Below are 55,907 nucleotides of genomic sequence, written 5' to 3' on the forward strand. Positions count from 1 at the left end.
GTTTTTCGAAGCGACTTTCTTTCAAAAGCCTTTCACCTCAACAACTTACCGCTTGCCTCGTTGCGTTCAACGCTGCGAGGAGGCGAATAATACGCGCTTTGAAATCAGAGTCAACACCTTGATCTGAAAAAACTTTCAATCTTCATTTGCAGCCCCTCAGGCAACTAAATGCACAGGTCATCGCTCTGTTAGAGAAATACCCCTGGAGCGTAACGGCCATGAGCGATGCGCAGAGCGACAAGACCCCCGGCCTGTCGCCGGACGAGGAACAGGAGGTCAGCCATAACCAGCCCCCGCGGGCGGCTGTGCTGCACGAGATCATTCGCGCTCAGGGCGACCAGGAACTGGAGCGCACGCTGGCGGCGTTGTGGTGGTCGGCCCTGGCAGCGGGCTTGAGCATGGGCCTGTCTTTCATGGCCATGGGGCTGTTCTATTCTCGGCTACCCGAGGGTGAAAGCGCCCAGGTAGTCGCCAGCCTCGGCTATAGCGCAGGGTTTCTTGCCGTGATCCTGGCGCGCCAGCAACTGTTTACCGAGAACACCCTGACCGCCGTACTGCCCGTCATGACCACCCCTACCCTGGCCAACCTCGGTCGCCTGCTGCGACTGTGGAGCGTGGTACTGCTTGGGAACCTGGCCGGGACGCTGCTGGTTGCCTGGGTCATGCTCGAATTGCCTATCTTCGACAGCAAGACCGATGTGGCTTTCCTCGAAGTCGGTCGCAAGGTCATGACCAACGACATGAGCCAGATGTTTGCCAAGGGCATCGTCTCGGGCTGGATGATCGCCACCATGGTCTGGATGATCCCGTCCATGGAGCACGCCAAGATCTGGATCATCCTGATGATCACTTACCTGATGGCGCTGGGCGACTTCACCCATATCGTCGTCGGCTCGGTGGAAGTGTCCTACCTGGTCTGGGCCGGTGAGCAAACGTGGCAGGACTTCTGGCTACTGTTCGCGTTGCCGACCCTGGTCGGCAACATCATCGGAGGCAGTTTCATCTTCGCCTTGATCAGCCATGCGCAAGTTCGTAGCGACAGCGGCAAACCACCTTCGCAGCTATTGAAAGATGAGAAGCAGGGTTCACGCCGCCAACAAGACGCTCAAGAGTGACCACTCATTTCATTGCCCCGCCAGCGCGCGTTCGGCCGCCCCGCCCCGCTCGCGCGCTGGCCGCGGCAACCACCAGTTCTGCCCTTCGTGGGGCGAGTCGAGGCTGACCCGCTCGCCCATCTGAGGCGTGCTCAACCGTACTTGCGCTGCGCCGGCCAAGGCGACGATGCGTTCGAACGGTTCCTGCCAGCCATGAATGGAAAGGTCGAAGGTGCCATTATGGATGGGCAGCATCCAGCGCCCATGAAGATCCAGGTGTGCCTGCAGGCTCTGCTCCGGCTGCATGTGCACATTGGGCCACGCCAGGTTGTATGCGCCAGTCTCGATCAGGGTCAGGTCGAACGGCCCGAAGCGCTCGCCGATCTGGCGAAAACCGTCAAAGTAGCCAGTGTCACCACTGAAGAACACACGCAACTGATCGTCGATCACCACCCACGAAGCCCACAGGGTCCGGTTGCTGTCGAACAGCCCGCGCCCTGAAAAGTGCTGGGCGGGCGTGGCGACGAACCGCACACCCTCTACCTGCGTCTCCTGCCACCAGTCCAGCTGTGTCACCTTGCTCGCCGGCACCCCCCATTCGATCAGCAAGTCGCCAACACCCAGTGGCGCGAGGAAGCGTTCGGTGCGCGGGGCCAGGCGGCGGATGGCCTGCTCGTCAAGATGATCGAAATGGTCATGGGAAAGGATGACCGCTGCCAACGGCGGCAACTGCTCCAAAGCCAGGGGCGGTGCATGAAAGCGCAGTGGCCCGGCCCATTGCACCGGCGAGGCGCGTTCGGCGAACACCGGGTCGGTAATGAAGAAGCGCCCCCGCAGCTTGAGCAATACCGTTGAGTGGCCCAGGCGCCATAGGCTATGGTCAGGTGCGTCGAGCACCTGCTGAGGCGTCATCTGCTGCACGCTGATCGCTGTCGCCGGCCGGGTTTGCGGTGGCTTGCGCAGTAACAGGTACTTCAGGCCGATCCGCAGCTTCTTCAGCACCCCATCCTGGGGCAGGCTGGCCTGGTTGTGGAAACGTCCGTCCCGCTGGGGCGCCGACTTGCCGGCGGACTTAGCCATGGGAATCATGAGTAGCAGCACTCCGAGCAAGAGGAAAGCCTTCATGTTACTCCACAGGGATCGCACTAACCGTGAATTGGCTTGTAAGGTCATTTTTCGACGATGAAACACTGTTCAACAATATTCACGCGACTTATGCGATAAACGGTGCTTCAGCAGAAGAACGAAACCATGATGGACAACCGCAGCGGCAAGGGACTTTCATTCGTCAAACGCATCTACTTGCCGCGCATCATCGGCTTGGGCATCGGCCTGCTCAGCGTGGCGGCCGCCTTGGCGCCTTTGTCGCCGGCCGCCTGGGTGTGGATGCTGCTGCTGTTCCATGGCCTGCTCTGGCCGCATGTGGCATACCAGTGGGCTTTGCGTTCCGCGGTGCCTTTCAAGGCGGAGCACAGCGCCAAGCGGTGTGGTCGCGACCAGGTCAACTTTGCCCATGGTGAAAGTACGCCGCTGCGGCTGGCCTACCCTGACTGACACCCTGGTCGACGCTGCGCAGAGGCGCTCAACGCAACGCGCGCTCCGCCACGATTTCCGGCAAATCACTGCGCTGCAGGTAGATGCGCAACGGCTCGCCTATATTCAGCCGTTCATCCACATGCTGCTTCAACAGCAACGCCAGCCGCTCACGGCTCAACGTCATGCGCTGCCTCTGTTCGGGTCGCCAGACGAATTCGTTGCACGGTGTGATGCTGTCGTCCGCCACGTCCATGCCGAACGCGTCCTCGGAAAACCGCACGATATGGACCCCACGCTTTACATGAAAACCGACGAAGCCCTTGAGCTGATCGGCGGCGCTGCAGATGTCCTGGGATGTGATGGCCATGACGTAACCTCGCTATGGAACGAAAGTGACGCACGCCAGGCGGGCAGCGGCTGCCTCTGCTGGGCAACGCGCCCGCTCAGCCTAGCGCAGGTGCCTGCCGTTTCGCCAAGGTTTTTCATCATCCGCGATGGCTGGAGGTGGCGTCACACGCAACGTGAGGTACCCGGTTCAACGTCCATCTGCCCCATCATCTCCAGCCCGATCTTCATGCACCTGCACGCTGGCCGTCATGCCCGCGCTGAGGTTCACCCCCGGGGGGAGCTGGTCCAGCCGTATCCTCACCGGTATGCGCTGCGCCAGTCGCACCCAGTTGAAGGTCGGCTCGACCTCCGGCAACAGCTGGCTGTCGGGGTTGCTGTTGCGGTCGGTGATGCCGCGGCTGATGCTTTCCACATGCCCTTGCATCGCTTCGCCCGCGCCCATCAGCCAGACTTTCACCGAGTCACCCACGCGGATGCGCGGCAGTTTCGTTTCCTCGAAGTAGGCCTGGATATAGAAGGTCGAATCATCCACCAGGGCCATGACCGCTTCACCGGTGTTCACATAGTTGCCCTGGGCCAGGCGCAGGTTGGTGATATGCCCGTCGCGCGGCGCCCGCACTTCGCTGCGCGCCAGGTTGATTTTCGCCACCTGCAACTGGGCTTGCGCCTCGTGCAGTTCACCCCGGGCGATGGCAGCGTTGATCTGGGCGTTCTCGCGCAGCTCGGCACTGATCGCCTCCGGCCCCAACGCCGTGCGCCGGGCCGCTTCGCGCTCGCGCAGGTGCAATTGCTGGGTGCGTGTCTCGGCCACGGCGCTGGCCTGGTCGAAGGCCGCCTGGAAACGTTCGCGATCGATCGTCATCAGCAATTCACCGGCCTTCACGGGCTGGTTGTCCTGGACCTTGAGTTCGCGTACCCAGCCGGACACGTCGGGGGCGATCACCACCACATCGGCGCGCACGCGAGCATCGCGGGTCCACGGGGTCAGCATGTAGTACTGCCAAAGCTTGTAGCCTGCCAGAACAGCAACGGCGACCACACAGAGGGTCACCAGGGTACGGACGACAGCGTGCATCGAATCACTCCTTACAAAGGCCCCAGCAGGCGAACCACCAGGTACAGCACACACACGAACAAGGCCGCATCGAACAGCGCTTCATGCCAGATCCAGCGTCCCAGGTGCGTGGCCTGCACCACCAGGCGCAGCACGCCGGTCAGCGCCAGGGCCAGCAGCACGTAGATCAGAAAAGGGCTGAGCAGCACGCCGCCCAAGGCCCATTCACGCAAGCCCATGGGCTTCCTCCTGCCAACGGCACCATTTGCGCCAGCTCTTCTGCAGCTGCAACACCGCCCCTTCGGCCAGGCGCAGCGGGTCACTGGCGGGCTGGCGCTGCAGTGCGGCGATGAAGTGTTCGCTGGCATCGTCCAGGCGTTGCCCGCGCCCGCCAGCCGGCCCTTGGGCCAGCACCGCCTGCAGCTGCTCGAAGTATTCACGCTCGGCCGCACCCAACGGCGCCTGGGCCACGGCCAGGCACATGCGCAGATGCACCAGTTCATCGCCAATATCCAGCCCATGCAGGCCATCATCCCAGCGCTTGCGCTCGGCCTCTGGCAACTCGCCGGCCTGCCGCGCCAGCTGCATCAGGCGGTCGGCCATGCGCCCACCGAACCAACTGTCGGCACCGCGCAGGTCACGTCGGGTCAGGCGTACCAGATCACTTTGGGTGGCCGCCCGCAGGCGCCGGCCGAGCCAGGCCGGGTGACGGAACACCAGCAAGCGGAACGCCAGCACCGCGGCGCTCACGCCCACGAGCATGGACAAGGCACTGTTGAGCATGCTCGCCACGCCGAATTGCATGGCATTGAGCGGCGCAACCAGAACGATGCAGTGCAGGCAGTACGAAGTTGCCGTGGCACCAATGCGCGGGTGTGCCATGCCCAGCGCGCCAAAAAACAGCGGCACGCCCAGGCCCAGGCAGAGCATGGCGAAACTGCTCCACTGCGGCAGGAGGATCTGCCCGACCAGAAATGCCACCGGGATCGCCAGAAAGATGCCGCGCAAGAAACTCAGGCCAATTTGCGCGCCGTTTTCACGGCTGGCGAACAAGCTGCAGACAACGCAAGTCAACACAAGGCCACCCGGCGCCGAGGGCCAGGCGGTGGCAAGCCAGAAACAGCTCATCACCAGAAACGCCAATGCACTGCGCGAGCCGAACAACAAGGCCAGTGACCAGTCACGGTGCGCCGCCAGGCCCTGGCCGTCATCTTTGGGCGCCCTGCCCGCTTCGACATCCTCGAATGCCTGGGTGGCGGCCATGGCATAGTCGAGCAGCAAGGCCATGCGGGCCAGGCAGAAATGCTCGGCAGAACTGATGTGCTCAGCATGTGCTGCGTCCCAGATGCGCTGGCGCAACAGCAACAGGCTGGCTTGGTCCGGCTTGGCCAACAGCGCCCGCACCTCTTCGAGCCAGGGGCCAAGCGCAGTGGCTTGGCGCTCATCGAGTTGTCGCCACTGCCGGCGAACCGATCGCGAAATGCGCAGCAACACCATCAGTTTCTGGCTCAGTCCGCGAATCGCCCTTGCCCGCTGGCGTCCGCGCGGCCCCTCGAACCAGGCATGCTCGCGCTGGGCATCGATGGCCACGATGCGCCCAAGGATCTCAAGCAGCCCCTTGCGCGCTTCATCCTCGCCGCCGAGCATGGCGCTTGCCGCTTGCAGGCCGCTTTGCCAGGCCTGCCGCGCCTGCCCGGCGAGCTGCTGCTCGACCCGCATCGGCCACAACAAGGCGCTGGTGGCCGTGGCGCAGAAGATCCCCAGGCAGATTTCGGTACAGCGCGCCACGGCCTGGTCAAACACTTGCAACGGGTGGTCTATCGCCGGCAAGGCGATGATCGCTGCGGTGTAGCCAGCCAGCACGAAGGCATAGGCCCAGGCACTGCGCAGTTGCGTGGACGCAGTCGTGCACAACGCCAGCCACAACGCCAGAGTAATCAGGAACAACCAGGGGGTCTGAGCGAACAGGCCGAGGAACACCACCGACATGAAGGTGCCGACCAGGGTCCCGGCCAGCCGCGCCAGGCCCTTCTGCACCACCATGCCCGACATTGGCTGGGCGACGATGAACGCGGTCATCAAGGCCCAGGCGGGTTGTTCCAGCCCCCAGCACATTGCCAACCACAAGGCCAGACCGCCGCCGAGCAAGGTCTTGATGGCGAACTTGAGGGCTAGGCTGCTGGGTGCGAACAGGGCCTGGAGGGTAATGGGCACGAATCGGACCTTGCGGGGAATGGTCAGGTAAACGATAGACAACGCAGGGAGGAATAATGCCGAAACAATAAATAGTTAGCTAATCATTCTTTTGGCGCATTGCGCCGCCAGGACCCAATCGACAGGCAAAAAAATAGGCGACCGAAGTCGCCCAAAATGCCTTGCGTGCTCGTGAATCCGAAAGGTCAGCGCGGCTTGCGCTTGTTCGAGTCCTTCCAGATGAAAATGCCCAGACCGGCAAAGAAAGCGAACATCAACCCGACCGTTACCACACCCGCGATAACCACATTGTCGAAGAACATGTCGGCCTCCCGATTCGTTTGCCGTTGTCCGATGGATGCAAGGTAACGAAAGCGGGAGCAGGAAAAATTGATCGGGGTCAATGGTGCCCGAGACCGGGCACGCGAGGCGGGTGCAGGGTTGACCTGCGTCAAGTTTCAGCGTTTCTTGGGCTTGCCCTTGGGGTTCTTCTTCTTCGCCTTGCCCAGCGGCATGGCTTGCTCGAACGCCTGGCGCACCTCGTTGAGGCGTTTTTCCTTGAGGTCGTGGACGCGCTTGGCGCGTTCGGCATCGAAGTCGATGAGGTTGTCTTGGCTCATGGGCAGGCTCGACGGTCAACAGAGACTTGCATGATGAAGCCAGGCGCCGGCCATGACCAGCCCCGGCTCAGACTTCGATGTCGACCAGCAGCCCCTGGCGCGGGTGCTCGCCCATCAGCGGAGCCACCGGCACGGTGTTGTCGGCGTTGACTTCGTCGCCCGGCACCGCGCTGTAGCGCTCCTGGTCGCCCTTGTTGTTGCGGCGTTGCTGCCGGCGCTGTTCGTCGCGCAGCAACAGGGCCTGCTCCTGCGGGTCGCGATGCTGCTTGAGGTCGATGGCGCCTTCGCCGGACGACGGTTGCGCGGGGACTACCGGCTTGATATCGGGGGCCGGCTTGACCGGGTCTTGTTGCGAAGTCACGGGGGCGGCACTGAGTGGAATGATCGGCGGCAACATGAGCGTTCTCCTGTACCCCTGTATCGGCCAGCCGTCGGCCAGCTTGAGCACCACCAGATGCAGCATGCAGGGCCGGTCACGGCCGCTGCATGCCAGCGACTATTCGGTTTCGTCGTCAGGCGCGTCGTCGACGGGCGGGCTGGCCTCGCTCCAGGGCCGCTTGTAGACCTGTAGCCAGACTGCGTCCATGTGCTCGCGCATCACCTGCGGTGCATTTTTCAGCGAAGCACTGTCTTCACGCTCGCCACCCACCGGCTCTTCGCCCGCCGGCGTGATCAGCGACTGGCCAGTGATGGTGTAGGTGTCCTGCCCCTCGCGCATCTCGATGGCGATATCGTGGGGGTCGATCCCGCCGCCGCAGAAGGCATGGCTGGCTACCGTCACTTCGGCGATACCGTCCTTGTCGAGGTCGCTGACATCGCTGACATCGGTGTAGAAATCGACGTCCAGGTCCAGCCCCGAACAGGTGGTTTCCTGCTCGATCTGCCAGCGTGGCTTGAAGCCGTCACTGTCGTCGCTGCGGCCGTACAGGACGGCCTTGAGCAGGACCTTGTCGACTTCCTGCTCGGACTCGGCATCGACCGCCTGGCCATCGCTGCGGCTGAGCACCAGCAGGCCTTCACCGTCTCGATCACGGAAGTGCACGCTCTTGATCGGTGTCTGCACACCCAGTACCTCGAGCTGCTCGATCGGGATCGGGGGCAAGGATTCGAAACTTTTCTGATCGCAGGCAGCCAGCAGCAGCAAGCTGCCCATGGCCAGCGAGGCGTTCAACCAGCGGTGCTTGAGCGGCATGTCGGTAAGAAGCCCTCGTCAGCAAGACGGTTATCCGTGATGAAACAGCTAGACTGATGATCTTTCTGGTCTATGGTCTGCCCGGCCTATCCGTTAACATAGCCGGCTTTTCATCGCGGGAGTTCAGGCAGTATGGCGCAGCAGTATCAACCGGGGCAACGCTGGATCAGCGACAGCGAAGCAGAGCTCGGCCTGGGGACCATCCTGGCGCAGGATGGCCGCCTGTTGACCGTGCTCTACCCGGCCACTGGCGACACCCGTCAGTATTCCCTGCGCAATGCGCCGCTGACCCGCGTGCGCTTCTCGCCAGGTGACCAGATCACCCACTTCGAAGGCTGGAAGCTGACCGTCCGCGAGGTCGAGGACATCGACGGCCTGATGGTCTATCACGGGCTCGATGGCCAGAACCAGCCGCGCACACTGCCGGAAACCCAGCTGTCGAACTTCATCCAGTTCCGCCTGGCCAGTGACCGCCTGTTCGCTGGCCAGATCGACCCGCTGTCCTGGTTCAGCCTGCGTTACAACACCCTGCACCACACCAGCAAGCAGATGCAGTCGTCGCTCTGGGGCCTGGGTGGCTGCCGCGCGCAACCGATCGCCCACCAGTTGCACATCGCCCGCGAAGTGGCCGACCGTAGCGCGCCACGCGTGCTGCTGGCCGACGAGGTGGGCCTGGGCAAGACCATCGAAGCGGGCCTGGTGATCCATCGCCAGCTGCTGTCCGGTCGCGCCAGCCGCGTTTTGATCCTGGTCCCGGAAAACCTCCAGCACCAATGGCTGGTGGAAATGCGCCGGCGTTTCAACCTGCAGGTGGCATTGTTCGACGCCGAGCGCTTCATCGAAAGCGACGCCAGCAACCCGTTCGAGGATGCCCAGTTGGCGCTGGTCGCCCTGGAGTGGCTGGTCGATGACGAAAAGGCCCAGGACGCGCTGTTCGCCGCCGGCTGGGACCTGATGGTGGTCGACGAGGCTCACCATCTGGTCTGGCACGAAGAACAGGCCAGTACCGAGTACAGCCTGGTCGAGCAACTGGCCCAGGTCATCCCGGGCGTGCTGCTGCTCACTGCCACGCCCGAGCAACTGGGCCAGGACAGCCACTTCGCCCGCCTGCGCCTGCTCGACCCCAACCGCTTCCACGACCTGGCTGCCTTCCGCGCCGAGAGCGAGCACTATCGCCCGGTCGCCGAGGCGGTACAGGAGCTGCTCGACGAAGGCCGCCTGTCGCCCAAGGCCCACGCCACCATCCACGGTTTCCTCGGTGCCGAAGGCGAAGCCTTGCTGGCTGCAGTCAGCGACGGCGACACCCAGGCCAGCGCCCGCCTGATCCGCGAGCTGCTCGACCGCCACGGCACCGGCCGCGTGCTGTTTCGCAATACCCGTGCGGCCATCCAGGGCTTCCCGGAGCGCAAGCTGCACCCTTATCCGCTGGCCAACCCGGAGCAATACCGCGACCTGCCGGCGGGCGAGCATGCCGAGCTGTACCCGGAAGTGGCCTTCCAGGCGCAAGGCGAGGTCAGCGACGACGAGCGCTGGTGGCGCTTCGACCCACGGGTCGACTGGCTGATCGACACCCTGAAGATGCTCAAGCGCACCAAGGTCCTGGTGATCTGTGCCCACGCCGAAACCGCCATGGACCTGGAAGACGCCCTGCGCGTGCGTTCCGGAATTCCGGCCACGGTGTTCCATGAAGGCATGAGCATCCTCGAACGTGACCGCGCCGCCGCCTACTTCGCCGACGAAGAATTCGGCGCCCAGGTGCTGATCTGCTCCGAGATCGGCAGCGAGGGCCGCAACTTCCAGTTCGCCCATCACCTGGTGATGTTCGACCTGCCGGCTCACCCCGACCTGCTGGAACAGCGCATCGGCCGCCTCGACCGTATCGGCCAGAAGCACACCATCGAGCTGCACATCCCGTACCTGCAGGACAGCCCGCAGGAGCGCCTGTTCCAGTGGTACCACGAGGGCCTCAACGCCTTCCTCAACACCTGCCCGACCGGCAACGCCCTGCAGCATCAGTTCGGCCCACGCCTGCTGTCGATGCTCGAAGGCGGCGACGGCAAGGCCTGGACCGCGCTGGTGGCCGAAGCCCGCAGCGAGCGCGAGCGCCTGGAAGCCGAACTGCACAGCGGTCGCGACCGCCTGCTGGAACTCAACTCCGGCGGCGCGGGCGAAGGCCAGGCGCTGGTCGAGGCGATCCTCGAGCAGGACGATCAGTTCGCCCTGCCGATCTACATGGAAACCCTGTTCGACGCCTTTGGCATCGACAGCGAAGACCATTCGGAAAACGCCCTGATCCTCAAGCCGAGCGAAAAGATGCTCGACGCCAGCTTCCCGCTGGGCGACGACGAAGGCGTGACCATCACCTACGACCGCGCCCAGGCGCTGTCGCGCGAAGACATGCAGTTCCTGACCTGGGAACACCCGATGGTGCAGGGTGGCATGGACCTGGTGCTGTCCGGCTCGATGGGCAATACCGCCGTCGCGCTGATCAAGAACAAGGCGCTCAAACCGGGCACCGTGCTGCTCGAATTGCTGTTCGTCAGCGAGGTGGTGGCGCCGCGCAGCCTGCAGCTCGGCCGTTACCTGCCGCCTGCGGCGTTGCGCTGCCTGCTCGATGCCAACGGCAACGACCTGGCCTCGCGCGTGGCGTTCGAAACCCTCAACGACCAGCTCGAAAGCGTGCCTCGGGCGAGCGCCAACAAGTTCGTCCAGGCGCAGCGCGAAGTGCTGGCCAGGCGCATCAGTGGTGGCGAGGAGAAGATCCTGCCGACCCACGTCGAGCGCGTGGCCGAGGCGCAGCGTCGCCTGGCCGCCGAGGCGGATGAAGAGCTGGCACGCCTGACGGCCCTCAAAGCCGTCAACCCAAGCGTGCGCGACAGCGAAATCGACACCCTGCGCAAGCAGCGTGAGGATGGCCTGGCGATGCTGGAAAAGGCCGCGTTGCGCCTGGAAGCGATTCGCGTGCTGGTCGCAGGCTAAAAGGTAATCCCCGGGGGCGCACAGCGTCCCCGGTTCGCTTTATATCCCGCCGTTATTGACCCGATAACCAAATCATAGAACCAAAGTGCCATTACGCAGGAAGGGTTAAACACTCCTTCCTATACTGCCTTGAGTGCCCACTCGACAAAGAGGCAATAATGGAATGGCTGGGTCTGCAACTGTTCGCCGAACTGCCCGTTACGGGACGAATCGTCATTGATTGCCGGCATGAACCCTTACTGATCCTGATCGCTGTCGCCGTCGCCAGCGCTGCCTGCTTCGCCACCCTGGACATGGCCGAACGCCAGTCCCACAGCGAACACCCCGCCGCGCAACGTCAATGGCGCATGCTTGGCGCATGCTGCCTGGCAGGTGGTATCTGGGCGATGCATTTCATCAGCATGCTGGCGTTCCAGGCACCGGTGGAGATGCACTATGACGTTTCGCTGACCGGTATGTCGTTGCTCATAGCACTGCTGGTGGCGTGGATGGCGATGGCCAGCCTCGACCGCATCCACATGCGCCTGCATCACTACCTGCAAAGCGCCTTGCTGATTGGACTGGGCATCGTTCTCATGCATTTCGTCGGCATGGCGGCACTGCAAACGGGCGCGCAGCAGTACTACAAGACCGGCCTGTTGCTCACCAGTGCATCGATCGCCCTGCTCACCAGCCTCGCGGCCTTGCTGCTGGGGCGTTACTTCAGCAATGGCAGCGGCGGTATGCACCAGACCATGAAGTACGGCGCAGCCCTGCTGATGGCCGGCGGCATCGTGGCCACGCACTTCACAGCGATGGCAGCCATGACCCTGGTGATTCCAGATGACACCGCACTGCGCCTGCCCTCCGGCGAAAACGGCCTGCAACTGGGCCTGACCGTCGCCTTCATCACTCTGGTGATCAGCGGCAGCAGCATCAGCGCCGCCCTTGCCGACAAGAAATTGCAGAGCAAGGAACACGACCTGCGTCGTGTCAGTACCCTGCTCACCCAGCTCGACCAGGCACGCGCTTCACTTCAACAAGCCGCCCATTACGACGCACTGACCAACCTGGTCAACCGCCGCGGCTTCAACCAGGTGTTCGCCGAACGCCTGGCCGAACATACCGCCAGCGCCAACCGGCTGGCAGTGATGTTCCTTGACATCGATCACTTCAAGCGGATCAACGACAGCCTTGGCCACGATGCCGGCGACGAATTGCTCAGGGCGATCGCCAGCCACATCAAGGCTGCCACCCGCAGCCAGGACCTGGTCGCGCGCTTTGGCGGCGACGAATTCTGCGTGGTCACCAGCCTGGCCAGCCGCGACGAAGCGCGGCACCTGGCCCAGCGCATCATGCAGCGAATGAAGGAGCCGATCGACCTGGGCGGCCGGCGCATGGTGATGACTACCAGCATCGGCATCAGCATCTTCCCCGACGATGGCCACAGCGCCGAAGAACTGCTCAAGCATGCCGACCTGGCCCTCTATCAATCCAAGGGCAGCGGGCGCAACAGCCTGCACTTCTTCAACAGCAAGCTGAAGAACCGCGCCACCCTGGCATTGCAACTGGAGGAGGAACTGCGCATCGCCCTGCTCGAAGAGCGTGGGCTTTGCGTGCATTACCAGCCCATCTTCGATGTACGCAGCGGCCAGGTCGCCAAACTCGAGGCTTTGGTGCGCTGGCAACACCCGCAGCACGGCCTGCTCGGACCGGACCGCTTCATCGGCATCGCCGAAACGAACGGCCTGATCGTCGACCTGGACCTGTGGGTACTGCGCCGCGCCTGCGATGACCTGGCTCAGCTGCAGCGCCATGCCTATGGCAACCTCAAGGTCACGGTCAATTGCTCGGCGGTGACCCTTGGCCACGAATCGCTGGCCCAAGAGGTAGAGATGGCGCTGCTGCATGCAGGTCTGGCACCCCATCATCTTGAGCTGGAGGTGACCGAAAACGCACTGATGGGGGACCTGCAGCGCACCGTCAGCCTGCTCAAATGCATCCGTGGCCAAGGGGTCAGCCTGTCGATCGACGATTTCGGTACCGGCTATTCATCGCTGGCCTACCTCAAGCGCCTGCCACTGGACGTACTGAAGATCGACCGCACGTTCCTGCAGGACGTGCCGGGCAGCCTGAAGGATCGCGAGATCGTGCAGGCAATCATCGCCATGGCCCATACCCTTCACCTGCAGGTGGTCAGCGAGGGAGTGGAAACCGTCGAACAATACGAATTCCTCGCCAGCAACGGTTGCGACCACCTGCAGGGCTACCTGCTGAGTCGTCCTGTGCCCTTGGCGGAGCTGCGGCCGATCCTGGATCGGCTCGACCGCCGGGCAAGTCCCCCCGTCACTTCTTGCGATACAGCTCTACCAGGGTCGCCGGATCTTTTTGCAGATAGCCCTGGCTACCATGCAAGCGCATCAATTGCGCGGCAAGGCCACTGAGCGGTGTCGCCGCGCCCTGCTCACGAGATAGCTTGACCGCACCGTCGAGGTCCTTGAGCAGCGTGCGCACATGCCACTTGATCGGCTCGTAGTTGCTTGCGGCCATCTGTGGGGCAAGGATCTGTAGCGGTCTGGAGTCGGCAAAACCGCCCGCCAACGCTTCGGCGATCAAGCTGGCATCGACCCCGGACTGTTCGGCAAGAGCCACCACTTCGGCGATGACCAAGGCGTTGCATGCCACGATCATCTGGTTGCAGGCCTTGGTCACCTGCCCCGCCCCCACGCCGCCCATGTGCGTAATGCGCTGGCCGAGCACCTGCAGTACCGGGCGTGCTCGCTCGAGATCGGTGCCATCGCCACCGACCATGATCGCCAGCGTACCCGCCTCGGCGCCCGGCGTACCGCCGGATACCGGGGCATCCAACCAGGCCATGCCGCACAGCGCCGCCAGCTCGGCGGCCATTTCGCGGGTAGCGGTCGGCTCCAGGCTGGAGAAGTCCACCAGCAACTGCCCACTGCGCCCGCCTTCAGCGATACCTTGCTCGCCAAACACCACCTCGCGCACCACCGCCGTGTCGGCCAGGCACAACAGCACCAGGTCACTGTCGCGACACAGGTCGGCAGGGCTGGGCGCCAGGCGAGCGCCTGCTGCGACCAACGCGGCGCATTTGTCCGGGCTGCGGTTCCAGACAGTCAGCGGATAACCCGCGGCCAAAAGCCGCCGGCACATCGGCAGGCCCATCAGGCCAATCCCGGCAAATCCCAGCGAAGGCAGTGCAGTACCCATGAACGACTCCAGACAGAAGATTAAAGAAGCGTGGCGAGCGGACGATGCAATGCCAGCTCTGCAGAAAACCCTTAAAACAAGCAAGGGAAACCCCTATCCCATCCGCAAATTGCGTGCTGGTAAAGTCGCGACGATTCGCGTGATGGCGACATGGTATAACCCTCTGATAATCACTTACACCAGGCAAATGGCGCACTATGACCTCTACGAACACTTCTGCCAATGCGGTCCCCGAGTCTTCGGCTCAACCCAATCTACTGACCGCCAATGGTGTTCGTGACACGCAGCCGACGCGCAGCCCACCGGCACAGCAGTACATGTACTTCACCGAGCAGGACATCCAGCGCATCCTCGACAATCTCGACGGCCTGCGCGACCTCGTGTTCCCCAGGAACCTGCACATCGAGGACGACGACCAACTGCGCCTGGAGCAGCAGTTCCCGTCGGTATGCCTGATCGGCCTGGGCCGCTGCGGCTCGAACATCGCCCTGGACGTGGCCGAGTTGGTCTACAACGCCCGCACCTTCTTCCTCAACGAGTTCAACAACGAAGACCGTTTCAAGGGCGAGTCGGGCTACAGCCCCGCTCGCTGGATTCGCCAGAACCTGCGCCTGGTGCAGAACAAGGGCGTCAAGCCGGTATTTCTGGTCGAGCCGCTGGTGATGCTCGGCGACCTGGACAAGGACATCGCCGGCCGCATTCGCTTCTCGCACAAGGGCGAGCGCGGTGAATTCCTGCGCGACTACAGCAAGATGAAGATCATGGACTTGTCCGAGGTCCACGCAGGCGGTGCTGGCAACGCGCCGATTCTCGGCCAGTACCTGGCCAAGATCATCCTCAACAAGGACACCCAGCGTTTCTCCAGTGCCGACTGGAAGCTGATCCACTCCTACCTGATCGACTCCTGCGGCATCAAGGCCAACCAGTCACGGCTGTACTTCTACATCTTCAGTGCCGGTGGCGGCACCGGTTCAGGCATGGCTTCGGAGTTCGGCCTGGCCCAGCAGTACTCGTACATGAACAAGACCTTCGACACCAAGCCGGCCGACGAGAACGACGGCAAGAGCGGGCATTCGTTCGTCTTCGAGCCGATTTTCACCAGCGGTATCTGCGTGCTGCCAAATGCTTCGGACCATCGCAGCGAAATGTCCGAAGCCTTGCACATCAATGCCGGCCGGCTTTTGTGCAAATACCTGTCTGAAGAATGGGACTTCTCCTATAACTTCGACAACGAGGACAGCAGTGAGGCCAGCGTGATGGGCCGCATCCGCCCGTGGAACGCAATGATGCTGATCTCCAACGACATCATGCGTTACGCCGAAGAGAGCGATGACGGCACCATCCACAACATCGACGTCAATGCCATGGAGAAGCACGCCAACCAGTACATTTCCCAACAGATCTTCAACATCCTCACTGCCCAGGCGGTGACCACCGACTACGACCAGAACTACTTCCGCCGCGCCGGCATCGACATCGGCGAAACCATCCGGCTGGACGCCAACGACCTGTTCATGAGCCTGGCCGGCCCGGTAGCGATTGCCTATGCCGAATCGGTGGTGCCCGAATTGCCCGCGCAGGGGTCGGACAAGTTCAAGGTGTTCGAACGCGAAAGCCCGCGGCTGGACATCGATGACCTGTTCTTCCGCTCCATCGACCTGCCCCACTTCAACAAGCAGACCCAGGCCATCGAGGGCATCAGCCTGTTGCCGATCGAGTCGCGCCGCTACCGCGCCGCCCTGGAGCAATACCAGGCCTCAGGCTACGACGCCGCTGCGCTGCATGACCTGCACTTCTTCAAGAACTGCTCGTCGGTGGTATCGATCGTGTCGCTGCCCAAGGACTACAAGCTGTCGTACATGGACCTCAACCGGCTCAAGACCCACCTCAACAGCTTGTTTCCCAACACCACGCTCAAGCGCTATGCGCTGGTGATCGGCGCCTCGGCCAACCTGTCGCTGACCACCCTGATCGCCAAGAGCCCGTGCCTGTCGGACGACTTCCTGACCTTGATCGTGGCCTTCATCAAGCGCTGCTTCGCCCGAACCCCGTACCGTTTCGATGACACCCTGGACAATGCAATCCTCGAGTTCATCACCAGCGAGCATTTCGAGGAGAAGCGTATCGATGACCTGCTCAGCGAGTTCGAGAACCCGGCGAAGATCCTCGACACCAACTGGTACGCGATCAAGCCGATGTACGAGAAGAAGTATCGCGAGCTGATCAACGACAAGAGCCGCTTCGTGTCGATCAACGATATTCGCCTGTCGCGCGAATGCGTGAAGAAGGCCGTGAAGTACCTGCGCGAGATCTTCCGCCACCGCATCGGCAAGACCCGGGTGATTTCGCTGAACAGCCATACCGGGCGGGTTGATTACTGACCCCAGAGGGCTGCTCTGCCGCCCTATCGCTGGCAAGCCAGCTCCCACAGCGATTGCGCTGTTGCTGGCTCTTTCACTTTGACTGTGGGAGCCGGCTTGCCGGCGATAGGGGCCGCAAGGCGGCCCCATTACGCATCCCGTAAACTGTTACCGCAGCGCCGAATCGACCCGCCACTGTTACCAACCCCTACCTTACGTGAGCGTCAATGAGCACCAGCATGGGGCGGTTGTGTAATTTCACCCACTAAAACAGAGCATCACTATCGCGCTTGTTTGACCTGAATCACGATGAACGGCGAAACCACCACCGCCCAGATCTCTGGATCGCGGCTTTGCAGGTCGAGCGCCTGCTCGGCACTGACCGGTCCGACAGTGCCATCACTACGCCACTTAGCGAAGATCTCGCTGCGATTCTCGGCCATCGCCGCGGCAACCTCGATCAGGTCGAGAGCAGGGTCGACCCAAATCAGGTCACCCTTGGCCCAGAAACGCTCCAAAGCTTTCCACTCGATAGTCGAAGTCTCGCCAAGCAATTTGGCATAGAGGGTGCTTGTTTGATCAGTCATGGGTTCGTACCCGTAAAAATCGGTCAATGAAAAAAGGCCCGCATTTTTGCAGAAAAACCCGGTTTCAAATACGTAATTTGGTCGATTGGCCCCGAACGTGTGGGGTGGGGCCGTAGGTACAGGCAAATTGATGGCGCTTTTCTGTATCTTTGTGTCGATCAAGCGACAACCCTTGAACCAGGCGCTTTTAGCCCGCTTTTCAAGCGCGCGAACAGCGCTCTACACTGTACCGGTACAGTTCCGGGACAAGTTCCGGGGGAAGGTGGGCATGCAGTGTGGCGTGGCCATGCCGCATATCCCGCCCGGTCTGTAGCCCTGGCCGCCAGGACTATAAGAATTACAACAGAATGAGTGGAGCACTATGATCAAGATTTCCAAGCTGTTCGCTGCAATGGTACTGGCCGGGGTAGCCAGCCATTCGTTTGCCGCCGATTCCATCAAGATCGGTATCGCAGGTCCCAAGACCGGTCCAGTGACCCAGTACGGCGACATGCAGTTCATCGGCGCGAAACAGGCCATCAAGGACATCAACGCCAAGGGCGGCGTCGATGGCAAGATGCTCGAAGCCAAGGAATACGACGACGCGTGCGACCCTAAACAGGCCGTGGCGGTCGCCAACAAAGTGGTCAACGACGGCGTCAAGTTCGTCATCGGCCACCTGTGCTCCAGCTCCACCCAGCCAGCGTCCGACATCTACGAAGACGAAGGCGTGATCATGATCACCCCGGCTGCCACCAGCCCGGAAATCACCGCCCGTGGCTACAAGCTGATCTTCCGCACCATCGGCCTGGACAGCGCCCAGGGCCCGGCCGCCGGCAACTACATCGCCGACCATGTCAAGCCGAAGGTCGTCGCCGTGCTGCACGACAAGCAGCAATACGGTGAAGGCATCGCCACCGCGGTCAAGCAGACCCTCGAGAAGAAGGGCACCAAGGTTGCCGTGTTCGAAGGCCTCAACGCCGGTGACAAGGACTTCTCCTCGATCATCCAGAAGCTCAAGCAGAACAACGTCGACTTCGTCTACTACGGCGGCTACCACCCGGAGCTGGGCCTGATCCTGCGCCAGGCTCAGGAAAAAGGCCTGAAAGCCAAGTTCATGGGCCCGGAAGGCGTGGGTAACGACTCCATCTCGCAGATCGCCCAGAACGCCTCCGAAGGCCTGCTGGTCACCCTGCCGAAGTCGTTCGATGCCGATCCTGAAAACAAGGCAATCGTCGACGCCATCAAGGCCGACGGCAAGGACCCGAGCGGTCCGTTCGTGTTCCCGGCCTACTCCGCCGTGGAACTGATCGCCAAGGGTATCGAAGCGGCCAAGTCCGAAGACACCGACAAAGTGGCAGCCGCCATCCACGCCGGTTCCTTCAAGACTCCGACCGGCACCCTGTCGTATGACGAGAAAGGCGACCTGAAAGACTTCAAGTTCGTGGTCTACGAATGGCACTTCGGCAAGCCGAAGACCGAAGTTTCCCCTCAGTAACTGCGTGACTAAATAGCTGACCGTAAGAGCCCACTGTGCGAGCAGTGGGCTTTGTTTTACGAGGTTCATGAGCTCGATTGCCGCGATCCGGCAGCGGGTTCACCTGAAAATCTTAAAACCGTCATCCGCGGTTTCCTGGCCGTCACCCGGCCGGCGAAATGCAAATCAGGTTTTTAGGAGCGCTGTAATGCCTGAGATCTACCATTTCTTCCAACAATTGGTTAATGGATTGACCATCGGCAGCACCTATGCCTTGATCGCCATCGGCTACACGATGGTGTACGGCATCATTGGCATGATCAACTTCGCCCATGGCGAGGTGTACATGATCGGTTCCTATGTGGCCTTCATCGCCCTGGCGGGCCTGGCCATGATGGGTATCCATTCGCTGCCTATCCTGATGACCGTTGCCTTCGTCGCGACGATCTTCGTCACCAGTGCCTATGGCTACAGCATCGAACGGGTTGCCTACCGCCCACTGCGCAACAGCAACCGTCTGATCCCGCTGATTTCCGCCATCGGCATGTCGATCTTCCTGCAGAACACTGTCTTGCTGTCGCAGGACTCCAAGGACAAATCCATCCCCAACCTGATCCCCGGGAGCTTCTCCTTCGGACCAGGCGGTGCTGAAGAAGTCCTGATCAGCTACATGCAGATCCTGGTGTTCGTGGTCACCCTGGTGGCCATGACCCTGCTCACCCTGTTCATCTCCCGTTCCCGCCTGGGGCGCGCCTGCCGCGCCTGCGCCGAGGACATCAAGATGGCCAACCTGCTGGGCATCAACACCAACAACATCATCGCCCTGACCTTCGTCATCGGTGCTGCGCTGGCGGCCGTGGCGGCCGTGCTGCTGAGCATGCAGTACGGGGTCATCAACCCCAATGCCGGTTTCCTGGTGGGCCTGAAGGCCTTCACCGCAGCGGTACTGGGTGGCATCGGCAGCATTCCGGGCGCGATGCTCGGCGGGCTGGTGCTGGGCGTGGCCGAAGCCTTCGGCGCCGATATCTTCGGCGACCAGTACAAGGACGTGGTGGCATTCGGCTTGTTGGTTCTTGTCCTGCTATTCCGGCCGACCGGCATCCTGGGCCGCCCGGAGGTTGAAAAAGTATGAACAGAAATCTCAAACAGGCGTTCTTCGCCGCCCTGCTGGTCTGGGCCGTGGCCTTCCCGGTGCTGGGTCTGAAACTGAGCATCGACGGCATCAGCCTGGTCGTGCATAGCCAGGGCTCCTTCACCATCAGCATCATCGCCGTGTGCTCGGTACTGATGTTCCTGCGCGTGCTGTTCGACAAGCAGTGGAGCTCGGTGATGGGCCGTCGTTCGGACCGCAAGCTGATCCCGCCGGCTGTCAGCAACTACCTGACCCTGCCCAGGACGCAGCGCTACGTGATCCTCGGCCTGATCCTCGCGGCACTGGTGTGGCCGTTCTTCGGTTCACGCGGCGCGGTCGACATCGCCACGCTGATCCTGATCTACGTGCTGCTGGGCCTGGGCCTGAACATCGTGGTCGGTCTCGCCGGCCTGCTCGACCTGGGCTACGTGGGCTTCTATGCCGTAGGCGCCTACAGCTACGCGATGCTCTCGCACTACCTGGGTTGGAGTTTCTGGGTCTGCCTGCCGATCGCCGGCCTGATGGCCGCCACCTTCGGCTTCCTGCTCGGCTTCCCGGTGCTGCGCCTGCGCGGTGACTACCTGGCGATCGTGACGCTCGGCTTCGGCGAGATCATCCGCCTGTTCCTGCGTAACCTCACCGACTGGACCGGCGGCCCGAACGGCATCAGCAACATCCCCAAGCCGGAGTTCTTCGGCCTGACCTTCGAACGCCGTGCGGCCGAGGGGATGCAGACCTTCCACGAGTTCTTCGGGCTGGAATACAACTCGATCAACAAGGTCATCTTCCTCTACCTGGTGGCCCTGCTGCTGGCCCTGCTGGCCCTGTTCGTCATCAACCGCCTGCTGCGCATGCCGATCGGCCGTGCCTGGGAAGCGCTGCGTGAAGACGAGATCGCCTGCCGCGCGCTGGGCCTGAACCCGACCGTAATCAAGCTCTCGGCGTTCACCCTGGGCGCCTGCTTCGCAGGCTTTGCCGGCAGCTTCTTCGCCGCGCGTCAGGGTTTGGTGACACCTGAGTCGTTCACCTTCATCGAGTCGGCCATCATCCTCGCCATCGTCGTGCTCGGCGGCATGGGCTCACAACTGGGCGTGATCCTCGCGGCCATCGTGATGATCCTGCTGCCGGAGCTGATGCGTGAGTTCAGCGAGTACCGGATGCTGATGTTCGGTGCGCTGATGGTGTTGATGATGATCTGGCGTCCGCAAGGCCTGCTGCCTATGCAACGTCCACACATGGAGCTGCGTCGATGAGCCGCGAAATTCTGCAAGTCAGCGGCCTGAGCATGCGCTTCGGCGGCTTGTTGGCGGTCAACGGCGTGGCCCTGACCGTCAAGGAAAAACAGGTGGTGGCGCTGATCGGCCCGAACGGCGCTGGCAAGACCACCGTGTTCAACTGCCTGACCGGCTTCTACAAGCCCAGCGGCGGCACCATCCTGCTCGACGGCCAGCCGATCCAGGGCCTGGCCGGCCACCAGATCGCCCGCAAGGGCGTGGTCCGGACCTTCCAGAACGTTCGCCTGTTCAAGGAAATGACCGCGCTGGAAAACCTGCTGATCGCCCAGCACCGCCACCTCAACACCAACTTCTTCGCCGGCCTGTTCAAGACTCCGAGCTTCCGCCGCAGCGAGAAGGAGGCCATGGAGCGTGCGCAGTACTGGCTGGAGAAGGTCAACCTGACCGAGTTCGCCAACCGTACCGCCGGCACCCTCGCCTACGGCCAGCAGCGCCGCCTGGAAATCGCCCGCTGCATGATGACCCAGCCACGCATCATCATGCTCGACGAACCGGCAGCCGGCCTGAACCCCAAGGAAACCGAGGACCTCAAGGCGCTGATCGCCTACCTGCGCGAGTCGCACAACGTCACCGTGCTGCTGATCGAGCACGACATGAAGCTGGTGATGAGCATTTCCGACCATATCGTCGTGATCAACCAGGGCACGCCCCTGGCCCACGGCACACCGGAGGAGATCCGCGACAACCCTGACGTGATCAAAGCCTACCTGGGGGAAGCGTAAATGCTGAAGTTCGAGAACGTTTCCACCTTCTACGGCAAGATCCAGGCGCTGCACAGCGTCAACGTGGAGATCAACCAGGGCGAGATCGTCACCCTGATCGGCGCCAACGGTGCCGGCAAGTCGACCTTGCTGATGACCCTGTGCGGCTCGCCGCAGGCGCACAGTGGCAGCATCAAGTACCTGGGCGAAGAGCTGGTCGGCCAGCCATCCTCGCACATCATGCGCAAGAGCATCGCGGTCGTGCCCGAAGGCCGCCGCGTGTTCGCACGCCTGACTGTCGAGGAAAACCTGGCCATGGGCGGTTTCTTCACCGACAAGGGTGACTACCAGGAGCAGCTGGACAAAGTCCTGCACCTGTTCCCGCGTCTGAAGGAGCGTTACATTCAGCGTGGCGGCACCATGTCCGGCGGCGAGCAGCAGATGCTGGCCATCGGCCGGGCGCTGATGAGCAAGCCCAAGCTGTTGCTGCTCGACGAGCCATCGCTGGGCCTGGCGCCAATCATCATCCAGCAGATCTTCGACATCATCGAGCAACTGCGCCGCGATGGCGTGACGGTGTTCCTGGTGGAGCAGAACGCCAACCAGGCGCTGAAGATCGCCGACCGGGCCTATGTGCTGGAGAATGGCCGGGTGGTGATGCAAGGCACGGGTGAAGCCTTGCTGACCGATCCGAAAGTGCGCGACGCATACCTGGGTGGTTGATTGAGGAAAGGGCCTACGGGCCCTTTTTTCTGCCTGCAAGGAATCCATCGCCTGTGCTGGCCCAAGGCTTGCACTGTACCTGTAGGAGCCGGCTTGCCGGCGACAGGGCCAGTGCAGATACCCTTGTTAACCTGGCCCAGCCTGAGTAACGTGGCCGGCTCTTTGGCAAAAGATTCCGGAGCCTGTTCCATGCGCCTCACCCCTTCCCTGCTGCTCACCGCCCTGCTGCCCCTGTTCGCCGGCTGCCAGCTGCTGGCCGAGCAGCCACGCGACCCGAACATCGGCACCACGCGCATGCAGGGCGAACTCAGCGCAGGCGGCGGCCAGCTGCTGTTCAAGCCGTGCGGCGAGGCCCGTCACTTCGTGGTCAGCGACGCCGGCTCCACCGCCATCCTGCAGGAAGCCGCCAACCTGGCCGACGACGCCAACGACAAGCTCTTCGCCGACGTGCGCGGCCGCCTCACCGGCAGCAAGCAGGCCACCAACGATGGCCAGCTCGAAGTCAGCCGCCTGTACCGCCTGGAACCGTCCACCCGCGCCTGCGACGACCCCAACTTCAAGCAGCTGACCCTGCGCGCCGGCGGCCATGAGCCGGAGTGGGACATCAAGGCCAGCGGCAAAGGCATGGTGCTCAACCGTGTTGGCAAAGAGCCACTGCCACTGCCCTTCCTTGAAGAAGAAGTCCCTGGCGGCGGCCTGACCCTGACCAGCGAGGCCAACGGCCAGCACGTGGAACTGTGGGTCGCACCGCAGCGTTGCACCGACAGTGCCACCGGCGCCGTGCGCCACCTGCGCGCCGAACTGCGTATCGATGGCCAGACCCTCAAAGGCTGCGGCTACTACGGCGGTGCACGCGACAACTGATCGCCGGGCGCTTTTAACCTGCCAGTCGAGGCGGTGAACAGCTTATACTTGGCGGTTTGTGTAAAGCCGCCGGCCGCCCATGGCCGGGATACTGGACCCTGCCATGCTACGAATCACCGAACTGAAGCTGCCCCTGGACCACCCCGACGAAGCGCTGCGCGAGGCCATCGTCGAGCGCCTGGGCATCCGTGACGAGCAACTGCTCAGCTTCAACCTGTTCAAGCGCAGTTATGATGCGCGCAAGAAGAACAGCGAACTGCTGTTCATCTACACCATCGACCTTGAAGCGAGCAACGAAGCCGAGCTGCTGAGCAAGTTCGCCGATGACCGCAACATCGGTGTCGCGCCGGACGTCAGCTACAAGTTCGTCGGCCATGCGCCGCAAGGCTTGCAGGAGCGCCCGATCGTGGTCGGCTTCGGCCCTTGCGGCATCTTCGCCGGCCTGCTGCTGGCGCAGATGGGCTTCAAGCCGATCGTTCTCGAACGCGGCAAGGAAGTACGCCAGCGCACCAAGGACACCTGGGGCCTATGGCGCAAGAGCGTGCTCAACCCAGAGTCCAACGTGCAGTTCGGCGAAGGCGGCGCCGGGACCTTCTCCGACGGCAAGCTGTACAGCCAGATCAAGGACCCGCAGCACCATGGTCGCAAGGTCCTGGAAGAGTTCGTCAAGGCTGGCGCACCTGAAGAGATCCTGTACATCAACAAACCCCACATCGGTACCTTCCGCCTGACCGGCATGGTCGAGCAGATGCGCCAGGACATGATCGCCCTGGGTGCCGAAGTGCGTTTCCAGGAGAAGGTCACCGACCTGTTGCTGGAAGATGGCCAACTGACCGGTGTGGTGCTGGAGAGCGGCGAACAGCTGCACTCGCGCCATGTGGTCCTGGCCCTGGGCCACAGCGCCCGCGACACGTTCCGCATGCTCCACGCCAAGGGCGTGTACATGGAGGCCAAGCCGTTCTCCGTCGGTTTCCGTATCGAACACCCGCAAACCCTGATCGACAAGGCACGCCTGGGCAAATATGCCGGCCACCCGAAACTCGGTGCGGCCGACTACAAGCTGGTCTACCACGCCAAGAACGGCCGCTCGGTCTACAGCTTCTGCATGTGCCCAGGCGGCACCGTGGTCGCTGCCACCAGCGAGCCGGGCCGGGTGGTGACCAACGGCATGAGCCAGTACTCGCGCAACGAGCGCAACGCCAACTCCGGCATCGTGGTGGGTATCGACCCCGAGCGCGACTACCCGGGTGGCCCGCTGGCAGGTATCGAGCTGCAGGAGCGCCTGGAAGCCCACGCCTATGTGATGGGCGGCAGCAACTACCAGGCACCGGCACAGCTGGTAGGTGATTTCGTTGCCGGCAAGCCGTCTACCGCCCTGGGCAGCGTCGAGCCGTCGTACAAGCCGGGCGTGACCCTGGGCGACCTCGCCCCCAGCCTGCCGGACTTCGCCATCGAGGCGATCCGCGAGGCGCTGCCGGCTTTCGATCGGCAGATCAAGGGCTACAACCTGCATGACGCGGTGCTGACCGGCATCGAGACACGCACTTCTTCGCCGCTGCGCATTACCCGCGGCGCGGATTACCAGAGCCTGAACCTCAAGGGGCTGTTCCCGGCCGGTGAAGGTGCCGGGTATGCCGGGGGCATTCTTTCGGCTGGGGTCGATGGGATTCGCATTGCCGAGGCCGTGGCGCGAGATATGCTCGGGCTGTAAAGCAGTATCGCCTGCCCCGGCCTCATCGCCGGCGAGCCGGCTCCCACAGGTATTGAGATGCTCTCACTGTGGGAGCCGGCTTGCCGGCGACAGGGCCAGGACAGACAACAAAAAACCCCGAACGGGCCAGGCCCGGTCGGGGTTTTGTTTATCGGCGGCTATCAGTGAGCAACGCGACTGGTACCGTCGACTGTCAGGATGCGCACACGCTCGCCCACGCGGAACACTTCGTTCTCCTGCACAGCTTGCACGTAGGCGCGCATGCTGCCGTCGTCTTCACGCACGGTGATTTCCACACCCTGGGTGCGCGTCATGCCTTCTTCGGCGGCCGAACCTGCCAAACCGCCAGCCACGGCACCGATCACGGCGGCGACGATACTGCCGCTACCGCTACCGACGGAGCTACCGGCTACACCACCGACGATTGCACCGGCACCACTGCCGATCGGCGTCTTGGTGCCTTCGATCTTGACCGGGCGCAGGGCCTCGATGGTACCCATGCGCACGGTCTGCACGCGGCGGGCTTCATCACGGGAGTAGCTGTCGCCCGTCAGGCTCGAGGCGCAGCCACCGAGCAACAACGACATGGCGGTGAAGGTCGCCACCAGCAAAGCAGATTTACGCATGGGTAAAGTCTCCATAAATTCAGTTGCACATTAGACGCTGCCCCCAGGCAACTGTCACAACGCAAGCCTAACTAAATCAGATTCATTCAGCGCCAGTACAGCTGACACGGCTGTCTTCCAAGTCTTTGACGTCAGACCAATGATAGCCATGGATTACTGCATCGAGATTGGCAAACAGCGCAGCGCCGGACAGCCGCGATAGGGAAAGGGCCGCAACGCGGCCCCAAAGGTGTCAGGGAGCCAGGCGCTCGCGCAGCCATTGCCCTTCGACGAGGCGGTAGTTCAAGCGGTCATGCAGGCGACTGGCGCGCCCTTGCCAGAACTCGATGCGCTCGGGCAGAAGGCGATAACCCCCCCAATGCTCGGGGCAATGAGGCTGGGTGTCGGAAAAGCGCGTCTCGGTGGCCTTGACCAGCCCTTCGAGCTCTTCACGGTCGGCAATCACCCGGCTCTGCGGCGAAGCCCAGGCACCCAGGCGGCTACCCAGTGGGCGTACCTGGTAATAGTCGTCCGACTCCTTGGCCGTGACTTTTTCCACCCGCCCTTCGATACGCACCTGTCGCTCCAGCGCCGGCCAGAAGAAGGTCATGGCGGCGAAGGGGTTGGTCAGCAGCTGCTGGCCCTTGGCACTGTCATAGTTGGTGAAGAAGGTGAAACCACGCTCATCGAGCCCCTTGAGCAGCAGTACGCGGCAATGGGGGCGGCCTTCGCCATCGACGCTGGCGAGGGTCATGGCATTGGCCTCCACCGGTGGTTGCTCGGTCTTCACCGCATCGGCAAACCACTGGTGGAACAGGGCGAACGGCTCCCCCGGGGCCTTGGCTTCCGCCAGCCCATCACGGGTGTAGTCGCGGCGCATATCGGCCAGGGATTGGGTCATGGCTGCGTTTCCTTGACGATCAGTTGGTCTTCGCAGGGCTGTTGGCGGCTACTTTCTTGTCGGCGCTGGTCTTCTTGGCAACAGGCTTGGCCGGCGCAGTTTTTTTCTTGGCGGTGGACTTGGCAGCCGGCTTGGCCGCGGCCTTCTTCGCGGCTGGCTTGGCTGCGACCTTGGCAGCTGGCTTGCTTTCGGCAGCCTTGGCCGCAGGCGCCTTGGCGTCCTGAACGGCGACCATCGACGCCGGGGTCGGTGCCGAGGCAGGCTGCTGGTACTTGGCCAGCAGTGCAACCATGGTGTTCTGCGGCGTCAGCAGCATTTCCACGCGGCGGTTGAGGGCACGGCCTTCGACACTGTCGTTGGCTGCGCGCGGCATTTCCGCACCCATGCCCTTGAGCGTCAGGCGGTCACGCTTCAGGCCGCTCAGGCGGAAGATCGCCGAAACCGACGCGGCGCGTTCCTGGCTGAGCTTCAGGTTGGTAGCGGCCACGCCACTGGTGTCGGCATGGCCGAGGACCAGAACGGCGGTCTTGGGGTCGCCCTCGACCGACTTGGCCACGCGGGTGATCGGGCCCAGGCTCATCGGCAGCAGCATGTTCGGGCGATCCGGGTTGTACGAACTGTCGACCGGGATGGTGACCACCAGCACGTTGTCGCGGCGCTCGAGTTCCAGCTTGCTGTCCTTGATCGCTTCGCGCAGTTTCGGCTCGTATTCGTCAAGCCAGGCCTGGGTGGCCTTCTGGTCGATCTTGGGTACCGCTGCCGCTTTGGCCTGCTTGCCGTCACCGCCAAACGGCCACCACCAGCGGCTGTCGCTTTCCGACTTGGCCTCGGCCTTGGCGACCTTTTCGTCGACGGCTTGCTTCACTTCCTGCTCGGCAACCTTGTCCGAACCGAAGGGCCACCAGTTGCTGGTGCCGCCCTTCGATGCATCCTGGGAGTGGCTGGCACAGCCGGTCATGGCGGCCAGGCACAGGGCGAGTGCTAAGGATTTGTGTGAAGACATCAGCGATACACCATGATTTAGAAAGAATTTTTACCAACACACCGCAAGGCGTTGGCATTGAGGATATCAAAGGGTCAAGGCAACACCCGAGTTACCCGATCAAAGGCATGTGCCAAGGACCCGAACCAGCTGCTGGGCTCTTGGATCCATGAGCACATAGGGGCCAAGGGTATTGACCACGAAACCGAAGGCCACATCGTGCTCAGGGTCGGCGAAACCAACCGAGCCTCCCGCCCCTGGATGTCCGAAGGCACGGGCGCCGAGACCGAAGGTGGCATTGGCGACGTCGGGCTGGTCGAGCATGCAGCCCAGGCCGAAACGGGTCTGGGTCAGCAGGGTACGGTCCGGGCCGAGGCTGTGCTCGCGGGTCAGTTCGTCGAGCAGTTCGGACTCCAGCAGGCTGCCGTCGAGCAAACCGGCATAGAAGCCCGCCAGGCTACGTGCATTCCCGTGGCCGTTGGCGGCCGGCTGCTGCATGCGACGCCACTCGGGCTTGTTGGTGCTGGTTAGGATCGCCGGAGGGTTGGTGAAGGCACGGGTGGACAATGCCTCCGGCTCACGCATGGTCACCTGCAGCAGGCGCTGGGCGGCGGCATCGCCGGCGTTGCCTTTGCCGCGTGCGATGTGCGCCACCCGATCAAATTCTTCGTCCGCAAGGCCGACGTGGAAGTCCAGCCCCAGGGGGCGTGCAGTACGGGCGACGATCGATTCGCCCGGGCCGCGGCCATCAGCCCGACGGATCAGTTCGCCGATCAGCCAGCCGTATGTGATGGCGGCGTATCCATGCTCGGTACCTGGCGTCCACCAGGGCGCTTCGGCGGCCAAGGCATCGACCATCGTCTGCCAGTCATACAAGGCCTCGGCCGGCAACAATTGGCGAATTGCCGGCAAACCGGCACGGTGGCTGAGCAGTTGGCGAAGGGTGATGCCTTCTTTGCCCGCCTGGGCGAACTCGGGCCAGTAGCGCGCCACCGGGGCATCCAGGGCCAGCTTGCCCTCGCCCACCAGTTGCAGAGCGGTTACGGCAGTGAAGGTCTTGGTGCAGGAGAACAGGTTGGCGATGGTATCGCTGTGCCAGGCTTGCTGGCCGTCCTTGTCAGCACTGCCCGCCCACAGATCGATCACGGTTTCGCCGCCTACCTGGATGCACAATGCCGCGCCGCGCTCCTGGGGATCATCGAACAATGCCGCAAATGCTTCGCGCACCGCCTCGAACTTCAGCTCATAGTGACCCTGGATCTGCACGCGCCTGTTCTCCGTACGACATGCTGAAAAATGGCGTGCATTGTTTCAGTAGTTGAGCGTTTTGCATACTGGGCAAGTCGGGATAGTCATGGGGAAATTTCCACGCCGAGGAACCGGCATGGCTGCCCCTTGTTCCCGCCTCAAGGGGCTGGTTTTTCCAGCTGCGTTCGCAACTGGCCAACGGCCGCCAGGTTACTCTTGCGCACCGCCTCGACAAACCCTGCATAGGGCACATCGGTAATCGCCACAAGGCCCAGGTGACCGTTCTCGCCATCGAGCAAACGCCCGCTGGCAGGCTGGTCAAGGAACTGGAACCAATGCGCGCCAACGATCATCGGCTGGGCCATCGCTGCCTTAAGGAAGTTGCCATACGCCGGCCCGCGATCCTCTTCCCGTGCCACCTCCAACGGCCCGGACCAGAATGGGCCACGGTCACGGGAGCCAAACTGGAATTCCGACACCAGCACTGGCTTGTCCAGTTCGGCCAGGCGGGAGAAGTCATAACCGTCTTCAGGCTTGAGGGTATAGAAGTTGAAACTCAGCACATCGCAGAACTCGGCGCAGGCCTTGACCGCCTCCGGCGTGCTCACCGCATAGCGCCCCCCCAGCAGCAGATGGTTGGGGGCATGCCATTTCAATGAGTCGGCGATGGTCTTGAAATACGTCTGTGCGAACACTTGCTGGAAGTGCTGGAAGTCACGCTCGATTTCCGGGTGCTCGGGGTTGGGCAACGGCGCCTCGAAGCCTGGGTCTTCCATCAGTTCCCAGGCCTGCAGGTCGATCCCCCAGGCCTTGGACAAGCCCTCCTGGTTGCGGTACTTGTCGCGCAACTGCTTGAGGAACGCGCGCTTGGCCGGCACATCGGTGGTCAGACGCAAGGTGCCATAGGCCAGACCGTAACGCGCCTTGGGGTCGTTGCCGGGCGCTGCCCAGGCCAGTTCGTTGTCGGCGAAGTAGCCGATCAGCCAGGGGTCGTCACGGTGATCGCGGGCGGCAATGGCCACGGCACGCTCGGTGGCCATGGCGAAACGCGGGTCGAACGGGTCGGGCATGCGGCCCCACCAGTCCATGCCGGTGCTGATGCTGGCGTAGTCGCCGACGATCGACAGCGGCAAGGTGTACGGCAGACGCTTGGCCTGGCCCAGCGCCGGGTCGCTCCAGTTGCCCAGGGTATTGAAACCCCAGGCCAGCAGGCGGTCGATCGTGTGGGCTTGCCAACGGGCATTGTCCAGCGTGGGTGGTGGGCAATCGGCGGCCGGCTGCCCCTGCGTGCCTTGGCAAGGCTGGCCGTAGGTGCGCTGGATGTTGGCAGCATAGAAGTCGAACCAGCGCCCCTGCTTGAAGCCCCGCCCTCGCGACGATGCATTGCCATCGTCGTTGTTGCCCTCGCCATAGAAGGCGGCCAGCGCGTCGTTCTGGCCTGGCAAGGCAGCAAACATGCTTTCCCGGCCTGCGACATAGGTACGCCCGCCGTCAGCGGCAACGGCGTTGACGCCCAGCGAATAGAACGGATGGCCATCCGGCGTGACCAGGTACCAGCGGCCATCGCGTTTCTCGGTGCGGAAAAAGCCCTTGGCTTCGAACGCAGGCCCGGCCACTACCCCACCGTAGGTGTCCAACGGCTGTTTCTGGCGCTCCTGCAACCAGCCCTTGAGTTGCTGCTGCTCGCGGGTATCGGCGGCCTTGAGCTGTTCGTCGTTGACGATCTTTTCGGGCCAGCGGCCCCGCGTGGACTGGCCATAGGCATCGATCAGCTCGCGGTACGCCGCCTGATAGGCCTGGTCGTCGTCCTGGATGCCGACCTTCTCGATCAGCAGGTTTTGCGCCACCTTCGGGGCAGGAATGGTGAGGCTGACCGAAACCACCTGCTTGAGGTCGACTTCACCTGCGCTGCTGATCAGCAGCAGGCGCTGGCCCTCGAACAGCCAAGGCATCGGCGGGCCGGCACGCATGCCCTGGCTCAAGGGCGAACCGCCCTTGAGCGGCACCATGACGGTTTGCGCGGGCCCGGCCGGCAGGTCGATGCGGCTGGTCAGGGTACGTCCGTCGCTGCCCTGCACCGTGACGTCGACGGTCAACGCCCAATCCATGGCACTCTGCAGTCGCAACGTGAGGAACTGCCCGGCCGACCAGTCCCACACGCCGGTCTGCGGGCTCAGGCGAAGGGTTGGCCGCTCGACCGGGTTGAACACCACGCGCCGCAACACCTCGCCTTCGGTAGTCTGCTCCGCGTTGTACTGCGGCATGCCAGCGCCATCGGTTGCCACATTGACCACCGACGCCGGGCGCACGAAGCTGAACAGCGTCTGTTGCCCAGCCAGCACTGGCGTGCTGAGCAACAGGGTGAGTAGTGCAGGCAAGGTGCGACGGATCATAGGGCTCAGGCTCTCCATGCAGGCCCTGTCGAGCCCGCGACTGAGTGATGGACAACAGACCGCAAACAGGCTCCGGCCGTCAGGAAATTTCCCGCCGGAAGGGCGGCAGCGCATTGAGAATAGCCTTGCCGTAGCGCTGAGTGACCAGGCGCCGATCGAGCAAGGTGATGACACCACGGTCCTGTTCGGTACGCAGCAGGCGACCGCAGGCCTGGATCAGTTTCAGCGAGGCGTCGGGCACGGAAATCTCCATGAACGGGTTGCCGCCACGGGCTTCGATCCACTCGGCCAATGCCGCTTCGACCGGGTCATCCGGTACGGAGAAGGGGATCTTGGCGATCACCACGTGTTCGCAGTAGGCCCCAGGCAAGTCGACACCTTCAGCGAAACTCGCCAGGCCGAACAGCACGCTGTGCTGGCCGTCGTCGACCCGCGCCTTGTGCTTGTTCAGCGTCTCCTGCTTGGACAGGTTGCCCTGGATCAGCACCAGCTTGCGCCAATCGCGGTCCAGGCCGTCGAAGACTTCCTGCATCTGCTTGCGCGAGGAGAACAGCACCAGGGCGCCTCGGGCGTCCTCGACGATAGCAGGCAGCTCGCGAATGATCGCAGCAGTATGAGCAGCCGCATCGCGCGGGTCGGCCTTGAGGTCGGGCACTCGCAGCAGGCCGGCATCACCATGCACGAACGGGCTGGGCACCACACAGGTGACGGCGTCGCGTGGCAAGCCCGAACGCATGCGGAAGCGATCGAACTTGCCCAGTGCGGTGAGCGTTGCCGAGGTCACCAGGGCGCCGTGGGCCACGTTCCACAAGCTGCGGCGCAGCATTTCCGCGGCCAGGATGGGGCTGGCGTTGACCTCGATATCGAACAATGCCCCGCTTTCGGCCAAGGTCAGCCAGCGCGCCATGGGCGGGCTGTCTTCCGGATCTTCGGCGGTGAAGGCGGTCCACAATTCCCAGTTGCCCTGGGCCCGGGTGACCAGGCTGCCGAACAACGGGTACCACTCCTCGGCCTGGTGGCTGGCAATGCCAATGTTGACCTCGCCGTCCATGCCTTCCTTGAGCAGGTCGGCCAGGCGCGTGAACAGGTCGTTGAGGCGGGAAAAGCCCTTTTTCAGCTCGATGCCGATTTCGCGAATCTGCTCCGTCACCACGCCGCCTTCGAAGCGATAACGCGGGCGCTCGCGCCCTTCGGTATCTTCGCTGGGGCGAAAGTCGGCGACTTGCTCGCACAAGGTGAACATGAACTGCTGCTGGGTGCGGATTTCCCGTGCCAGCTCCGGGACCTGTTCGATCAGCTTGCCGAGGTCGCCGGGCAGGGGGTGCTGGGCCAGCAGCTTGGTCAGGTTCTTGGCGGTCTGCTCCAGCCAGTCGGCGGTGGAGCGCAGGCGCGAATAGTGGGCAAAGTGGCCGATGGCCTTGTCCGGCAGGTGATGGCCTTCGTCGAACACGTACATGGTGTCCCGCGGGTCGGGCAGCACCGCGCCACCGCCCAGGGCCAGGTCGGCCAGGACCATGTCGTGATTGGTGACGATCACATCGACCTTGCCCATGCCTTCGCGGGCCTTGTAGAACACGCACTGCTGGAAGTTCGGGCAGTGGCGGCCGGTGCACTGGCTGTGGTCGGTGGTCAGGCGCGCCCAGTCCTGGTCTTCCAGGGCCTCGGACCAGCTGTCGCGGTCACCGTCCCAGCGGTTGCCGGCAAGCTTTTCGATCATGCTGTTGAACAGCTTCTGGCTGCGCTCGTCCACCTCGATGTGGAAGCCCTCTTCCTCGAACAGCTGGGCGGTGGCCGACTGGGCGTGGCCTTCTTGCAGCAGGATGTCGAGCTTGGACAGGCACAGGTAGCGACCCCGGCCCTTGGCCAGGGCAAAGCTGAAGTTCAGGCCACTGCTGCGCATGAGGTCGGGCAGGTCCTTGAAGACGATCTGCTCTTGCAGCGCCACGGTCGCGGTGGCGATCACCAGGCGTTTGCCGGCCGCCTTGGCGGCCGGGATCGCGGCCAGGCTGTAGGCCACCGTCTTGCCAGTACCGGTGCCCGCCTCCACCGCCACGACAGCAGGCTCGCCGGCACGGCGGCCTTCATCGTCGCAGGCTATGTCGCCAAGCACCTTGGCCACTTCGGCGATCATCAGGCGCTGGCCATAACGCGGCTTGAGGCTCTTGGCTTCGAGAAAACGCGAGTAGGCGCCCTGGATGGTGGCTTTGAGTTCGTTGCTGATCATGGTCTGCAGACGCCCGGAGGGCTGGATATATTTTCAGTGTTTCGCATGGGGCGGCTATCATACCCCGCTATTGCCCTTTGTGCCGCATGGAGATCCAGATGCTCGCCTTTGCCTTGCCCTACACACTGCATGTCCTGGCCGCCCTCGTGTGGGTCGGCGGCATGTTCTTCGCCTGGCTGGTGCTACGCCCGGCAACGGTTGCAGCCCTCGAAGGGCCAGCCCGCCTGCGCTTGTGGGTGGAAGTTTTCCGACGCTTCTTCCGATGGGTCTGGCTGGCAGTGGTGATTCTAGCGATAAGTGGTATCGGCATGTTGCACATGCGCTTCAACGGTTTCGAGGCTGCCCCCAAGTACATCCATGTGATGATCGGCGGCGGCATCGCCATGTTCGCGCTGTTCATGCGGATCCAGGCCTTGCTGCTGCCGGAGTTGAAGGCAGCGGTGGAGGCCGGGGACTGGGCGGCGGGCGCCGCCGTGCTGGGCCGGATCCGGCGGATGGTCGGGGTCAACCTGTTGCTCGGGCTGGCGGTGGTGGCCGTGGCCAGCTCGCGACTGCTGATGTAACCCCGTCAGCCACGCGGCGGCGACGCAGGCCGCCGCGGTATCGACATGACGTGGAAGATCCCCGTCAGCAAGATCTGCAATCGATCGAACCAACGGTGGCTGCGCCCACGCAGGCTGCCGTTGAAAAACAGCACTTCCAGCACATGCAGGCTGAGCAGCGTGATGCCCACCGCATTGATCAACAGATTGAACGGCAGCGGTTGCGGCATCAGCCGGTTGAACAGCACCACGCCCCAGAACGCAATCGTCAGGACCTTGCCCAGGCCCAGGATGAATTTCATCTACCGCCCCTCTCGCGTTTTCAGTTGAGGTGCAGGTCGACCCGCCGGTTGTGCGCGCGACCTTCCTCGGTGTCGTTTTCCGCCACCGGCTCGCTGGCCCCGCGCCCTTCGCTGGTGACCTTCTGCGGTGCCAGGCCCTGGCTGATCAGGTATTCGGCAACGCTCGCCGCACGGCGCTCGGACAGTGCCTGGTTGTAACTGGCAGACCCTACGTTGTCGGTATGGCCGACCACCTTGATGCGTGTCACCCCCAACTCGTTGAACCTCGGCAACAGGCTTTGCAGCCGCTGCTGACTACCGGTGGTGAGGTCGGCAGAGTTGAAGGCGAACATCACCTGCCCCTGGTCGTCGAGGGAAATCACCTCTGGCTGCGGCTCAGGCGCGGGCTGGCTGGGCGGGTACTGCGGCAATGGGCAGCCCATGTGGTCGACCGCCGTTTCGGCCGGCGTGTCGGGGCAACGGTCGCGGCGGTCGAACACGCCATCCTCGTCCTCGTCGCCGTCCTGGGCGTAGCAGATCAGCCCGCCGGCAATGGCGCCCAGGGCACCGCCACCGGCGGCCCAGCTCGAACTTTCGATGGCGCCAAGGCCACCCCCTGCCAGCCCCCCCAGCAGGCTGCAGATTGGCCAGGTCCTTTGATTGAGGGGCGCACTGCCATCACTGTTGGTGGCGCAGCCTGCCAGCAGACTGGTGACCACCAGCAACGGCAGCGCCGCCTTTGACATGACACTCATCATGAATGCTCCTGTGTCGTTGGCCGCAACCGGCCTACAGGAGTAAAGACGCGCCCGCGCCACTTCTCAAGGCGCGGGCGCAGGCCGTCAACGCTGGATCTTGATCTCGGTGCGACGGTTCATCGAACGCCCATCGGCCGTGGCGTTGTCTGCCACTGGCTGGGTCTCGCCGGCACCGACCACCGAGACGAAGCTGGCGCGTGGCACGCCGCTTTCGATCAGGTATTCGGTGACCGAGTGGGCACGACGTTCGGACAGTTTCTGGTTGTAGGTGTCGGAGCCAACGCTGTCGGTATGGCCGGTGACACTCAGGCGAGCGCTTGGCGCTTCCTGTTTCAGACGCGTGGAGATGGTATTGAGGCGTTCCTTGTCGGCTGCAGTCAGGCGCGCCGAATCGAACTCGAAGTGCACGTCACGAATGACGATGACTTCTTCCTTCTGAACCACCACTTCCTCGACCACCGGCGCCGGCTCTGGCGGGCAGCCATTGGCGTCGACCTGCACACCGCGTGGCGTGCCCGGGCACTTGTCGCGGCTGTCCGGCACGCCATCGCCATCTTCGTCGCCATCGCCGTGTGCCCAGCAGTAGCCGGCTGCCAGGCCACCGCCAAGCAAGGCGCCCCAACCCGCCCACGACGAACTTTCAATGGCGCCCAAGCCGGCACCGGTCACGCCCCCGACGGCAGCGCACTTCGGCCAGTCGGTCTTCTGCAAACCTGCACAACCAGTCAACACACTGGTGAGCAGTACCAGGGGTATCGCTGTGCGTACTATGCTCATTTTGTTGCTTCTCCTAGGGGGAATCGGCATAAGACCGATCTCTGGGAGTAAAGACCGCGCAATCGATCCCTGCCAGCAATAAGCCACGTCCCGGCACATGCCCCTTTGCCCGCAGGCAATGGCCCGCTAGTCTTGGGCAACCTGAACGAGGATTGGCAATGACCGACGGTTTTTCCCAACGCACCCCGCAGCAGGCCCTGGCGGCCTTGCTCGAACGCTTCACCCCGCAACGGCTGCTGCTGGTAGGCACGCGCTTTCCGGCCCTGGACGCGTTTGCCCAGGCTCACCCCGACGTGACCATCGAAACCACCGCGCCTGGCCCGTTGCCGGCAGCGCTCGCGGCGCAGCGCTTCGATCTGGCGGTGCTGGTGGACTGCCTGGAACACCTGCCCAAGCGCACCGGTCTGGAGTTGCTGGGCGGCATCCGCAACCTCAATGCCAGCCGCGTGGCGGTGCTGGCCGATTTGCCAGCCTGTGGCTGGCAGGACACCGACTTCTTCGCCCTGGCACTCTCAGCCAGCGAGAAATTCCGTCGCAACGAGCAAGTCTTGAGCTTGTTCACCTATGATCTACATGACTACAAGCAGGTCCCGGACTGGCTCAACGCCAGGTTCTGGGCCAACCCTGAAAACTTCGGCAAGTACTGGTGGTGATGATGAGTGTCTCGGTTTGCCCTTGTGGCAGCGGCAACCTGCTCGAAGCCTGCTGCGGGCACTACCACGGCGGCACCCCGGCCCCAGATGCCCAGACGCTGATGCGTTCGCGCTACAGCGCCTATGTGCTGGGCCTGATCGACTATCTGGTCGCCACTACCCTGCCGGCCCAGCAGGCCGGGCTGGATCGCACCGCCATGTCGGCCTGGAGCGCCCAGAGCACCTGGCTGGGTCTGGAAGTGGAAAGCGCCGAGGTACTCGGCGGCCAGCCCGAGCATGCCTTCGTCACCTTCACCGCCCGCTGGCATGACCAGGAGGGCGACCACCAGCACCGCGAGCGCTCGGCGTTCGTGCAGCACGACGGGCGCTGGTACTTCATCGACCCGACCGTCGAGCTCAAGGCCGGGCGCAACGACCCCTGCCCTTGCGACAGCGGGCAGAAGTTCAAGAAATGCTGCGCCAGCTACCTGGGTAACTGAACATGATCGCCCAAGCCCGCCTGTTCCTGCTTGGCGCCTTGTTGGCAATGCTGACGGGCTGCGCGATCTGGGGCGACGATGACTGGCGCGACCCCGAAGTGCACCTGGTCAAGGTCGAGACCGTCAAGGCCCGCCTGCTGGAGCAGGAGTTCCTCTTGCATGTGCGCATCGATAACCCCAACGACAGCCGCCTGTTCATCCGCAACCTGGAATATTCGCTGTGGCTCAACGACCTGCGACTGGTCGAGGACGAGGCGAGCATCTGGCGCAGTGTCGGTGGCCATGCGCGGCGCACCTTCAAGATCACCGCGCGCACCAACCTGTGGCAGCAGTTGAAGCCATTGGCCAAGCTGCTGCGCAGCGAGCAGACGCTGCACTACCGATTGCAGGGTGAGCTGGCAACCGGGCTGATCATCCACCGGGACCTGCACTTATCGCGCAGTGGTGAGATAATCCCCGGCGATTTCATACCGGAGTAACTCTGCAATGACCCAACAGCCTCATGTTCATGGCCCAGACTGCGATCACGGTCATGATCACCACCACGATCACGACCACGGCCATGTACACGGCCCGCATTGCAACCACGGCCACCAGGAGCCGGTTCGCAACGCCCTGAAGGACGTCGGCCGCAACGACCCTTGCCCATGCGGTAGCCAGAAGAAGTACAAGAAGTGCCACGGCGCTTGATTCAGCTTGAGCTCTTCGGTGTCACATAGACCGAGCGCCGCGCGGGCGGCGCTCGATCTCGAAACCGCCGAAAACCTGACGGCATGCTACCTTAGCGCCTTTCCAACCCCGCCACGCCTTGCAGGAGCCCTTGTCATGGCCGCCCCCGTCCTTCCCCCCTTCCGCCCGCGGTTCGCCAGCGCTGCCACGCTGCTTGGCATGCTCGGGCTAGCCGGTTGCCAGATGGGTGGCTACCAGGACAGCGTGCCTCCGACCACCGGTGTGCAACCGCTCAAGGGCCTGGCGCAGAACGTATCGGTACGGCGCAATGCCATGGGCGCGCCGCTGATCGAAAGCAGCAGCTTCCATGACGCCCTGTTCAGCCTCGGCTACGTGCATGCCGGCGACCGCATCGAACAGATGCTCGCCATGCGCCTGCTGGCGCAGGGCCGCCTGGCGGAAATGGCCGGGTCAGATGCGCTGGACGTGGACCACCTGATGCGCGCGGCCAACCTCAAGCAGAATGCCACCCAGCTCTACGCCGATGCCTCGCCACGGCTCAAGCGCTTCTTCGAGGTGTACGCCCGCGGCGTCAACGCCTACCTGTTCCGCTACCGCGACAAGCTGCCGGGCAACCTCGCCAGCAGCGGCTACCGTCCGGAGTACTGGAAGCCAGAGGACTCGGCGCTGATCTTCAGCCTCTATGCCTTCAGCCAGTCGGTGAACCTGCAGGAAGAAATCAGTGCCCTGGCCCTGGCCCAGCAAGTCGGCAGCGACAAACTGGCCTGGTTGCTGCCCGGCGCGCCGGACGAGCCGCTGGCGGACGCCGAGGTCGAGAAGCTCAAGGGTGTCAACCTGAACAGCCAGCTGCCTGGCCTGGCGGCCTTGACCGCCGCCAGCCAGAAACTCGCAGGCCTTGGCCTGCTCGGCAGCCCAGGATCAGCCAACCTGGCCCTGGGCCCGGAGCGCAGCCGCAGCGGCAAGAGCCTGCTGGCCAGCGACAGCCGTGCGGCATGGGCCCTCAGCCCCGTGCAGATCCACACCGGCAAGTACCGGGTGGCCGGCCTGTCGCTGCCAGGGCTGCCCATCGTCCTGGCCGGCTACAACGGCAAGCTGGCCTGGAGCAGCAGCGCGGTAATGGCCGACAACCAGGACCTGTACCTGGAGCAACTGCGCCACTCAGGCAGCCAACTCAGCTACCTGGCCGATGGCAAATGGCTGCCGGCCCGGGCCCGCAGTGAAACCTTCTTCGTACGCGGCCAGCGCCCACTGCGTGAAGTCATGTACGACACCCGCCATGGCACCCTGCTTGCCCAGCCCGGCAACGCCAGCCTGGGCCTGGCCTTGAGCCTGCCACAGCTCAAGGGCGACCGCAGCCTCGATGCGCTGTTCGACCTGACCCGCGCGCAATCGGTGGAACGCGCCTTCGACAGCACCCGCGAAGTCGCCGCGGCGGCGCTCAACTTCGTCTTCGCCGAGCCCGAGCACATCGGCTGGCAGGTCAGCGGCCGCTACCCCAACCGCCGCGAAGGCCAAGGCCTGTTGCCGTCACCGGGTTGGGACGGGCGCTACGACTGGGACGGTTACGCCGACCCGATGCTCCACCCCTACGACCAGGACCCACCGGAAGGCTGGATCGGCCACGCCAACCAGCGCAGCCTGCCGCGCGGCTATGGCATGCAGTTGTCCAATACCTGGTACTACCCCGAGCGCGCCGAACGCCTGGCCCAGTTGGCCGGCAACGGGCGGCACGACAGCCGCAGCCTGATGGCCCTGCAAAACGACCAGGTCACGCTGCTCGCCGACAAGCTCAAGCAGATGTTCGATGCGCCCGGCATGGGCCAGCCGCTCAAGCAGGCGATCGACGCCCTGCCACCCGCCCAGGGCGACAAGGCACGCGACGCCCTGGCCCGGCTCAAGGCCTTCGATGGACGCCTGAGCCCGCTGTCTGCGGATGCGGCGCTGTATGAACTGTTCCTTCAGGAAGTGGCACGCCAGACCTTCCTCGATGATCTGGGCCCGGAATCCGGCCCCGCCTGGCAAGCATTCGTCAGCAATGCCCAGCTGTCCTACTCCGCCCAGGCCGACCACCTGCTGGGCCGTGAGGACAGCCCGTTCTGGGATGATCGCAATACGCCGCAGAAGGAAGACAAGCCGGCCATCCTCGCCCGTAGCCTGGCGGCTGCCATCGATGCCGGCACCGCGCAACTCGGGGCCGATCGCCGCGCCTGGCAATGGGGCAAGCTGCACCAGTACCGCTGGCCTGCCCCGGCCTATCACGGCCTGGGCGATGCCCTCAGCCGTTCGCCACTGGCCGCCGGTGGCGATTTCAGCACCCTGGCGCTGACACCTTATGCCTGGGGCAGCGATTTCGACACTCGCCTGCCGGCGTCGGCGCGCATGATCATCGACTTCGGGCAAGCCGAACCGCTGCAGGTGCTGACCAGCAGCGGGCAGTCCGGCAATCCGGCCAGTGGGCATTACAGCGATGGACTGGAGGCTTGGTTCAAAGGGCGATTCATGAGCCTGCCGCTGCAACCGCAGAATTTTGGTCGGGCTTATGGCAGTCAGCGCTTGACGTTGGTGCCGGGGAAGTGACGACACGGGATTGAGTGTGACTACGACGCGCTCGCCGTTGTTTTTCTGGCGCCCTTGAGATCGCCGAAGGAGCCATGGCGAGCCCCCCCAACACGATCCAAACCTGCCCGAACTTCCCACCCCTGGCACCGCTCCTAACTGGTAACCCCTGCCACCCAGTGCGCTGCCATGGACCTCGTCGTCGCCCGTCCCGAAGGCCTCTACTGCCCGCCCGGTGATTTCTACATCGACCCCTGGCGCCCGGTAGCGCGCGCCATCATCACCCATGGCCACGGCGACCATGCCCGCCGCGGCAACGCACACTACCTGACCGCGGCCCCCGGTGCCGGCATCCTGCGCAGCCGCCTGGGCATGGACATTGACCTGCAGGCCCTGCCCTACGGCGAACGCATCCGCCATCACGGGGTTTTCCTCAGCCTGCACCCCGCCGGGCATGTGCTGGGCTCGGCACAGATACGCCTCGAACATGAGGGCGAAGTGTGGGTAGCCTCAGGCGACTACAAGGTCGAGCCCGACGGCACCTGCACCCCGTTCGAACCTGTGCGCTGCCACACCTTCATCACCGAGTCGACCTTCGGCCTGCCCATCTATCGCTGGCCGAGCCAGGCTGAAGTGTTTGCGGGGGTGAATGCCTGGTGGCGAACCAATCGTGATCAGGGCAAGGCCAGCGTGCTGTTCTGTTATGCCTTCGGCAAGGCACAGCGGATTCTCCACGGCCTGGACCCGGGCATTGGCCCAATCCTGGTACACGGTGCGGTGGAACCGTTGAACCAGGTGTACCGTGAGGCTGGCGTGCACTTGCCGGCGACCCTTTACGCCGGTGATGTTCCACGTAACGACCCGCTCATGCGCCAAGCCCTGGTACTGGCGCCGCCCTCCGCTGCCGGCAGCACCTGGATGCGCCGCTTCGGCGACTACAGCGATGCGTTCGCCAGCGGCTGGATGCTGCTGCGCGGCACGCGCCGGCGGCGCGGAGTGGATCGCGGCTTCGTGCTTTCCGACCATGCCGACTGGCCGGGCCTGCTCTGGGCCATCGGCCAGACCGGCGCAGAGCGGGTCATGGTGACCCACGGCTCGGTCAACGTGCTCGTGCGTTACCTCAGCGAGCAGGGCCTCGATGCCCGCTCGTTCGTGACCGAATACGGCGACGAAGATGACGCGCCCGCCCAGGAACCTCAGGCATGAAAGCCTTCGCCACGCTGTACCTGCGCCTGGATGCGACCACCTCCAGCAATGCCAAGCTCGAAGCCCTGCGCGACTACTTCGCCGCCGCGCCTGCCGAGGATGCAGCCTGGGCAGTGTACTTCCTGGCCGGGGGGCGACCACGCCAGTTGGTGCCGACCCGGGTCCTGCGCGAACTGGCAACGGCGTTGGCCGGTTTGCCCGACTGGCTGTTCGAGGAAAGCTACCAGGCAGTCGGCGACCTGGCAGAAACCATTTCCCTGCTGCTGCCTGAAAACCACCACGGCAACGAGGATGGCCTGGCCCATTGGGTCGAGACCCATCTGCTGCCGCTGCGCGGCCTGCCCGCCGAAACGATCGGGCAGCGCCTGCCACCCCTCTGGGCACAGCTGGACCGACCCAGCCTGATGCTGTGCCTGAAACTGATCACCGGCAGCTTTCGCGTCGGCGTGTCCAAACTGCTGGTCACCCGTGCCCTGGCCCAGTTGGCCGGGCTGGATGCCAAGCGCGTGGCCCAGCGCCTGGTCGGCTATACCGACATCAGCCATCGCCCCACAGCGGCCAGCTATCACCGGTTGATCGCCGCCGAATCGGCCGACGAGCACAACCAGCGTGGCGGCCAGCCCTATCCGTTCTTTTTGGCCCACGCCCTGCAGGCCCCCACCGAACAGTTCGATGGCCTGCTCGGCCCGCCCAGTGCCTGGCAGATCGAATGGAAATGGGATGGTATCCGTGCCCAGGTGGTCAAGCGCGATGGCCAGGTGTGGGTATGGTCACGTGGCGAAGAGCTGATCACCGAGCGCTTCCCGGAGCTGCAGGGCCTGGCCCAGAACCTGCCGGACGGCGTGGTGCTCGATGGTGAGATCCTGGTCTGGAAACCTGGCGCTACAGTCGATACACCGGCCGTACAGCCGTTCGCCCTGCTTCAACAACGCATTGGCCGCAAAACCCTGGGCAAGAAGCTGCTGGCCGACGCGCCTGTGGTACTGCAGGCATACGACTTGCTGGAATGGCAGGGCGAGGACTGGCGCAATCGCCCGCAACATGAGCGCCGCCGGCAATTGCAGCGCCTGGTCGAGGACTGTCCGCTGGCACCGCTACTGCTTTCGCCCCTGCTCGAAGGGCAGGATTGGCGCGACCTGGCCGTTCAGCGCGAACAGTCGCGCAAGCTGGGTGTCGAGGGACTGATGCTCAAGCAGCGCGATGCCTTGTACGGCGTAGGCCGGACCAAGGACATGGGCATCTGGTGGAAGTGGAAGATCGACCCGTTCAGCGTCGATGCCGTGCTGATCTATGCCCAACGCGGCCATGGCCGGCGCGCCAGCCTCTACAGTGACTACACCTTCGCGGTCTGGAACGCACCCGCCGGCACCCCCGAGCGCGCCTTGGTGCCCTTTGCCAAGGCCTATTCAGGGCTCAGCGATGAAGAAATGCGCAAGGTCGATGCCATCATTCGCAAGACCACGGTAGAGACCTTCGGCCCCGTGCGCAGCGTGACGCCGACCCTGGTGTTCGAACTGGGTTTCGAAGGCATCGCCTTGTCCAGACGACACAAGAGCGGCATCGCGGTGCGTTTTCCGCGCATGCTGCGCTGGCGCCAGGACAAACCCGTGGACGAAGCCGATGACCTGGCCACCTTGCAGGCCCTGCTGGCGTGAAAACGTCGCGGTGAGGCACAGTGGCCAAATTTATGCTTCTATCTTTGTCGCAGATTGTTTTCGCCACGCCTCCAGGACCACCATGCACCATTCGACCCACGACCTGCTTTCCCCCGTACCCGGCATCAGCCGCCAGCTGCACAGCTTCCACTTCGGCCCGCGAGGTGGCGCCAAGGTGTACATCCAGGCCTCGCTGCATGCCGATGAGCTGCCGGGCATGCTGGTGGCCTGGCACCTGAAGCGTCAGCTGGCCGAACTGGAGCAGCAAGGGCGACTGCGCCGGGAAATCATCCTGGTGCCCGTGGCCAACCCGGTAGGCCTGGAACAGGTGATGCTCGACGCGCCACTGGGGCGCTTCGAGCTGCAGAGCGGCGAGAACTTCAACCGCAAGTTCGTCGACCTTTCCGACAGCATCGGCGACCAGATCGACGGCCACCTGACCCAGGACCCTGCGCATAACCTGGCCTTGATACGCGAATACCTGCGCCGTGGCCTCGACGCTCACCCGGCACACACCCCGTTGCAGTCGCAGCGCCTGACCTTGCAACGGCTGGCCTGCGACGCCGACCTGGTGCTGGACCTGCATTGCGACTTCGAGGCCGTCGAACACCTCTACACCACGCCCGAAGCCTGGCCACAGGTCGAGCCACTGGCCCGCTACCTGGGCGCCCAGGCCAGCCTGCTGGCCACCGATTCCGGCGGGCAGTCGTTCGACGAATGCTTCAGCCTGGTCTGGTGGCAACTTCAGCAACGCTTCGGCAAGCGCTTCCCCATTCCCCTGGGCACTGTCGCGGTGACCGTCGAACTGCGCGGCCAGGCCGACGTCAGCCATGACCTGGCCAGCCAGGACAGCCAGGCGATCCTGAACTACCTGACCCAGGTCGGCGCCATCGAAGGCGATGCCTGCGACCTGCCGCCACTGCCACGCCCAGCAACGCCACTGGCCGCCGTGGAGCCGATATCGGCACCGTTGGGCGGCTTGCTGGTCTATCACGTACGCCCGGGCCAACAGGTAGAGGCCGGCCAGTTGATCGCCGAAGTCATCGACCCGCTCAACGACCGCGTCACCGCTGTGCGCGCGAGCCAGCCTGGGCTGCTCTATGCCCGCAGCGTGCGCCGCATGGCGACGGCCGGCATGGTCATCGCCCATGTTGCCGGGGAACAGGTGTTGCGAAGCGGCTATCTGCTGGCCAACTGAGCCGGTAAAACCAATTCACCTCGCGGGTGGTCTGTAGAAGCACAGCCTCGCAAGGACCTAGCCGCGCATGCCTGCTTCCACCGACCTCGCCACTGCCTGGTTCGCCGCACGCGGCTGGAAGCCCTTCGCCTTCCAGCGGCAAGTCTGGGCCGCGGTCGGGCGAGGCGAATCCGGGCTGCTGCATGCCAGTACCGGAGCCGGCAAGACCTATGCCGTCTGGCTTGCCGCACTGCGGGCCTTCGCCAAACCCAACTCGCAGCGCCAGAGCGCCGCGCTGCAGGTGCTGTGGATCACCCCCATGCGTGCACTGGCGGCCGATACCGCCCGCGCCTTGCAAGCTCCCCTGGATGACCTGGGTCTGAACTGGAGCGTGGCGGTGCGCAGCGGCGACACCAGCAGCGCGGATCGCGCCCGCCAGGCGCGCCGCCTGCCGAGCACGCTGATCACCACGCCCGAGAGCCTGACCCTGCTGCTGACCCGGGCGCAGGCCAGAAACGACTTCGCCAGCCTGCGCATGATCGTGGTCGACGAGTGGCATGAACTGCTCGGCAACAAGCGTGGCGTGCAGCTGCAACTGGCCCTTGCCCGCCTGCGTCACTGGCAACCGGCGCTGGTGACCTGGGGCCTTTCAGCCACCCTGGGTAATCTGCCGCACGCTCTGGAGGTGTTGTTGCCCCAGGGCGGCCAGTTGATACGCGGCCGCGAGGACAAGCGACTGCTCGTCGACACCTTGCTGCCTGCGGCCATCGAACGGTTCCCCTGGGCCGGCCACATGGGCCTGAAGATGCTCGACCAGGTTGCCCGCGAACTCGATGGCAGCGCCAGCAGCCTGGTGTTCACCAATACCCGTGCCCAGGCCGAACTGTGGTACCAGGCCTTGCTCGATGCACGCCCCGACTGGGCAGGCCAGATCGCCCTGCACCATGCTTCACTGGCCCGGGCAACCCGCGACTGGGTTGAACGGAGCCTCAAGCAAGGCACCCTCAAGGCGGTGATCTGCACCTCCAGCCTGGACCTTGGCGTGGATTTTCTGCCGGTGGAGCGGGTGCTGCAGATCGGCTCGGCCAAAGGCATCGCCCGCCTGATGCAGCGCGCGGGTCGCTCCGGGCACGCCCCGGGACGGCGCTCGCGGGTCACCCTGGTGCCCACCCACAGCCTGGAGCTGGTGGAAGCCGCCGCAGCGCGCCAGGCGCTGGCCGCCGGACATATCGAAGCGAGGTGTTCGCCACGTCTGTGCATGGACGTGCTGGTCCAGCATCTGGTCAGCATGGCCCTTGGCAGCGGTTTTCATCCGCTTCAGCTGCTGGCGGAAGTGCGCGATACCTGGGCGTTTCGTGAGCTGCGCGATAGTCAGTGGCAGTGGGCCCTGGATTTCGTTCGCCACGGCGGCAGCTCGCTGAGTGCCTACCCGGACTATCAGCGCGTCGAGGCGCACCCCGACGGCCTCTGGCGAGTCGCCAGCGAGCGCCTGGCACGGCGCCACCGCATGGGCATCGGCACCATCGTCAGCGACGCCAGCCTGCAACTGAAGTTCTGGAGCAAGGGGGGTGGCGGCAAGACCCTGGGCAGCGTCGAGGAAGCCTTCATCGCTCGCCTGCGCCCAGGCGACACCCTGGTCTTCGCCGGGCGTGTGCTGGAGCTGGTGCGGGTCGAGAACATGACGGCCTATGTGCGCCGCAGCACCGCCCGCAAGGCTGCCGTGGCCCGCTGGAATGGCGGGCGCATGCCATTGTCCAGCGAGCTGGCCGACGCCCTCGTGGAGCAGCTCGATGCGGCCGCCCACGGCAGCTATGCAAGCCCCGAACTGCGTGCTGTGCGCCCACTGCTGGCGCTGCAGGCGCGCTGGTCGGCCTTGCCCACCACGCAGACACTGCTGGTCGAAACCCTGGTTTCGCGCCAAGGCTCGCACCTGTTCCTCTACCCGTTCGCCGGGCGCATGGCCAACCTGGGGCTGGCCAGCCTGATCGCCTGGCGGGTCAGTCGCCGGCAACCGCTGTCGGTATCGATCGCGGTCAGCGACTATGGCTTCGAACTGCTCAGCCCGAGCCCGGTGGATTGGGCGACCTACCTGCCCGACGCACTCTGTGCCGAGCACTTGCTGGAGGATGTGCTGGCCAGCCTCAATGCCGGGGAAATGGCCCTGCGCCGCTTTCGCGAGATCGCCCAGATCGCCGGGCTGGTGTTCGGTGGGTACCCGGCTGCGCAGAAAAGCACCCGCCAGATCCAGGCCTCCAGCGGGCTGTTCTTCGAGGTGTTCCGCAAGCACGACGCCGACAACCTGCTGCTCGGCCAGGCGCGTGACGAGGTGCTGCGCGAAGAGCTGGAAATCCAACGCCTGCAGCGTCAGTTACTGAAGATGGGGCAGTTGCGACTGGACCTGCAGGCGCTGCAGCGACCGGGGCCGCTGGCCTTCACGCTACTGGTCGAAGGCATGCGCGAAACATTGAGCACCGAAAAACTCGCAGACCGCATTGCGCGCATGGTGGCCGATCTGGAGAAGGCTGCCATGAAAGGCGACGCCGCAACATGAGCGGCTATCTTGAGGTCGAACATTGCGGCCAGACACTCTGGCTACTCGCCGACAAAGCCCTCTACTGGCCCGCCCGTCACACGCTGCTGGTGGCCGATGTGCACATTGGCAAGGCCGCCAGCTACCGCGCCCTGCACCAACCTGTTCCGCGAGGAACAACCGATGCGACACTGGCGCGCCTGGATGCGTTGCTGGCGGCCCATGACTGCAAGCAGCTGGTGATTCTCGGCGATTTTCTCCATGCCAGGGCGGCGCGGGCACCCGCTACGCAAGCCAGGCTGCGGGACTGGCGCCGTCGGCACGCCGCGCTACGGATCGTGCTTGTCCGTGGCAACCACGATCGCCACGCCGGTGACCCTCCTGCCGATCTGGCCATGGAGGTGGTCGACGAGCCTTGGTTGCTGGCGCCCTTTGCCCTGCAGCACGAGCCTGTGCCCCACCCTGATCATCCGGTGCTGGCGGGCCATGTTCATCCTGTCTATGTGCTGCGCGGCAGGGCCCGGCAGCGCCTGCGCCTGCCGTGCTTCCTGCTCGATGCCCAGCTCAGTCTGCTGCCGGCCTTTGGCGAGTTCACAGGCGGCTCGACCGTCATCCCTGGCGCGCGCACGCGGGTGTTCGTCACCGGCGCCGGAGAGGTCTGGGCGCTGCGCGTCTGATCACGCCACAGGCGCGGGAGGCGCCTCGTCAGGCAGGGTCGGTTCGCCTGGCTCGATCGGTTGCGTTTCACCCGGCTCGGGCGGTTGCGGGGTATCGGGGTCGGGCTGGTGCGGCACGCCCCCAGCCTGCATCGGCAGCGGGTGGGCCAGCAACGACCATGACAGCAACCCGACCTGATTGGGCTGCAGCACAGCCAGCTTCGCGCTGATCGTGGGATGGAGTTTCATTGGCTGCTCCTGACGAGAGCCGATGCGCCTCATGCACATCGGCACGGTTACCCGTTGGAGTGCCAAAGGCGCGGGGAATTCCCCGCGCTCGTCGGCTCAGGTACGCGGCAGGGTGACCCCGCGCTGGCCTTGGTACTTGCCGCCACGGTCCTTGTAGGAAACTTCACATTCCTCGTCGGACTCCAGGAACAGCATCTGCGCCACACCCTCGTTGGCGTAGATTTTCGCCGGCAGGGTGGTGGTGTTGGAAAACTCCAGGGTCACATGCCCTTCCCACTCGGGCTCGAGCGGCGTGACGTTGACGATGATGCCGCAACGCGCATAGGTGCTCTTGCCCAGGCAGATGGTCAGCACATTGCGCGGAATGCGGAAGTACTCGACGGTGCGTGCCAGGGCAAACGAGTTCGGCGGGATGATGCAGACGTCGCTCTTGACGTCGACGAAGCTGCCGGCGTCGAAGTTCTTCGGGTCGACGGTGGCCGAGTTGATGTTGGTGAACACCTTGAATTCATCGGCGCAGCGCACGTCGTAACCGTAGCTGGAGACGCCGAAAGAGATCACCCGGCTGTCCTGTTCGCCGCGCACCTGGCGTTCGACGAACGGTTCGATCATGCCGTGTTCCTGCGCCATGCGGCGAATCCACTTGTCCGATTTGATGCTCATGGCGGGGTGTGTCCTGAAGGGTTGCGAGGTAAAAACGAGATGCGCATCTTACCGGTCCCCGCGCCCGGGTTAAAGTTCCATGCCGCATCCCGCGCCGGACGGGGCTTGCGGCCGCCGCCGATCTGAATTTCATCAAAGGCCATCTTGGAGATTGGCAGGCTGCGGAAAGTGGGTTAAGGTGACGCCACTGTGCTGCACGTGACACCGAGAATCTCTAGTTTGATGCACGATCCTGATCGGCCCATCGCTGAATTTTCTGCTCTCTTTGCGCTCAGTCCCGGCCAGGGATTTTCCTGACCGTTTTCAACTTTGTCCAAGGAGACAGAAAAATGTCCAACCGTCAATCCGGTGTTGTTAAGTGGTTCAACGATGAGAAAGGCTACGGCTTCATCACTCCTCAGTCGGGCGATGACCTGTTCGTGCACTTCAAAGCCATCCAAGCTGACGGCTTCAAGACCCTGAAAGAAGGCCAGGCTGTTACTTTCGTCGCTACCCGCGGCCAGAAAGGCATGCAGGCTGAAGAAGTTCAAATCGCCTAAGTCGATTTAGCTTCCTAGCTTTCAAAAAAACCCGCCTTCTGGCGGGTTTTTTTATGCCTGGGATTTTTCCTCAGAGCAATGGTTTCCCTGTGGGAGCCGGCTTGCCGGCTCCCACAGGGATCACGCAGGCTTTTCAGCTCAATCCTCGCTGATGGTGATGCTCGGCATCGCCGGCGCTGCCGCTTCCTGCAACACGATGCGCGCGCCCACCTGACGGGCCAGCTCCTGGTAGACCATGGCGATCTGGCTTTCCGGCTCGGCGATCGCCGTCGGCTTGCCGCTGTCGGCCTGCTCACGGATCAGCATCGACAACGGCAACGAGGCCAGCAGCTCGACGCCGTACTGCGCCGCCAGCTTCTCGCCGCCGCCTTCGCCGAACAGGTGCTCGGCGTGGCCACAGTTCGAGCAGATGTGCACCGCCATGTTCTCCACCACGCCCAGCACGGGAATGTTGACCTTGCGGAACATCTCCACGCCTTTCTTGGCATCGAGCAGGGCCAGGTCCTGTGGCGTGGTGACGATCACCGAGCCGGCCACCGGGACTTTCTGCGCCAGGGTGAGCTGGATATCACCGGTGCCCGGCGGCATGTCGATCACCAGGTAGTCGAGGTCGTCCCAGGCGGTCTGGGTCACCAGCTGCAACAACGCGCCGGAGACCATCGGGCCACGCCAGACCATGGGCGTGTTGTCGTCGGTCAGGAAGGCCATGGACATGACTTCCACGCCATGCGCCTTGATCGGTACGAACCACTTCTGCTCGCGGATCTGCGGGCGGGTACCCTCGGCGATACCGAACATCACGCCCTGGCTGGGCCCATAGATGTCGGCATCGAGAATGCCGACCCGGGCGCCTTCACGCGCCAGTGCCAGCGCCAGGTTGGCGGCGGTGGTCGACTTGCCGACCCCGCCCTTGCCCGAGGCCACGGCGACGATGTTCTTGACGTTGGCCATGGCCGGCACCTGGGCCTGGGCCTTGTGCGCGGCCACCACGCATTCGATCGAGACCTGCGCCGAAGCGACGCCATCGAGGTTCTCGATCGCCGTCTGCAGCACCTGGGCCCAGCCGTTCTTGAACAGGCCGGCGGCATAACCCAGCTGCAACTGCACAGCGACCTGTGCGCCCAGGATATCGATGGCGCGCACGCAGCCGGCGCTCACCGGGTCCAGGTTCAGGTAGGGGTCGGTGTACTGGCGAAGCACGCCTTCGACGGCGGCACGGGTGACGGCACTCATGGACACTCCCATTGGCAAACTGAGTACGAAACAGACGCCTATCCTAACCCGTCAATCGTCAGCAGATGCGTGCGCGGGGTGAAATATATTCGCGAGCCCTTTATAGTGGCCGATCACCCTCAATTTACCCGAGCCGAATAAGTAGCCGAGCCACTATGTCCGAGCCACGTCAGATTCTCGTTACCAGCGCCCTGCCCTACGCCAATGGATCCATCCACCTTGGCCATATGCTCGAGTACATCCAGACGGACATGTGGGTTCGCTTCCAGAAGCTACGTGGCAATCAGTGCATCTATGTCTGCGCCGACGACGCCCACGGTTCGGCCATCATGCTGCGCGCCGAGAAGGAAGGCATCACTCCGGAGCAACTGATCGCCAACGTGCAAGCCGAGCACAGCAGCGACTTCGCCGATTTTCTGGTGGACTTCGACAACTTCCACTCCACCCACAGCGAAGAGAACCGTGAGCTGTCGAGCCTGATCTATTCGCGCCTGCGCGAAGCCGGGCACATCGCCACCCGTTCGGTGACCCAGTACTTCGACCCGGAAAAGGGCATGTTCCTGGCCGACCGTTTCATCAAGGGCACCTGCCCCAAATGCGCGGCCGAAGACCAGTACGGCGACAACTGCGAGAAATGCGGTGCCACCTACGCCCCGACCGAGCTGAAGAACCCGAAGTCGGCGATTTCCGGCGCCACCCCGGTGCTGCGCGACTCCCAGCACTTCTTCTTCAAGCTGCCGGACTTCCAGGCCATGCTCCAGCAGTGGACCCGCAGCGGCACGCTGCAGGACGCCGTGGCCAACAAGCTCGCCGAGTGGCTGGATTCCGGCCTGCAGGAATGGGACATTTCCCGTGACGCGCCGTACTTCGGCTTCGAGATCCCGGGTGAACCCGGCAAGTACTTCTATGTCTGGCTGGATGCGCCGATCGGCTACATGGCCAGCTTCAGGAACCTCTGTGCGCGGCGCCCGGAGCTGGACTTCGACGCCTTCTGGAACGAAGGCTCGAAGGCCGAGTTGTACCACTTCATCGGCAAGGACATCGTCAACTTCCATGCCCTGTTCTGGCCAGCAATGCTCGAAGGCTCCGGTTTCCGCAAGCCGACCGCAGTCAACGTGCACGGCTACCTGACCGTCAACGGCGCCAAGATGTCCAAGTCGCGCGGCACCTTCATCAAGGCCCGCACCTACCTGGATCACCTGGACCCGGAATACCTGCGCTACTACTACGCCGCCAAGCTTGGCCGTGGCGTCGACGACCTCGACCTGAACCTCGAGGACTTCGTGCAGAAGGTCAACTCGGACCTGGTCGGCAAGGTCGTGAACATCGCCAGCCGCTGCGCCGGCTTCATCCACAAGGGCAATGAAGGCGTCATGGTTGCCGGCGATGCCGCTCCGGAACTGACCGAAGCCTTCCTCGCTGCAGCCCCGTCCATTGCCGAGGCCTATGAGGCCCGCGACTTTGGCCGTGCCATGCGCGAAATCATGGCCCTGGCCGACCGCGCCAACGCCTGGATCGCCGACAAGGCGCCCTGGTCGCTGGCCAAGCAGGAAGGCAAGCAGGACGAAGTGCAGGCCATCTGCGCCCATGGCATCAACCTGTTCCGCCAGCTGGTGATTTTCCTCAAGCCGGTACTGCCGGTGCTGGCCGCCGACGCCGAGGCCTTCCTCAATGTCGCGCCACTGACCTGGAACGACCACCAGTCGCGCCTGGAAAACCACACACTCAACCCGTTCAAGGCGCTGATGAGCCGAATCGAACCGGCCAAGGTCGAGGCCATGGTCGCTGCCAGCAAGGAAGACCTGCTGGCAGCCGAAGCCAAGGCCCCGGCTGGCAACGGCGAACTGGCCAAGGACCCGCTGTTGGCGGAAATCGAGTTCGACACCTTCGCTGCCGTCGACCTGCGCGTGGCGCTGATCGTCAAGGCTGAAGCGGTGCCTGGCGCCGACAAGCTGCTGCAACTGACCCTGGACATCGGCGACGAGCGACGCAACGTGTTCTCGGGCATCAAGTCGGCCTATCCGGACCCGTCCAAGCTCGAGGGCCGCCTGACCATGATGGTGGCCAACCTCAAGCCACGCAAAATGCGCTTCGGAGTGTCCGAGGGCATGGTCATGGCCGCAGGCCCTGGCGGCCAAGAGATCTACCTGCTGAGCCCCGACAGCGGCGCCAAGCCCGGCCAGCGCATCAAGTAATACCCTCTTGCCCCGGCCATTGCGCCGGGGCTTTCGTATCTGCTCCAGCATGACCGGACATGCAGGCCATTCACGGCTATCGTCAGGTAATGAACGATCAAGTCCTGATCCTGGTCAGCGCTGCGCTGGTCAGCCATCTGTACCTGCAGCAACGCCCACTGACACGCCTGCATGTGCATGTGTGCGGCCTGGCGTGCGCACTGGTGATCGCCCTTGCACTGGCTGGCGCACAGGTACTGGAGTTGGTATTCATTGCACCTTGGCATCTTCAGGACCTGCGCCTGTTCCTGCTGCTGCCGTGGCTAGGCGTGCTGGCTTGGGGCGTACCGCAAGCACTGGCCAGGCTGCGCCCGCAATGGCCCGCCACAGGGCTCGCGCTGCCATTGCTGGGCAACGCCGTGGCGCTCGGGCTGTCGCTGCAAGGGGTCGCTGAACAACGCCACTGGCTGGCGACGCTGGGCAGCGGCGTACTGGCCGGGCTCGGCTTCTGGCTGGCCCTGGCACTGTTCGACGACTTGCTGCAACGCAGCGAGCTTGCCGATATACCGCTGTCGCTGCGCGGACTTCCCATTACCTTGCTGGGAGCCGGCGTGATGGCCATCGCGTTTTCCGGCTTCAACGGATTGTTCTCACAATGAACCCGATCGATCGCGATGCCACCTTGTTGTGCCACGACCATGGCATTGCCTGACCCACGCCTGCGAAATGCCATGGGGCTGCTCCTGCTGGCCTGTATCCCGGGGCTGCTGGCATCATTCTGGCTGCACGGTTGGGGACTGTTGTTCAGCCTGCTGCTGTGCGCCAGCAGTGCACTCTGCTGCGAGGCCGTGCTGCTGACGCTGCGCGGTCAACCTGTAGCTGCCACGCTGAACGATGGCAGCGCCTTGGTCACCGCGCTGTTGCTGGCCGTCGCCCTGCCCACCCAAGCGCCCTGGTGGCTGCCGATGACTGCAGCAGTCATTGCCATCGGCCTTGGCAAGCAAGCGTTCGGCGGGGTCGGCCGCAACCTGTTCAACCCGGCAATGCTGGGCTACGCCTTCGTGCTGCTGAGTTTCCCGCTGCAGATGAACCATTGGCCAGGTCCACCACCAGGGTTCGTCGACAGCCTGCACCTGGTGTTTGGCGGGGGTGAGCAGATCGACGCCTGGGCACGGCCAACCGTGCTCGATGGCCTGCGTCATAACCGCAGCCTGACCATCGACGAACTGTTTGCCAGCCACCCAGGCTTCGGCAGCGTGGGCGGCCGTGGCGTCGAGTGGGTCAACCTGGCGTTCCTGCTCGGCGGCTTGTTCCTGCTGCAGCGCAGGGTGTACGGCTGGCATGCCCCGGCAGGCTTGCTGTGCGGGCTGGCGCTGTTCAGCCTGCTGGCATGGAATGGCTCCGGCTCGGACTCGAACGGCTCGCCCTTGCTGCACCTGTTCTCCGGCTCGACCATGCTGGCGGCATTTTTCATCGCCACCGAGCCGATATCCGGCCCGAAGGCTGCCATGGCCAGGCTGCTGTTCGGATTTGGCGCGGGCATGCTCATCTATCTGATCCGCACCTGGGGCAGTTATCCGGATGGCACGGCGTTCGCCATCCTGCTGATGAACCTCCTGGCCCCCGCCCTCGATCGACTTGCGGTATCACGCCAGCAGGCCACGTCATGACCTCGCGCATTGGCCCTGTCGCCTTGTTGCTGGTGGTAGCCGGGCTGTCCGTTACGGCGACACTGGCATGGCGGCAGTGGACTCGCGCCGCAGTCGTCGAGGCCGAGCAACGGTTGCAAGCGCACCAGTTCCTCGCTGTCCTGCCTGCGCAGCGTTATGACAACCAACCGCTCGCTACACCACTGCAACTGACTGCAGAGCAACCCACGCACAGCCGGATAACGGCCGCCTATCGCGCCACCTTGGCGACGATACCGACGGCCGTCGTATTGGTAAGCCAGGTCCAGGGCTATGCCGGGCCAATCCATCTGGTCATTGCCATCAATCCAGATGGACGGCTGATTGGTACGCAGGTGATCGAACAACGAGAAAGCCCAGGTCTTGGAGCGCGCATCAGCGATCCGCAGCTCAACTGGCTGGGGCAATTCGCCAACCATCGCCTGGAGGACCGCTGGGCCCTCAAGCGCGATCAGGGCGACTTCGACCAACTGGCCGGAGCGACGGTCACTTCGCGTGCCGTGATAACCGCACAACAGGAAGCACTGGTCTATTTCGACCAGCATCGCTCCTTGTGGCTTGGGAGCGCTGCGCATGAATAGACACGGCTTGCTGGTGGCCGGGCTCGCGCCATTGCTTGGCGCGACCCAAGACCTTTCCCAAGCCACTACGCTGGGCCTGGGGATGCTGGCGCTGAGCGTCCTTCACCAAGCACTGCTCAGCCCCCTTCGCAGCAGGCTGAGCGGCGCGACGTACTGGCTGGCAAGCCTGTTGCTGCTGGCTGCCCTGGTCAGCTGCCTGCAGCTGGCGCTGCGCGCCTGGGCACTGCCTGTGGCCTTGTCGCTCGGCTACTTCCCCGCCTTGATCTGCCTGCAATGCCTGGTGGCAGACCAGCTGTTGCCTGAGCATGGCCGCTGGCGCCAGCTGCTGGTGAACCTGGCCGGCCTGCTCCTGCTCTATTTGCTGCTCGGCGCCGGTCGTCAATGGCTGGACTTTGGCTTGGGCGTGCACACCGCCGGCTTGGGTTGCGGTGCACTGCTACTGCTCGGCGCACTGTTGGCCTTGTACAATCGCCTGCGTCCGGGGCACGCCCCCTCTCGTCGTCAAGGAACCCGTTGAGCCCATGAATGCCGCCAAACGCCTGGAGATCTTTCGCAGGCTGCACGAAGACAACCCCGACCCCAGGACGGAGCTGGCTTACACCACCCCCTTCGAGTTGCTGGTCGCCGTCACGCTTTCGGCACAATCCACCGACGTTGGCGTCAACAAGGCCACCGCCCGCCTGTTTCCAGTCGCCAATACGCCGCAAGCCATCTTTGAGCTGGGCGTCGAAGGCCTGAGCGAATACATCAAGACGATCGGGCTCTACAACAGCAAGGCCAAGAATGTCATCGAAGCCTGCCGCTTGCTGATCGAACGTCATGGCGGCGAAGTGCCGCAAACCCGTGAAGCACTCGAGGCACTTCCAGGTGTTGGGCGCAAGACGGCCAATGTTGTCCTCAACACGGCCTTCCGCCAGCCGACCATGGCCGTGGATACGCACATTTTCAGGGTCAGCAATCGCACAGGGATCGCGCCAGGCAAGACCGTACTCGAGGTCGAGAAGAAACTGTTGAAGTTCGTGCCCAAGGATTACCTGCTCGATGCGCACCATTGGCTCATCCTGCATGGGCGGTATGTGTGCCAGGCGCGTAAGCCGCGCTGCGGTAGCTGCCGGATCGAAGACCTGTGCGAGTACAAGCACAAGACTTCCGACGATTGATTCGATAGCGAACGGGCATGGGTTGCGATTGAAAAAATCTTTTTTACCGAACTCCGCTTTCTGGTTATAAGGACGGCTAACGGCCCTTTGGCTTGGAGCGACCCGTGAGTACCGATAAAGACGACCTGCCTATCGAAGATGACTTTGCCACCGCTGAAGACGAAGCAGAACCGCAGGTGGAAACCGCAAAGACCAACCTGAGCAAGCGTCGTACCATTGACAACCTCCTGGAAGAACGCCGCCTGCAGCGGC

53 protein-coding genes and 1 pseudogene (1 of these 54 running past the window's edge) are annotated in these 55,907 nt (G+C 63.6%); 31 read left to right on the forward strand and 23 right to left on the reverse strand.

All coding sequences use genetic code 11. The annotated features are described in order from the left end of the window. Positions 1-218: 218 nt before the first annotated feature. Positions 219-1,115, forward strand: a complete 897-nt coding sequence (locus PPL01S_RS06375) for a formate/nitrite transporter family protein (protein ID WP_016392185.1) — start codon at positions 219-221, stop codon at positions 1,113-1,115. Positions 1,116-1,124: 9 nt separating this feature from the next. On the opposite strand, the gene PPL01S_RS06380 is transcribed toward PPL01S_RS06375, so the two are convergent. Continuing rightward, positions 1,125-2,219, reverse strand: coding sequence for an MBL fold metallo-hydrolase (locus tag PPL01S_RS06380; RefSeq protein ID WP_016392184.1), 1,095 nt, complete (start codon positions 2,217-2,219; stop codon positions 1,125-1,127). Positions 2,220-2,348: 129 nt separating this feature from the next. Here PPL01S_RS06380 and PPL01S_RS06385 point away from each other — a divergent pair. After that, positions 2,349-2,564 (forward strand): annotated as a pseudogene (locus tag PPL01S_RS06385) (MASE2 domain-containing protein); the annotation flags it as partial. A 112-nt stretch (positions 2,565-2,676) separates the two neighbouring features. Here the strand turns inward: PPL01S_RS06385 and PPL01S_RS06390 are convergent. The 8 genes from PPL01S_RS06390 to PPL01S_RS06420 form a co-directional block, all read right to left on the reverse strand. Next, a complete protein-coding gene (locus tag PPL01S_RS06390) occupies positions 2,677-2,997 on the reverse strand; it encodes a DUF2025 family protein (RefSeq protein WP_016392182.1) in 321 nt (106 codons plus the stop codon). Between the two features lie 168 nt (positions 2,998-3,165). Next, a complete protein-coding gene (locus PPL01S_RS06395) occupies positions 3,166-4,053 on the reverse strand; it encodes an efflux RND transporter periplasmic adaptor subunit (RefSeq protein ID WP_016392181.1) in 888 nt (295 codons plus the stop codon). Positions 4,054-4,064: 11 nt separating this feature from the next. Next, positions 4,065-4,271, reverse strand: coding sequence for a DUF1656 domain-containing protein (locus tag PPL01S_RS06400; protein WP_016392180.1), 207 nt, complete (start codon positions 4,269-4,271; stop codon positions 4,065-4,067). Further along, positions 4,258-6,246 carry an FUSC family protein gene (locus PPL01S_RS06405; RefSeq protein ID WP_028625433.1) on the reverse strand — a complete coding sequence of 663 codons (1,989 nt, stop codon included), beginning with the start codon at positions 6,244-6,246 and terminating at the stop codon, positions 4,258-4,260. Before PPL01S_RS06405 ends, PPL01S_RS06400 begins: the two co-directional genes overlap by 14 nt. 185 nt (positions 6,247-6,431) lie before the next feature. Beyond that, entirely contained in the window at positions 6,432-6,548 is a 117-nt protein-coding gene (gene ccoM / locus PPL01S_RS25870; RefSeq protein ID WP_008097462.1) for a cytochrome c oxidase subunit CcoM, read from the reverse strand. Positions 6,549-6,683: 135 nt separating this feature from the next. Further along, complete coding sequence (locus PPL01S_RS25385) at positions 6,684-6,845, reverse strand: hypothetical protein (RefSeq protein ID WP_016392178.1); 162 nt, start codon at positions 6,843-6,845, stop codon at positions 6,684-6,686. 67 nt (positions 6,846-6,912) lie between these two features. Continuing rightward, entirely contained in the window at positions 6,913-7,242 is a 330-nt protein-coding gene (locus tag PPL01S_RS06415; protein WP_016392177.1) for a hypothetical protein, read from the reverse strand. Between the two features lie 99 nt (positions 7,243-7,341). Further along, positions 7,342-8,037: a M949_RS01915 family surface polysaccharide biosynthesis protein gene (locus PPL01S_RS06420; RefSeq protein WP_016392176.1), complete on the reverse strand. Its 696-nt coding sequence runs from the start codon at positions 8,035-8,037 to the stop codon at positions 7,342-7,344. Between the two features lie 132 nt (positions 8,038-8,169). On the opposite strand from PPL01S_RS06420, the gene rapA reads away from it, so the two are divergent. Both rapA and PPL01S_RS06430 read left to right on the forward strand, forming a co-directional pair. Continuing rightward, positions 8,170-11,016: an RNA polymerase-associated protein RapA gene (gene rapA / locus PPL01S_RS06425; RefSeq protein ID WP_016392175.1), complete on the forward strand. Its 2,847-nt coding sequence runs from the start codon at positions 8,170-8,172 to the stop codon at positions 11,014-11,016. Positions 11,017-11,174: 158 nt separating this feature from the next. After that, positions 11,175-13,439 carry a putative bifunctional diguanylate cyclase/phosphodiesterase gene (locus tag PPL01S_RS06430; RefSeq protein ID WP_028625434.1) on the forward strand — a complete coding sequence of 755 codons (2,265 nt, stop codon included), beginning with the start codon at positions 11,175-11,177 and terminating at the stop codon, positions 13,437-13,439. Here PPL01S_RS06430 and PPL01S_RS06435 read toward each other — a convergent pair. Continuing rightward, positions 13,342-14,226 (reverse strand): NAD(P)-dependent oxidoreductase, encoded by an 885-nt coding sequence (locus PPL01S_RS06435; protein WP_016392173.1) that lies wholly within the window; start codon positions 14,224-14,226, stop codon positions 13,342-13,344. The two genes, PPL01S_RS06430 and PPL01S_RS06435, sit on opposite strands and share 98 nt — an antisense overlap. A gap of 317 nt (positions 14,227-14,543) precedes the next feature. On the opposite strand from PPL01S_RS06435, the gene PPL01S_RS06440 reads away from it, so the two are divergent. Further along, positions 14,544-16,607, forward strand: coding sequence for a hypothetical protein (locus tag PPL01S_RS06440; RefSeq protein ID WP_415639434.1), 2,064 nt, complete (start codon positions 14,544-14,546; stop codon positions 16,605-16,607). A gap of 260 nt (positions 16,608-16,867) precedes the next feature. On the opposite strand, the gene PPL01S_RS06445 is transcribed toward PPL01S_RS06440, so the two are convergent. Continuing rightward, positions 16,868-17,173 (reverse strand): DUF2288 domain-containing protein, encoded by a 306-nt coding sequence (locus PPL01S_RS06445; protein WP_028625436.1) that lies wholly within the window; start codon positions 17,171-17,173, stop codon positions 16,868-16,870. Positions 17,174-17,534: 361 nt separating this feature from the next. Between PPL01S_RS06445 and PPL01S_RS06455 the strand changes: the two genes are divergently transcribed. From PPL01S_RS06455 to PPL01S_RS06485, 7 genes are all read left to right on the forward strand, one after another. Continuing rightward, positions 17,535-18,650 carry a branched-chain amino acid ABC transporter substrate-binding protein gene (locus tag PPL01S_RS06455; protein WP_028625437.1) on the forward strand — a complete coding sequence of 372 codons (1,116 nt, stop codon included), beginning with the start codon at positions 17,535-17,537 and terminating at the stop codon, positions 18,648-18,650. Positions 18,651-18,837: 187 nt separating this feature from the next. Beyond that, the gene (livH, locus tag PPL01S_RS06460) at positions 18,838-19,761 is read left to right on the forward strand and encodes a high-affinity branched-chain amino acid ABC transporter permease LivH (protein WP_008097482.1); all 924 of its coding nucleotides are present in this window, start codon (positions 18,838-18,840) and stop codon (positions 19,759-19,761) included. Then, entirely contained in the window at positions 19,758-21,014 is a 1,257-nt protein-coding gene (locus PPL01S_RS06465) for a high-affinity branched-chain amino acid ABC transporter permease LivM (protein ID WP_016392168.1), read from the forward strand. Before livH ends, PPL01S_RS06465 begins: the two co-directional genes overlap by 4 nt. After that, the gene (gene livG / locus PPL01S_RS06470) at positions 21,011-21,778 is read left to right on the forward strand and encodes a high-affinity branched-chain amino acid ABC transporter ATP-binding protein LivG (protein WP_003254878.1); all 768 of its coding nucleotides are present in this window, start codon (positions 21,011-21,013) and stop codon (positions 21,776-21,778) included. The genes PPL01S_RS06465 and livG overlap by 4 nt, the downstream gene beginning before the upstream one ends. Further along, entirely contained in the window at positions 21,779-22,480 is a 702-nt protein-coding gene (locus PPL01S_RS06475; protein ID WP_016392167.1) for an ABC transporter ATP-binding protein, read from the forward strand. It begins immediately after the preceding gene. 189 nt (positions 22,481-22,669) lie between these two features. Beyond that, a complete protein-coding gene (locus PPL01S_RS06480; protein ID WP_016392166.1) occupies positions 22,670-23,344 on the forward strand; it encodes a COG3650 family protein in 675 nt (224 codons plus the stop codon). 103 nt (positions 23,345-23,447) lie between these two features. Next, positions 23,448-25,055: an NAD(P)/FAD-dependent oxidoreductase gene (locus tag PPL01S_RS06485; protein ID WP_016392165.1), complete on the forward strand. Its 1,608-nt coding sequence runs from the start codon at positions 23,448-23,450 to the stop codon at positions 25,053-25,055. Between the two features lie 161 nt (positions 25,056-25,216). Here PPL01S_RS06485 and PPL01S_RS06490 read toward each other — a convergent pair whose 3' ends face one another. The 6 genes from PPL01S_RS06490 to dinG all read right to left on the reverse strand — a co-directional run bounded on the left by PPL01S_RS06490 (position 25,217) and on the right by dinG (position 33,408). Next, positions 25,217-25,681 (reverse strand): outer membrane lipoprotein, encoded by a 465-nt coding sequence (locus PPL01S_RS06490; protein ID WP_016395721.1) that lies wholly within the window; start codon positions 25,679-25,681, stop codon positions 25,217-25,219. 232 nt (positions 25,682-25,913) lie between these two features. Next, the gene (gene pdxH / locus PPL01S_RS06495) at positions 25,914-26,561 is read right to left on the reverse strand and encodes a pyridoxamine 5'-phosphate oxidase (RefSeq protein ID WP_016395720.1); all 648 of its coding nucleotides are present in this window, start codon (positions 26,559-26,561) and stop codon (positions 25,914-25,916) included. 19 nt (positions 26,562-26,580) lie between these two features. Continuing rightward, positions 26,581-27,564, reverse strand: coding sequence for an OmpA family protein (locus PPL01S_RS06500; RefSeq protein ID WP_016395719.1), 984 nt, complete (start codon positions 27,562-27,564; stop codon positions 26,581-26,583). A gap of 99 nt (positions 27,565-27,663) precedes the next feature. After that, entirely contained in the window at positions 27,664-28,809 is a 1,146-nt protein-coding gene (locus tag PPL01S_RS06505) for an EstA family serine hydrolase (protein WP_016395718.1), read from the reverse strand. Positions 28,810-28,949: 140 nt separating this feature from the next. Beyond that, positions 28,950-31,184 (reverse strand): beta-galactosidase, encoded by a 2,235-nt coding sequence (locus PPL01S_RS06510; protein WP_028625438.1) that lies wholly within the window; start codon positions 31,182-31,184, stop codon positions 28,950-28,952. 79 nt (positions 31,185-31,263) lie between these two features. Further along, the gene (gene dinG, locus PPL01S_RS06515) at positions 31,264-33,408 is read right to left on the reverse strand and encodes an ATP-dependent DNA helicase DinG (RefSeq protein WP_028625439.1); all 2,145 of its coding nucleotides are present in this window, start codon (positions 33,406-33,408) and stop codon (positions 31,264-31,266) included. A gap of 98 nt (positions 33,409-33,506) precedes the next feature. Between dinG and PPL01S_RS06520 the strand changes: the two genes are divergently transcribed. Then, positions 33,507-33,971 (forward strand): CopD family protein, encoded by a 465-nt coding sequence (locus tag PPL01S_RS06520; RefSeq protein ID WP_028625440.1) that lies wholly within the window; start codon positions 33,507-33,509, stop codon positions 33,969-33,971. Between the two features lie 5 nt (positions 33,972-33,976). On the opposite strand, the gene PPL01S_RS06525 is transcribed toward PPL01S_RS06520, so the two are convergent. The 3 genes from PPL01S_RS06525 to PPL01S_RS06535 form a co-directional block, all read right to left on the reverse strand. Continuing rightward, entirely contained in the window at positions 33,977-34,252 is a 276-nt protein-coding gene (locus PPL01S_RS06525) for a DUF1145 domain-containing protein (protein ID WP_016395714.1), read from the reverse strand. A 20-nt stretch (positions 34,253-34,272) separates the two neighbouring features. Then, on the reverse strand, positions 34,273-34,986 hold the full coding sequence (locus PPL01S_RS06530; RefSeq protein WP_028625441.1) for a PA1041 family peptidoglycan-binding anchor lipoprotein: 714 nt from the start codon (positions 34,984-34,986) through the stop codon (positions 34,273-34,275). An 87-nt stretch (positions 34,987-35,073) separates the two neighbouring features. Next, positions 35,074-35,766 (reverse strand): PA1041 family peptidoglycan-binding anchor lipoprotein, encoded by a 693-nt coding sequence (locus tag PPL01S_RS06535; protein ID WP_016395712.1) that lies wholly within the window; start codon positions 35,764-35,766, stop codon positions 35,074-35,076. A 158-nt stretch (positions 35,767-35,924) separates the two neighbouring features. On the opposite strand from PPL01S_RS06535, the gene PPL01S_RS06540 reads away from it, so the two are divergent. The 10 genes from PPL01S_RS06540 to pdeM all read left to right on the forward strand — a co-directional run bounded on the left by PPL01S_RS06540 (position 35,925) and on the right by pdeM (position 47,389). After that, positions 35,925-36,419: a DUF6231 family protein gene (locus tag PPL01S_RS06540; RefSeq protein WP_016395711.1), complete on the forward strand. Its 495-nt coding sequence runs from the start codon at positions 35,925-35,927 to the stop codon at positions 36,417-36,419. A 2-nt stretch (positions 36,420-36,421) separates the two neighbouring features. After that, on the forward strand, positions 36,422-36,898 hold the full coding sequence (locus PPL01S_RS06545) for a YchJ family protein (protein WP_016395710.1): 477 nt from the start codon (positions 36,422-36,424) through the stop codon (positions 36,896-36,898). Between the two features lie 2 nt (positions 36,899-36,900). Continuing rightward, complete coding sequence (locus tag PPL01S_RS06550; RefSeq protein ID WP_016395709.1) at positions 36,901-37,377, forward strand: LEA/WHy family protein; 477 nt, start codon at positions 36,901-36,903, stop codon at positions 37,375-37,377. A 7-nt stretch (positions 37,378-37,384) separates the two neighbouring features. Beyond that, the gene (locus PPL01S_RS24535) at positions 37,385-37,588 is read left to right on the forward strand and encodes an SEC-C metal-binding domain-containing protein (protein ID WP_016395708.1); all 204 of its coding nucleotides are present in this window, start codon (positions 37,385-37,387) and stop codon (positions 37,586-37,588) included. A 135-nt stretch (positions 37,589-37,723) separates the two neighbouring features. Beyond that, a complete protein-coding gene (locus tag PPL01S_RS06560; protein ID WP_028625442.1) occupies positions 37,724-40,165 on the forward strand; it encodes a penicillin acylase family protein in 2,442 nt (813 codons plus the stop codon). A gap of 168 nt (positions 40,166-40,333) precedes the next feature. Continuing rightward, complete coding sequence (locus PPL01S_RS06565; protein ID WP_016395706.1) at positions 40,334-41,350, forward strand: ligase-associated DNA damage response exonuclease; 1,017 nt, start codon at positions 40,334-40,336, stop codon at positions 41,348-41,350. Next, the gene (locus PPL01S_RS06570; protein ID WP_028625443.1) at positions 41,347-43,005 is read left to right on the forward strand and encodes an ATP-dependent DNA ligase; all 1,659 of its coding nucleotides are present in this window, start codon (positions 41,347-41,349) and stop codon (positions 43,003-43,005) included. Before PPL01S_RS06565 ends, PPL01S_RS06570 begins: the two co-directional genes overlap by 4 nt. A gap of 82 nt (positions 43,006-43,087) precedes the next feature. Then, a complete protein-coding gene (locus PPL01S_RS06575; protein WP_016395704.1) occupies positions 43,088-44,203 on the forward strand; it encodes a succinylglutamate desuccinylase/aspartoacylase family protein in 1,116 nt (371 codons plus the stop codon). 67 nt (positions 44,204-44,270) lie between these two features. Next, positions 44,271-46,733, forward strand: coding sequence for a ligase-associated DNA damage response DEXH box helicase (locus PPL01S_RS06580; protein ID WP_028625444.1), 2,463 nt, complete (start codon positions 44,271-44,273; stop codon positions 46,731-46,733). After that, positions 46,730-47,389: a ligase-associated DNA damage response endonuclease PdeM gene (pdeM, locus tag PPL01S_RS06585; protein WP_016395702.1), complete on the forward strand. Its 660-nt coding sequence runs from the start codon at positions 46,730-46,732 to the stop codon at positions 47,387-47,389. The genes PPL01S_RS06580 and pdeM overlap by 4 nt, the downstream gene beginning before the upstream one ends. Here the strand turns inward: pdeM and PPL01S_RS06590 are convergent, their stop codons facing one another. Continuing rightward, the gene (locus PPL01S_RS06590; RefSeq protein WP_016395701.1) at positions 47,390-47,617 is read right to left on the reverse strand and encodes a hypothetical protein; all 228 of its coding nucleotides are present in this window, start codon (positions 47,615-47,617) and stop codon (positions 47,390-47,392) included. A 96-nt stretch (positions 47,618-47,713) separates the two neighbouring features. Then, on the reverse strand, positions 47,714-48,280 hold the full coding sequence (gene dcd, locus PPL01S_RS06595) for a dCTP deaminase (RefSeq protein WP_008096785.1): 567 nt from the start codon (positions 48,278-48,280) through the stop codon (positions 47,714-47,716). A gap of 329 nt (positions 48,281-48,609) precedes the next feature. On the opposite strand from dcd, the gene PPL01S_RS06600 reads away from it, so the two are divergent. Continuing rightward, positions 48,610-48,819 carry a cold-shock protein gene (locus PPL01S_RS06600; RefSeq protein WP_003254922.1) on the forward strand — a complete coding sequence of 70 codons (210 nt, stop codon included), beginning with the start codon at positions 48,610-48,612 and terminating at the stop codon, positions 48,817-48,819. A gap of 138 nt (positions 48,820-48,957) precedes the next feature. Here the strand turns inward: PPL01S_RS06600 and apbC are convergent, their stop codons facing one another. Further along, positions 48,958-50,052: an iron-sulfur cluster carrier protein ApbC gene (gene apbC, locus PPL01S_RS06605; RefSeq protein WP_028625445.1), complete on the reverse strand. Its 1,095-nt coding sequence runs from the start codon at positions 50,050-50,052 to the stop codon at positions 48,958-48,960. A 155-nt stretch (positions 50,053-50,207) separates the two neighbouring features. Here apbC and metG point away from each other — a divergent pair, with 155 nt between their 5' ends. The 7 genes from metG to PPL01S_RS25390 all read left to right on the forward strand — a co-directional run. Beyond that, positions 50,208-52,247, forward strand: a complete 2,040-nt coding sequence (metG, locus tag PPL01S_RS06610) for a methionine--tRNA ligase (protein WP_028625446.1) — start codon at positions 50,208-50,210, stop codon at positions 52,245-52,247. Positions 52,248-52,336: 89 nt separating this feature from the next. Then, positions 52,337-52,885, forward strand: a complete 549-nt coding sequence (locus PPL01S_RS06615) for an Rnf-Nqr domain containing protein (protein WP_028625447.1) — start codon at positions 52,337-52,339, stop codon at positions 52,883-52,885. 39 nt (positions 52,886-52,924) lie between these two features. Continuing rightward, complete coding sequence (locus PPL01S_RS06620) at positions 52,925-53,896, forward strand: RnfABCDGE type electron transport complex subunit D (protein ID WP_028625448.1); 972 nt, start codon at positions 52,925-52,927, stop codon at positions 53,894-53,896. Next, complete coding sequence (locus tag PPL01S_RS06625; protein ID WP_016395696.1) at positions 53,893-54,495, forward strand: RnfABCDGE type electron transport complex subunit G; 603 nt, start codon at positions 53,893-53,895, stop codon at positions 54,493-54,495. Before PPL01S_RS06620 ends, PPL01S_RS06625 begins: the two co-directional genes overlap by 4 nt. Further along, positions 54,488-55,012: an Rnf-Nqr domain containing protein gene (locus tag PPL01S_RS06630; RefSeq protein WP_028625449.1), complete on the forward strand. Its 525-nt coding sequence runs from the start codon at positions 54,488-54,490 to the stop codon at positions 55,010-55,012. Before PPL01S_RS06625 ends, PPL01S_RS06630 begins: the two co-directional genes overlap by 8 nt. Before the next feature lie 4 nt (positions 55,013-55,016). Then, positions 55,017-55,655, forward strand: a complete 639-nt coding sequence (nth, locus tag PPL01S_RS06635) for an endonuclease III (protein WP_016395694.1) — start codon at positions 55,017-55,019, stop codon at positions 55,653-55,655. Between the two features lie 104 nt (positions 55,656-55,759). Next, on the forward strand, positions 55,760-55,907 hold the 5' portion of the coding sequence (locus PPL01S_RS25390) for a PA3496 family putative envelope integrity protein (RefSeq protein WP_016395693.1). Its footprint extends 29 nt past the window's final position; only the first 148 of its 177 coding nucleotides appear in the window; the start codon lies at positions 55,760-55,762; its stop codon lies off the right edge, out of view.

Source organism: Pseudomonas plecoglossicida NBRC 103162 = DSM 15088, assembly GCF_000730665.1.
GTDB classification, from domain to species: domain Bacteria; phylum Pseudomonadota; class Gammaproteobacteria; order Pseudomonadales; family Pseudomonadaceae; genus Aquipseudomonas; species Aquipseudomonas plecoglossicida.

Coding starts and splice junctions, on each gene's coding strand:
- PPL01S_RS06565 (WP_016395706.1), top strand. CDS start 40,334: ATGGACCTCGTCGTCGCCCGTCCCGAAGGCCTCTACTGCCCGCCCGGT.
- PPL01S_RS06380 (WP_016392184.1), bottom strand. CDS start 2,219: ATGAAGGCTTTCCTCTTGCTCGGAGTGCTGCTACTCATGATTCCCATG.
- PPL01S_RS06590 (WP_016395701.1), bottom strand. CDS start 47,617: ATGAAACTCCATCCCACGATCAGCGCGAAGCTGGCTGTGCTGCAGCCC.
- PPL01S_RS06500 (WP_016395719.1), bottom strand. CDS start 27,564: ATGTCTTCACACAAATCCTTAGCACTCGCCCTGTGCCTGGCCGCCATG.
- PPL01S_RS06575 (WP_016395704.1), top strand. CDS start 43,088: ATGCACCATTCGACCCACGACCTGCTTTCCCCCGTACCCGGCATCAGC.
- PPL01S_RS06475 (WP_016392167.1), top strand. CDS start 21,779: ATGCTGAAGTTCGAGAACGTTTCCACCTTCTACGGCAAGATCCAGGCG.
- PPL01S_RS06395 (WP_016392181.1), bottom strand. CDS start 4,053: ATGCACGCTGTCGTCCGTACCCTGGTGACCCTCTGTGTGGTCGCCGTT.
- apbC (WP_028625445.1), bottom strand. CDS start 50,052: ATGAGTGCCGTCACCCGTGCCGCCGTCGAAGGCGTGCTTCGCCAGTAC.
- nth (WP_016395694.1), top strand. CDS start 55,017: ATGAATGCCGCCAAACGCCTGGAGATCTTTCGCAGGCTGCACGAAGAC.
- dcd (WP_008096785.1), bottom strand. CDS start 48,280: ATGAGCATCAAATCGGACAAGTGGATTCGCCGCATGGCGCAGGAACAC.
- PPL01S_RS06480 (WP_016392166.1), top strand. CDS start 22,670: ATGCGCCTCACCCCTTCCCTGCTGCTCACCGCCCTGCTGCCCCTGTTC.
- PPL01S_RS06615 (WP_028625447.1), top strand. CDS start 52,337: ATGAACGATCAAGTCCTGATCCTGGTCAGCGCTGCGCTGGTCAGCCAT.
- PPL01S_RS06530 (WP_028625441.1), bottom strand. CDS start 34,986: ATGAGTGTCATGTCAAAGGCGGCGCTGCCGTTGCTGGTGGTCACCAGT.
- PPL01S_RS06490 (WP_016395721.1), bottom strand. CDS start 25,681: ATGCGTAAATCTGCTTTGCTGGTGGCGACCTTCACCGCCATGTCGTTG.
- PPL01S_RS06430 (WP_028625434.1), top strand. CDS start 11,175: ATGGAATGGCTGGGTCTGCAACTGTTCGCCGAACTGCCCGTTACGGGA.
- ccoM (WP_008097462.1), bottom strand. CDS start 6,548: ATGTTCTTCGACAATGTGGTTATCGCGGGTGTGGTAACGGTCGGGTTG.
- PPL01S_RS06465 (WP_016392168.1), top strand. CDS start 19,758: ATGAACAGAAATCTCAAACAGGCGTTCTTCGCCGCCCTGCTGGTCTGG.
- PPL01S_RS06525 (WP_016395714.1), bottom strand. CDS start 34,252: ATGAAATTCATCCTGGGCCTGGGCAAGGTCCTGACGATTGCGTTCTGG.
- PPL01S_RS06600 (WP_003254922.1), top strand. CDS start 48,610: ATGTCCAACCGTCAATCCGGTGTTGTTAAGTGGTTCAACGATGAGAAA.
- pdxH (WP_016395720.1), bottom strand. CDS start 26,561: ATGACCCAATCCCTGGCCGATATGCGCCGCGACTACACCCGTGATGGG.
- PPL01S_RS06550 (WP_016395709.1), top strand. CDS start 36,901: ATGATCGCCCAAGCCCGCCTGTTCCTGCTTGGCGCCTTGTTGGCAATG.
- rapA (WP_016392175.1), top strand. CDS start 8,170: ATGGCGCAGCAGTATCAACCGGGGCAACGCTGGATCAGCGACAGCGAA.
- PPL01S_RS06625 (WP_016395696.1), top strand. CDS start 53,893: ATGACCTCGCGCATTGGCCCTGTCGCCTTGTTGCTGGTGGTAGCCGGG.
- PPL01S_RS25385 (WP_016392178.1), bottom strand. CDS start 6,845: ATGAGCCAAGACAACCTCATCGACTTCGATGCCGAACGCGCCAAGCGC.
- PPL01S_RS06620 (WP_028625448.1), top strand. CDS start 52,925: ATGGCATTGCCTGACCCACGCCTGCGAAATGCCATGGGGCTGCTCCTG.
- livG (WP_003254878.1), top strand. CDS start 21,011: ATGAGCCGCGAAATTCTGCAAGTCAGCGGCCTGAGCATGCGCTTCGGC.
- PPL01S_RS06375 (WP_016392185.1), top strand. CDS start 219: ATGAGCGATGCGCAGAGCGACAAGACCCCCGGCCTGTCGCCGGACGAG.
- PPL01S_RS06440 (WP_415639434.1), top strand. CDS start 14,544: ATGTACTTCACCGAGCAGGACATCCAGCGCATCCTCGACAATCTCGAC.
- PPL01S_RS06420 (WP_016392176.1), bottom strand. CDS start 8,037: ATGCCGCTCAAGCACCGCTGGTTGAACGCCTCGCTGGCCATGGGCAGC.
- PPL01S_RS06540 (WP_016395711.1), top strand. CDS start 35,925: ATGACCGACGGTTTTTCCCAACGCACCCCGCAGCAGGCCCTGGCGGCC.
- PPL01S_RS06580 (WP_028625444.1), top strand. CDS start 44,271: ATGCCTGCTTCCACCGACCTCGCCACTGCCTGGTTCGCCGCACGCGGC.
- PPL01S_RS06510 (WP_028625438.1), bottom strand. CDS start 31,184: ATGATCCGTCGCACCTTGCCTGCACTACTCACCCTGTTGCTCAGCACG.
- PPL01S_RS06570 (WP_028625443.1), top strand. CDS start 41,347: ATGAAAGCCTTCGCCACGCTGTACCTGCGCCTGGATGCGACCACCTCC.
- metG (WP_028625446.1), top strand. CDS start 50,208: ATGTCCGAGCCACGTCAGATTCTCGTTACCAGCGCCCTGCCCTACGCC.
- PPL01S_RS06400 (WP_016392180.1), bottom strand. CDS start 4,271: ATGGGCTTGCGTGAATGGGCCTTGGGCGGCGTGCTGCTCAGCCCTTTT.
- PPL01S_RS06535 (WP_016395712.1), bottom strand. CDS start 35,766: ATGAGCATAGTACGCACAGCGATACCCCTGGTACTGCTCACCAGTGTG.
- PPL01S_RS06415 (WP_016392177.1), bottom strand. CDS start 7,242: ATGTTGCCGCCGATCATTCCACTCAGTGCCGCCCCCGTGACTTCGCAA.
- PPL01S_RS06435 (WP_016392173.1), bottom strand. CDS start 14,226: ATGGGTACTGCACTGCCTTCGCTGGGATTTGCCGGGATTGGCCTGATG.
- dinG (WP_028625439.1), bottom strand. CDS start 33,408: ATGATCAGCAACGAACTCAAAGCCACCATCCAGGGCGCCTACTCGCGT.
- PPL01S_RS06455 (WP_028625437.1), top strand. CDS start 17,535: ATGATCAAGATTTCCAAGCTGTTCGCTGCAATGGTACTGGCCGGGGTA.
- PPL01S_RS06520 (WP_028625440.1), top strand. CDS start 33,507: ATGCTCGCCTTTGCCTTGCCCTACACACTGCATGTCCTGGCCGCCCTC.
- pdeM (WP_016395702.1), top strand. CDS start 46,730: ATGAGCGGCTATCTTGAGGTCGAACATTGCGGCCAGACACTCTGGCTA.
- PPL01S_RS06445 (WP_028625436.1), bottom strand. CDS start 17,173: ATGACTGATCAAACAAGCACCCTCTATGCCAAATTGCTTGGCGAGACT.
- livH (WP_008097482.1), top strand. CDS start 18,838: ATGCCTGAGATCTACCATTTCTTCCAACAATTGGTTAATGGATTGACC.
- PPL01S_RS06545 (WP_016395710.1), top strand. CDS start 36,422: ATGAGTGTCTCGGTTTGCCCTTGTGGCAGCGGCAACCTGCTCGAAGCC.
- PPL01S_RS06390 (WP_016392182.1), bottom strand. CDS start 2,997: ATGGCCATCACATCCCAGGACATCTGCAGCGCCGCCGATCAGCTCAAG.
- PPL01S_RS24535 (WP_016395708.1), top strand. CDS start 37,385: ATGACCCAACAGCCTCATGTTCATGGCCCAGACTGCGATCACGGTCAT.
- PPL01S_RS06560 (WP_028625442.1), top strand. CDS start 37,724: ATGGCCGCCCCCGTCCTTCCCCCCTTCCGCCCGCGGTTCGCCAGCGCT.
- PPL01S_RS06485 (WP_016392165.1), top strand. CDS start 23,448: ATGCTACGAATCACCGAACTGAAGCTGCCCCTGGACCACCCCGACGAA.
- PPL01S_RS06630 (WP_028625449.1), top strand. CDS start 54,488: ATGAATAGACACGGCTTGCTGGTGGCCGGGCTCGCGCCATTGCTTGGC.